Source organism: Mycoplana sp. MJR14 (assembly GCF_029210525.1).
In the GTDB taxonomy this organism is placed as follows: Bacteria; Pseudomonadota; Alphaproteobacteria; order Rhizobiales; family Rhizobiaceae; genus Mycoplana.
Window position 1 is genome coordinate 111,751 of record NZ_JARGEO010000002.1, and the last position, 54,867, is coordinate 166,617.

Here is a 54,867-nt window from a genome sequence, read left to right on the forward strand (position 1 = left end):
AGGCGGTGTCGGTCGGGTTGGCGCCGGGATATCCACCCTCGACATAGTCGAGGCCGAACTCGTCCAGCATCGCGGCGATCGCGATCTTGTCCTCGACCGAAAAATCGACGCCCGGCGTCTGCTGCCCGTCGCGCAGCGTCGTGTCGAAGAGATAGATGCGTTCCTTGGTCATGTGTTCCCTCCCTGGGAACGGTATCATGTGTCTTCAGTCCTGCGGCCTCTCATCCGGCCTGCCGGCCATCTTCTCCCCGCGAACGGGGAGAAGGACGCCTGCCGCACCGCCTGCATTTCCTCTCCCCGTTCACGGGGCAAGGGTCAGGGTGAGGGGCAATTCTCCGCCCTGCGGACCGGTCAGATCTTCAGCCCATGCGCCGGCCAGTTGTCGGTCTCGTGGTCCGGGTGCTGGAAGGAGATGATCTTTTCCTGCCTGGAGTAGTAGTCGGGATCGTCCAGCACCGGCTGGTCGAAGATGGTCTCGACCCAGGGCAGGCGCGCAGCGTGGTTCACCTGGATCTGCGGCGCCAGGTCGGAGCGGTCGTCGAAGGTGCCGATGGCGATCTCCAGGCCGCCGGGGTGGCGGTAGGTCATCGGCGTGCCGCAGTTGCTGCAGAAACCGCGGTCGATGTTGACCGAGGACTGGAAATAGCTCGGTTCGTCGCGCGTCCACTCGACGCCATCCTTCGGCGCGGTGACGAGCGCTGAGAAGAAACCGCCGAACTGCTTCTGGCACATGCGGCAATGGCAGATCGACGGGCGGCCGAGCGCGCCGTGGATGCGGAAGCGGACGGCGCCGCACTGGCAGCCTCCGGTACGGGGGGTGTCTGTCATGTCAATCCTCCGGTGGCCAGTGATCGGTGTCGTAGTCCGGGTGCTGGCGGTTCGATTCCAGGATGGCGAGGTGATGCTCGCGGCCGGCCGGACCGGCGGCGTCGGTTTCCTTCTCCGGCAGGCGGGCAAGCTGCGAGAACCAGAACATGCGCGATTCGACGCCGGACTGCGCATGCGGGCGCACGTCCTCCGGATCGTCGAGCGAGCCGAGCACGATGTTGATGAAGCGCTCCTCCGGCATGTCGTAGAACAAGGGCGTGCCGCAGTCGCGGCAGAAGCCGCGGCGGACATGCTCGGACGAGCGGAACCAGCCGGGCTCGCCGCGCGTCAGGCGGAAGCCGTCGCGGGCGGCGTTGGCGAGCGGCAGGAAGTAGTTGCCGGCCGCCTTCTGGCACATGCGGCAATGGCACAGGTGCGGGTCGTCGAGCACGCCCTCGGCGCGATAGCGCACCGCGCCGCACTGGCAGCCGCCGGTATAGATCCGCGCAATGCTCATCCGCGGTCCTCCGGCGGGGGCAGATCCGCAGCACCGGCAGCACGGCCCTCCGGCGGCCAGGCGGCGGTGTCGTGGTCGGGATGCTGGAAGGACACGATCTCGAGCACGAAGGGCGCCTCCTCGGCGTCCTCCTCCGTCCTGTGGCCGGGCAACGCATGCAGGGCATCGACGAAGCCGATCTTCGCTTCCGTGCCGAACTGCACCACGGGCGGCAGGGCCGAGGGATCGTCGAAGGCGCCGGCCGCGATCGCGACCCCGTCCGGGGCCTCGTAGGTGAGCGGCGTGCCGCAGTCGGCGCAGAAGCCGCGGAGCGCGAAGTTCGAGGAGCGAAATTTCTTGGGCTCCCCCCGCGTCCAGACGAGTTCGGCGCCGCGGGTGGAGACCAGCGGTGCATAATAGGCGCCGAACGCCTTCTGGCACATGCGGCAATGGCAGATCGAGCTGTCGGCCAGGGCGCCGCGAACGCGGAAGCGGACCGCGCCGCACTGGCAGCCGCCGGTGTAGAGGGGGGCGGTCATGGGGCGGGCTCGTCGCGCTGGATCCAATTCTCGATCGCCAGCCCCTCGATGCGGGCAAACTCGCGCATGTTGTCCGTCACCAGTGTCATACCGAGGGAAAGCGCGTGCGCCGCGATCAGCATGTCGTTAGGGCTGATCGGCGTGCCGCGCCCCTCCAGGGACAGGCGAATGTCCGCGTAGGATTCGTCCGCCGGCTCCGCGAAAGGAACGACTTCGACGCGCGCCAGATAGTCCTCGACCGCGGCCGATAGACGTGCCGAGTTTTTCTTGCGGCTGCCGTAGCGCATCTCGGCTGCGACAACGACGCTGACGCAGATATTGTCCCTTCCGACCTCGGCGATGCGCCTGGCCACAGCTCCCTGGGGCTGCCTGAAAAGGTGGGAGACCGTGTTGGTGTCGAGCATATAGCGTGCCTCCGTCACAGGTCGATATCCCTGTTCGGCAAAAGGCTCTCGTCCAGATCCGGAAAATCCTCATCGATCGGCTCCAGCGTCGCGAGCCACTCCAACAGGTCGCTCTTCTTCCGCTTCGGCTCGATGATCAGCCGGTCGCCTTCCTTCCGCATCACCGCCTCGTCGCCGGGCATTTCGAACTCCACGGGAATGCGCACGGCCTGGTTGCGGCCGTTGCGGAACAGCTTGACGACCCTTTCGCCGGCCTCCTTGCCGGGTTCCTTTTCGACGCGAACGACATTCATCGAAAGCCTCCATCAACCAGTTGGCATATGCCACAGCATATGCCAATCACCGGACCGTAGCAAACCTCACCGCCTGACCTCCCACGTCGTCACGCGCTCACCCGTCGCCGGATCCTTGCCGTCCTTGAGCTGGATGCCCTTGGCGAGCAGGTCGTCGCGGATCTTGTCGGCCTCGGCGAAATTCCTGGCTTTCAGCATCTCCAGCCGAAGCTGAATGATCGATTCAACGCTCGCCTCCAGAGCCTCTGAAATCTCGGCCTTTTTCGCCGTCACGCCGAGAAGCGCCGCGCTCGCCCGGAAGGATCGCGCAGCGACCGGATCGGTGGCCGCCTTGTGGGCGAGCGCATGCAGCGCCTGCACCGCCGCGACCGTATTGAGGTCGTCCGCCAGCGCGGCGAGGACGGCCGGGTCGACCGCCGCGCTCTCCGCCTCAGCATCCGCCGTGCCCGCCGGCCACTTGGCGAGCAGCCGCTCCGCCTCCTCCAGCCGCTTGACCGAAAAGTCGATCGGCTCGCGATAGTGCGTCATCAGCATGGCGAGCCGCAGCACCTCGCCCGGCCATGTGCGGCCGCCGAAGGTCTCGGTCTCGAGCAGGTCGTGGATGGTGACGAAGTTGCCTTCCGACTTCGACATCTTGCGGCCCTCGACCTGGACGAAGCCGTTGTGCATCCAGACGTTGGCCATCACGCTCGTGCCGTGGGCGCAGCGCGACTGGGCGATCTCGTTCTCGTGGTGCGGGAAGATCAGGTCGAGCCCGCCGCCGTGGATGTCGAAGGTCTCGCCGAGATAGGCGGCCGACATCGCCGAGCACTCGATGTGCCAGCCGGGACGCCCCCGGCCCCACGGGCTTTCCCAGCCCGGCTCCTCCGGCGAGGACAGCTTCCACAGCACGAAATCGCCGGGGTTCTTCTTGTGGCCGTCGACGGCGACGCGGGCGCCGGCCTGCTGTTCGTCGAGATTGCGCTTCGACAGCTCGCCATAGCCCGACCAGGAGGTGTCGAACAGAACCTCGCCGCCCGCCTGATAGGCATGGCCGCGTTCGATCAGCCGCTCGATCAGCGTGATCATGTCGGCGCGGCCGTCCGCACGTTTCTGCACGAAATCGGTGGCGCGCGGCTCGTGCGTCGGCGGCAGCGTGCCGAGCGCCGCCACGTCCTTGTGGAACTGGTCGGCGGTCTTCTCGGTGACGCGGCGGATCGCCTCGTTCAGCGTCACCGTGCCGGCGTCGATCTCGCGGCCGAAGTCTCGCAGCGCGCGCGCGTTGATCTTGTCGTCGACGTCGGTGATGTTGCGGACATAGGTCACGTGGCTCTCGCCATGGAGATGCCGCAGCAGCCGGAACAGCACGTCGAAGACGATCACGGGGCGAGCGTTGCCGATATGGGCGAAGTCGTAGACGGTCGGGCCGCAGACATAGAGACGCACATTGTCCGGGTCGATCGGCGCAAACGGCGCCTTCGACCGGGTCAGCGTGTTGTAGAGGGTCAGGACCGGTTTGTCGGCCATCAAAAATCTCCCAAGGGCAAGCGTCCGGTTGGCCCGGCCCGTTTGTCATCTGGGGATTTCAGGAGACGAAAACGGCCAAGCCAGCTGTGCAGCTAGCGAATAATGCTCCGGCAAATAATGCAGAGTTCCGTTTTCATGGAACGCTTTATCGCGCTGGAATCTGCGGCGGTCAAGGGTGCCCCGGGCGCGGGATCGACAAAATCGTCGCCCCTTCAAGATCATCGCCCCTCCCCTCCGGTGCGCCTGCAAGGAAAACCGCCCGCCCTGTTCCTTCGGAAACACCGCGCCCGGACCGATGCTGGCAAAAAACAGGCACCGCACATTCAACAACAGGCTGACGGAGGACAACGAAGATGATCTCGAAAATTGCCGCCAGACTGACGCCCGGCAAGAGTGCAACCTACCGGCGCCGTCCGGCAGGGCTGAGGGCGGTCATCGCCGCCGCCATGCAGATCAACGCGCGACGGCAGGAAAAATCCGTCCCCAACGCCTGACCGGCTTGAGGGGCATGGTCACCGGCGCATGGCTTCTCGTTCTGTATATCATGCGCACGTTAACCATTGTTAACGACATCCTCGCCGGAGAGATCAAACATAATTCGACTTTTCGGCAGAATTTCACCAAAATCGACATCTATATTCCGAAAGCGCATCAGGCACTACATGAGGATAGCTTGACGCTCCGGAATTATTAATGGGAGTAAATAATGTTTACTGTAGGCGCGAAGGGTTCAACTTCGCCGAAAGAGCGAAAGTCGGAGAAGCTCGAGGAACAATACAAACCGCTGCGGTTGAAGGCGGTGCTGGCGGCAGCCAGCCAGCGCAAGCCGGAAGAGGACAAGCGGACCAAGGGGAACAAGAAAGACCTGCCGGCCTGCCTGCAGGACATGGAAGAGGCCTGAGCAGGCGCGAGCGGCCGGTTCTCGCGCGCGGGCTTGCCCGCGTGCAAGCAGGTATACCACCGGCGCGGCCGTCAGAGCAGCGACAGCTGCCCGCCGTCGTCCGGTCCGCCCTCATCGTTTCCGGTGCCGGTCTTCCGGCGCCGTTCCCGCGCCCTTTCGCCTGTTGACGGGGCGGCCGCCTCGGCAAGAGCCGGGGCAACCGGCGCCTGTATCTCCGGGTCGACGTTGGCGACCTTGTTGACCCGGTCGGAGACGGGGACGGCTTCGAAGAAATCGTCGTCGATCGGACGCAGCAGGTCTTCCACCGCGCGCGGTTCCTGCGTCTTGCAATCCAGCCAGCGGGCGAAGTCCCGCGGCTCTATCACGACCGGCATGCGATCATGAATGCGGCCAATCGCGGCATTGGCGGCGGTCGTCAGGATCGCGCCGGTGTCCACCTCCGATCCATCGGCCGACGACCAGGTCTCCATCAGCCCTGCGAAGGCGACGATCCGCCCGTTCCTCGGCCGGATCCAGTAGGCCTGCGACTTCTCCTTCGATCCCTTCGGCGGGCGATGCCACTCGTAGAACCCGCTTGCCGGCACGAGGATGCGCCGATGGCGCATGGCGGCGCGGAAGGAGGCCTTGCCGATCGCCGTCTCCGCGCGGGCGTTGATGAGAAGCGGGAATTCGCGCGGATCCTTGACCCAGGAGGGCGTGAAGCCCCAGCGCACCAGCAGCGCCTTGCGGTCGGGAAGATTGCTGCCCGGCTCCTGCCGCTCGCCTGCGATCACCACCAGGATCGGCTGGGTCGGCGCAATGTTGTACCGCGCCGGAAACTCCTCCACGTCCACGACGTCGAGGAACTCCTTCAGCCTGGCGGCCGGTTCGGTCAATGCAAAGCGTCCGCACATGATGACAGCCTGTTCCCGTGTCCGCCCTTCGAGATACGAGATAGACGGCGCACCGGCCGATTTCAACGCCAGCCGACGCCGCAAGGAAGGCGCATCTGGATCAATCCGCAGGCGACCACTATAAGGAAGACATGAAGAGTCGGAACCGCCGATGACCGCAAAAGCAGCCTCCTCTGCCATTCTCGAGCGCGACGGGCGATACCTTTTGGTGTTGCGGCGCAACCCTCCGGCTGCGGACATGTATGCCTTTCCCGGCGGCCGGGCGGAGGCGGGGGAAACGCCGGCGGAGACGGCGCTTCGGGAGTTTCGGGAGGAAACCGGCATTGCCGTGCGCGATCCCCGCCTCTACGCCACCTACGACCTGAAGAGCCGGTCGACCGCCAGTCACTTCTTCCTGTCGGTGTTCCGCGTCGAGGCCGATGCCGACGCGGTTGCCGTCGCGGCGGACGATGCGGCCGATCTCGGCTGGTTCACCGCCGAAGAGATCCTGTCGCTGCCGGCCCCCGAAAGCGTCCGCGACTGCATCCGCCGGCTTCAGGCCGACCGCGACCGGGCGGGTGGCGATCCGCCGCATGTCGGCGGCCTCTGGTGAGCCGGATGAAGAACGCTTCCCGCCTCGCCCTTCCCTATCCGGCCCTTCCCCGTTCGGTGCGCGCGCTGGCGCTTGCGCTGATTCTATCCGGCGCGCCGTTTGCCGCCGCAGCGCAGGAGGCTGCCGCCCCGGCCGCGCCCGGTTCGCCGGCTTCTCCGCCTGCCGCACCGGCTGCCGAGAGCAAGCCGGCGCCCTATGACGGGCGGCTGGAGCGGCTTTCGGAGATCCTCGGCGCCGTCCACTACCTGCGCAATCTCTGCCTGAAGGACAAGGAAGACACCTGGCGCGCGTCGATGGAAGAGCTGATCGCGATGGAGGCCGGCAGCGAGCAGGCGCGCAAGGAACGGCTGACCGCCGCATTCAACCGGGGATACCGTTCGTTCGCCTCCGTCTATGCCTCTTGCACCGAACAGGCCGTTGTCGCAGAACAGCGATACCGTAACGAAGGTGCAACACTTGCCACGGAAATTACCGCCCGGTTCGGAAATTAGCGGATAATTAACCTCTTTTTCGCCGCACCCGTGTCGTTTTGATAAAAGGCTGATAAGCTCATTAACAGTCTGGTAAAGAAGTAGATGCCTCGCATGGATCACATGATGGAACCAAGCCTCAACGATATCGACGAGATGATCGTACACGAGAAGATGCAGGCCGCGCTGGAACACCAGAACGAGGCCTGGGCGGACGGGATGGCCGACGGCATCGAGCCGGAGATCATCGCCGATGCCGCGATCGCGCTTGCCATGCGCGAGACGATCCGCCTGCTCGGTGAAGAAGGCGCCGAGGCCATGTTGACTTCCCTGCGCGAGCGCATGCTCGCTGGCGAGTTTTCTCCGGAACGCACGCTTCAATAGGGCGAAAAGGCCAGAAGGATGCTGAGCTTGTACGACCGCATCAGGCTGCTTCGCGGCAGCGTGTTCGCCGTCTCGTTCGTGCTGGCGACCACGGCTTCCCTCGGCACAGTCTCTTCCGCCTTCGCGCTCAGCGAACTGAAACAGATTCCCGGACAGACGACGCAGGAACAGCCCGCGCGCGACGGCGCCGAACCGGCGCAGGCGCCCTCCGAGGAAGCCGAGCCCGAGGAAGGCGAGCCGCTGCAACTGCCCATGCCCGACCCGCTGATTCGCCGCAACGCCGGTGAAGACGCCGTGACGGAGCCGGCAGACGACAAGGCGGTCACCGAGCCCGAGCCGCCGGTCGAGGTCCTCTACGACATCACCAAGGCGCCCGAACCCGTCCAGCGCATGCGCGAACTGATCGTCGAGGCGGCCGCCTCCGGCGACATCGAACGGCTGCGGCCGCTGCTCGGCAAGGGACCGACGCAGACCCAGGTCTCCGTCGTCGAAGGCGCCGACGATCCGGTCACGACGCTGAAGGGCCTGTCCGGCGATCCGGAGGGCGTCGAGATCCTGGCGATCCTGCTCGACGTGCTGGCGACCGGCTTCGTCAAGGTCGATGCGGGCACGCCGAACGAGATGTATGTCTGGCCCTATTTCGCCGAGAAGTCGCTCGAGATGCTGTCGCCGCCGGAAAAGGTGGAGCTCTTGCGGATCGTCACCGCCGGCGACTTCGCCGACATGCAGGAGTTCGGCGGCTACAACTTCTACCGCGTCGGCATTTCTCCGGATGGCCAGTGGAAGTTCTTCGTCGCGGGCGACTGAGGCTGCCGCACGACGCTGCAGGTCGGACGCCGGCCTCCAGCGGACGCTATAAGACTTGCGCCGGCCCGACCGGCATTCTACCTCTGATCAGGACGAGATTTGCAGTGCGCCTGCCGCGGCGCGCGCTTCAGACTGGATTGAGCCATGCCCGCAGTTACCCTTTCCGGACGCGCCTTCGTGGCGATCACCGGCACCGACGCCGAAGACTTCCTGCAGGGGCTGATCACCACCGACATTGCCGCGCTGCCGGAAGGCGAGGCCCGGGCCGGGGCGCTGCTCAGCCCGCAGGGCAAGATCCTGTTCGATTTCCTGGTGTCCCGCCTGCCCGGCGGCGGGTTTGTCCTGGAGACCGCCGAGGCGGAGCGCGATCCGCTCGTCAAGCGGCTGACCATGTACAAGCTGCGGGCGCAGGTGGCGATCGCTGCCACCGACGCGACGGAGACGACGGTCACCTGGGACGCGGACGGCGAAGGGATCGCCGACGGCCGCTTCGCCAGGGCCGGCCGCAAGCTGCTGCGCCGGCCGGGCGGCGGCGGCGACGCGCCCGCCTCCCTCTACGATGCGCTGCGGATCGACTGCGGGATCGTCGAATCGGGGGCCGACTATGCGCTTTCGGACGCCTTTCCGCACGACGTGCTGCTCGACCTGTCCGGCGGGCTCTCCTTCCGCAAGGGCTGCTATGTCGGCCAGGAGGTGGTGTCGCGCATGCAGCATCGCAGCACCGCCCGCCGCCGGCCGGTGATCATCGAGGCGCAGGCGGCGCTGCCGGCCCCGGGCACGGACATCACGGCGGAGGGAAAGACGATCGGCACGCTCGGCACGGTTGCAGGCAAGCGTGGCCTTGCCATCGTCCGCATCGACCGCGTCGCCGATGCGCTGCGCGCCGGCATGCCGATCCGGGCCGGCGACGTCGAGGTGAGCGCCCGCCTGCCGGACTGGACGGGGCTGTCGTTCCCCGAAGAGAGCGCCGAGGCGCCCGCGCAATGAGCGGGACGGGACGGACGAGGAGCGAGCCGCGCGCCTGGCAGCGCATGCTGTCCGGCCGCAGGCTCGACCTGTTGAACCCTTCGCCGCTCGACGTCGAGCTTTCCGACATCGCGCACGGCCTTGCCCGCGTCGCCCGCTGGAACGGCCAGACCGCCGGCGATCATGCCTTTTCCGTCGCTCAGCACTCGCTCGTCGTGGAAGCGATCTTCCGCCAGCAGAACCGCTGCGGACCCGACGAATGCCTGATGGCGCTGCTGCACGACGCGGCGGAATACGTCATCGGCGACATGATCTCGCCGTTCAAGGCGGTGGTCGGCGGCGGCTACAAGACCGTCGAGAAGCGGCTGGAGGCGGCCGTTCACCTGCGCTTCGGGCTGCCTGCCGAGACGCCGCGCCCCCTGAAGGACAAGATCAAGAAGGCCGACCGCGTCGCCGCCTTCTTCGAGGCCACCGAGCTTGCGGGCTTCTCGCGCGCGGAGGCTTCGAAGTTCTTCGGCGAGCCGCGCGGGATCACGATCGAGATGCTGCCGGTGACCCCGCTGCCGGCGCTGCAGGCGCAACGGCTCTTCGTCGAGCGGTTCGAGGCGCTGGAAGCGGACCGCTCGGGCGGGGCCCGGGAGCGGCAGGCATGAGCGTCGGCGCGGGCACCGGTGGCGTTGCCGGCACGGGCGCAGGCCGGATCGTCGTTGCGCCGCTGCCGAAGGTCGCCGAAATGGCGGTGCGCAACGGCTGCCGCGAGATGATCAGCCTGGTGGCGCCGAAGCAGTTCTTCCATCGCCCGGCGGTGATCGATCCCGCCCGTCACCTGTTGCTGTCGTTGAACGATATCGCCTTTGCCGGCACCGGCGCGCTGGTCGCGCCGCAGGAGGATCACGTCGCGGCGGTGATCGCCTTCGCGCGCAGTTGGGACCGCACCGCCCCGCTTCTGATCCATTGCATGATGGGCGTCTCCCGCTCGCCGGCCGCGGCCCTGATCGCCGCGCTCGCCGTCGCCCCCGACCAGGACGACGAGGCGCTGGCGCTGCGGCTGCGCGCGGTCTCCCGGCAGGCGACGCCCAATGCCCGGATCGTCGCGATCGGCGATGCGCTGCTCGGACGGCAGGGGCGGCTCGTCGCCGCGGTGAAGACGATCGGCCGCGGTGCGGACTACGTCGGCGACCAGCCCTTTTCACTGCCGGTCGAGGCGGTCGCAGCCGACGTCCTGGCCGACGGCGGGGCGCTGCCGTGAGCCTCTCCGCCTCGCCTCCGGTCGAGATCGGGCTGAATGCGGCGGTGGTGGCGATCGACAACCGCGCCCCGGCGATCCTCGTCATCGCGGGCGAGCAGGGCGTGCGCGATGCCCTGCCCTTCGGCCCGTTCGAGCCGACGCGCCATCGCACCTTCGAGACCAGCCTGCGCGCCAGCGTCGAGGCGCAGACGGCGCTGAAGCTCGGCTATATCGAGCAGCTCTACACCTTCGGCGACCGCGGCCGGCAGAAGGCGCCGGACGAGGCCGGCACGCACATGGTCTCGGTCGGCTATCTGGCGCTGACGCGCATGGACGCGGAGGCCACCGAGAAGCTGGAGGCGGTGGGCGCGCGCTGGCGCGACTGGTATGCCTTCCTGCCCTGGGAGGACTGGCGCGGCGGCCGGCCGGCGATCCTCGACCGGACGATCATCCCGGCGCTGACCGAGTGGGCGGCCGAAAGCGCGCCGCACGACAGCAAGGCTCTGCCCGGCCGCAAGGCACGGCTGCGGCTCGCCTTCGGGCTCGACGACTTTCCCTGGGACGAGGAGCGGGTGCTCGAGCGCTACGAACTGCTCTATGAGGGCGGCCTTGCGGCGGAAGCGGTGACGGACGGCTGGGCCGCCCCCGGCAAACCCGCGGCCGGCGTCGCCATGCGCCACGACCACCGGCGCATCCTGGCAACCGCGGTGGCGCGCCTGCGCGGCAAGATCAAGTATCGCCCGGTGATCTTTGAACTGATGCCGGTGGAATTCACCCTGACGGACCTGCAGGCGACGGTCGAGGCGATCTCGGGCCGCCACCTGCACAAGCAGAACTTCCGCCGCCTCGTCGAAGGCGCGGAACTGGTGGAGCCGACGGGCGCGACAAGCTCGACCACCGGCGGCCGCCCGGCCGCCCTCTTCCGCTTCCGCAAGCAGATCCTGGAAGAACGCCCCGCGCCGGGGCTCAAGGTCGGCGGGCGGTGACGGGGCAAACAACCTCACCGACCGCGAGAGCGACGCCCCTCGCCGACCGAAGGCGACAGGCGATGCCCGCCGCCCCCTACTTGATCACCGCGCAGGCCAGCCGGTCGCCGGCGCCGCCGGCAGGCGCGGTGCGATAGTCGTCGAAGCCGGCATGGACGACGATGGCGCGGCCGCGGATGCCGTTGTCGCCGTCCTCGAGGCGCACCATGGCGTTGAAGACCTGGGCGCGCATGACGCCGTCGTCACCGACGTACTGGTTGGGCATGTCGCCGGCATGCGGACCGTCGGCGGCCAGGAAACCGTGCTCCTTTCCACCCGGATTGAAGTGCCCGCCGGCGGATTCATGCGACGAGCTCGGATCGCAGGCGCCGGTCTCGTGGATGTGCAGCGCCACCCATTTGCGCGGCGGCAGGCCGGTCAGCTCGATCTCGAACAGCACCCCGCCATCGCTCCCGGTCAGCGTGGCGCGGCCGCTTTCGGTTCCCGCCAGACCGAGGAATTCCGCCTGTGCTGTGTTGCTGTCCTGCGCGAAAGAGCCGCTGGTGGCGAGGAGTCCGGCGGCGAGCGTTGCGGCGGCAATCCGGGTCATGACTGTCCTTCCCATCTTGAAGTGGTGTCAGGACATCAACTCACCCGTCTGCCGCGTGTTCCCGCACGCGCGGCGGAAAATTCCCTCAGCCGACCGCGATATCCAGGCCGATGTCCAGCGTCGGGGCGGCCATGGTGATCTTCGAGGTGGAGATATAGTCCACGCCCGTCTCGGCGATCGCGCGGATCGTCTTGATGTTGACGTTGCCGGATGCCTCCAGCTTCACCCGGCGCGAATCGGCCGGATAGGCCTCGTCCGACAGGCCGGCGCAGTCGCGGTTGATCTCGACCGCGCGGCGCAACAGTTCCGGCCCCATGTTGTCGAGCAGGATCACGTCGGGGGCGGCCTCCAGCGCCTCCTCCAGTTCCTCCAGCGTCGCCACCTCCACCTCGACCTTGACGAGATGGCCGGCGAAGGCGCGGGCGGCAGAGACCGCGCCGGTGACGCCGCCCGAGACGGCGATGTGGTTGTCCTTGATCAGGATCGCATCGTCGAGGCCGAAGCGGTGCGACGAGCCGCCGCCCATCCGCACGGCATATTTCTCCAGCGCCCGCAGGCCGGGAATGGTCTTGCGGGTGCAGCAGACCCGGGCCGGCGTGTGGGCGATCTCGTCGGCGAAGGTGGCGGTATAGGTCGCCACCCCCGAGAGGTGCATGAGGAAATTGAGCGCGACGCGCTCGGCCGACAGCATCGCCCTGGCCGGCCCGCTCACCCGCGCCAGCACGGTGTCGGGCGCGACGTGGTCGCCGTCGCTGACGAAGGCCTCGAAGGAAATCGACGGATCCATCAGCCGGAAGGCGGCCGCGGCAAGCGCCATGCCGGCGATCACGCCGTTTTCGCGCACGTTCAGTTCGGCGGTCGCGGACAGGTCCGGCGCGATCGTCGCCTGGCTGGTGATGTCGCCGGCGCGCCCGAGGTCCTCGTTGAGCGCCGCCCGCACCTGATCCTCGATCAGAAGCGGCGAGAGGACGGGCAGATGGGCCTTGGTCATGGTGGTCATTCCTGAAGTTAGCGCTTCTTGCCTGCTTACGCCGCTGCGGTCTCGGAGAGCTCGGCGACCAGCCGGTCGGCGTCCTCCAGCGTCATGTAGGTGCGGTGCTGCCAGGCCTTTCGCGGCTCGGGGAAATCGGCGCGGAAGTGGCCGCCGCGGCTCTCCTCGCGCAGGTAGGCGCCGACGGCGATCAGCTTGGCGGTGGTGGCGATGTTGTGGAAGCGCATGCGGGTGTTCTCGCGCTCGAGCTCCGCAATCGCGCGGATCGCATCGCAAAGCCCGTCGCGGTTGCGGATCACGCCGGCCTGGGCGCTCATCAGCCGGCGCAGCCGGGTCAGCGCCGGGCTGTCCTCCAGCGTCACCAGGTCGTCGCTCTCGTCGGCGTTCTGACCCCAGTCGCCGGTCTTCGGCTCCGGCAGCATGCCCTTGATGTTGTCGGCGATGCGGCCGGCGAAGACGACCGCCTCGAGCAGCGAGTTCGACGCCAGGCGGTTGGCGCCGTGGACACCGGTCGAGGTCACTTCGCCCGCCGCCCACAGGCCGTCGATCGAGGTGCGGCCCTCGGCGTCGGTCAGCACCCCGCCCATGTGGTAGTGCACGGCCGGCACCACCGGGATCGGCTGGGTGACCGGGTCGATGCCGGCGGCCATGCAGGAGGCATAGACGGTCGGGAACATGTCCGGGAAGTGCTTGCCCACCGCCTTGGTGCAATCGAGATAGGCGCCGCGGCCGGCCTGGACCTCGGCGAAGACGCCGCGCGAAACGATGTCGCGCGGGGCGAGCTCGCCGTCCGGGTGGATGTCGAGCATGAAGCGGTGGCCGGCCGCATTGACGAGATGGGCGCCGTCGCCGCGGAGCGCCTCGGTCGCCAGCGGCGCCGGGTCGCGGCCGATGTCGATCGCGGTTGGATGGAACTGGACGAATTCCGGGTCGGCGATGATGGCCCCGGCGCGCGCGGCCATGCCGACGCCCTGGCCGCAGGCCTCCCAGGGATTGGTGGTGACCGCATAGAGATGGCCGACGCCGCCCGAGCAGAGCACGACGGCACGGGCCGGAAAATGCACGCGCTTCTTCGACTGGCCGGCGTCGGGGCGGGCGATGACGCCGGAGACGAAGCGGCCCTCGCGCACCAGTTCCTCGACGACATAGCCTTCCAGCACGCGGATCGAGGGCGTGTTGCGGACGGCTGTGATCAGCGCCTCCATGATGGCCTTGCCGGCCATGTCGCCGCGCACGCGCACGATCCGGCGCTCCGAATGGGCCGCCTCGCGCGACAGGAGCAGCTTGCCTTCCAGGTCGCGGTCGAAGGGCACGCCGTATTCCAGGAGGTCGGCGATGCGGGCGGGGCCTTCGGCGACCATCGAGCGCGCCATCTTCCCGTCGACGATGCCGGCGCCGGCTTCGAGCGTATCGGCCACGTGCTTGTCGAAGGTGTCGCCGGAACTCATCGCCGCGGCGATGCCGCCCTGCGCCCAGGCCGAGGACGCGCCCTGCCCGATCGGCGCCGCCGCCAGGATCGTCACCGGCCGCGGGCTGAGCTTCAGCGCGCAGAACAGGCCGGCAAGCCCGCCGCCGACGATGACGATATCATCGATGGCGTTCCAGGACTGGGGGCGGAAACTTTCCAGTGGCATGTCCTATTCCTCCTCTGCGCGCTCACGACCGCCCCTCACCTGCCTGCCGGCATCCTCTCCCCGCAAGCGGGGCGAGGAGCGATGGGCGCGCCGCCTTGCTCCTTCTCCCCGCTTGCGGGGAGAAGGTCCCGGCAGGGGGATGAGGGGCCAAGCCGGTATGGCGGAACGATCTGTCGTGCGGCCTCTCCATCTGTTTGCGCGGAACGGTGCTCGCGCTACTGCTTCAAATTGATCATCCGCTCGACGGCAAGGCGGGCGCGACCGGCGATCACCGGGTCGACCAGCACCTCCTCCGTCATGTTCACCAGGCTGTCGAGGATCTTCGGCAGCGTGATGCGCTTCATGTGCGGACAGAGGTTGCACGGCTTGATGAAATCGACGCCCTCGACCTCGGCCTGGATGTTGGAGGCCATCGAGCACTCGGTGACCAGCAGCACGCGCGGCGGGCGGTGGTCCTTGACGTAGTTGATCATGCCGGCGGTGGAGCCGGAGAAATCGCAGACGGCGATCACGTCCGGGTGGCACTCGGGATGGCCGATGATCTCGATCGACGGATCGGCCTCCTTGTAGGCGAGCAGTTCGGCCGGGGTGAAGCGCTCGTGCACCTCGCAATGGCCCTTCCAGGTCAGGATCTTCTTGTTGGTCTGGCGGGCGACGTTCATCGCCAGATACTCGTCGGGAATGCACAGGACCGTGTCGCTCTCCAGGCTCTCGACGACGGCGAGCACGTTCGAGGAGGTGCAGCAGATGTCGGTCTCCGCCTTCACGTCGGCCGAGGTGTTGACATAGGTGACGACGGGGACGCCCGGATAGCGCTGCTTCAGGAGGCGCACGTCGGCGCCGGTGATCGATTCCGACAGCGAGCAGCCAGCCTTGGCATCCGGAATGAGCACGGTCTTTTCCGGGTTCAGGAGCTTGGACGTCTCGGCCATGAAGTGCACGCCGCACTGGACGATGATCTCGGCATCGACCTTGGTGGCGTCGCGGGCGAGCTGCAGCGAATCGCCGACGATGTCGGCGACGCAGTGGAAGATGTCCGGCGTCTGGTAGTTGTGGGCGAGGATGACCGCGCCGCGCTCCTTCTTCAGCCGGTTGATGGCGTGCACGTAGGGCGCATAGACGGGCCACTCGATCGCCGGAATGAACTGTTTGACGCGCTCGTAGAGATGCTCGGTCTCGCGGGCGACGGCGGGCGTGAAGGTCAGATCCGGCATGTCGACGACGCCGAAGCGCTCGGCGGCCGAAAGCGGGGCCACCTCCTCCCGTGCGGCGATCGAACCGGTGGCAAGCTGGGTCATGAACCCCTCCCTGAGTGTCCGCCCATCGGCGAGGCCCATATTTTGCTCACATTGAGCATAACTGGAGCCAAATAAAACCGGCGAGGCCGGCCGGGTTGATTTAGAAAGTTTTGTGACGGTTTGCAAGGAGGCGGCCCGGACATTTTCGCCGGGCCGGCCGGATCTCGTCTTTTCCGTTTGCCTCAGGCCATCGCCGGCCGGGCCACCGGCTGCTCGCGGATCGGCCAGTGGACGACCGCGGCGAAGATGCCGAGCGCGGCGCCGAACCACCAGACCGGATCGTAGGTGCCGAAGTGGTCGTAGAGATAGCCGCCCATCCAGACGCCGAGGAACGAGCCGATCTGGTGCGACAGGAAGACGATGCCGCCGAGCAGGCCGAGGTGGCGCGTGCCGAACATGATCGCCACCAGCGCATTGGTCGGCGGCACGGTGGAAAGCCACAGGAGGCCCATCACGATCGCAAAGATGATCACCGACAGCGGCGATTGCGGCAGAAGCAGGAAGGCGGCGACGGCCACCGAGCGGGCGAGATAGATCAGCGCCAGGAAATAGGGCTTGGAATGGCGCTGGCTGATGACGCCGGAGGCGAGCGAGCCGATGATGTTGAAGAAGCCGATCAGCGCCAGCGCGATCACCGCATAGCGGGCGTCGATGCCGATGTCGCCGAGATAGGCGGGGAAATGCGCGGTGATGAAGGCGACCTGATAGCCGCAGACGAAGAAGCCGGCGACGAGCAGCAGGTAGCTGCGATGCCCCAGGGCCTCCGTCAGCGCCTGGGCGACCGTCTGCTGGAGGGCGGTCTCGCCGCCCTTGCCGGCGGTGGCGGCGTTGCCGCGGAGCGGAACGGCAAAGACCGGCACCAGCAGCATCAGCCCGCCGAGCGCCACCAGGCTGTCGGACCAGCCGAGCGACGAGATCAGCCCCTGGCTCAGCGGCGCGAACAGGAACATGCCGGCCGAGCCCGCCGCCGTGCCGATGCCGAAGGCCATCGAGCGCTGCTGCGGCGTGACGTTGCGGGCGAAGGCGGAGAGCACGATGCCGAAGGAACCGGAGCCGACGCCGAGGCCGACCAGCACGCCGCCGCCGACATGCAGCGTCCAGGGCGAGCCGCCGAGCGACATCAGGAACAGGCCGCAGGCATAGACGATGCCGGACATGGCCAGCACCCGCCAGGTGCCGTACTTGTCGGCGATGGCGCCGAAGAACGGCTGGCTCAGGCCCCAGCAGAGGTTCTGCAACGCCATGGCCAGCCCGAAGGTGGTGCGGTCCCAGCCGGTATCCTGCAGCATCGGTAGCTGGAAGAAGCCCATGGCCGAGCGCGGTCCGAAGGTCAGCATGACGACGATCGAGCCGGCCGCGATGATGAGCCAGGGCATGTGGGCGCGCCCTGCGGCGGCGGCAATGGTCGATGTGGGGGCGGACATGGGCGACTCCGGTTGATCGGCCGCCACGTTAGCCGCGCCGTCCCATGAGAAAAAGTGAATTAATTTGCAGCGAACGATCAGGGACCTTGATGAATGGTAGGCCGCCGGCGCCTCAGCCGCGCACCCGCATCGGCCAGCGTTCGTCCCGCCGCCGCAGCACCGTGACCGCGTCTCCCAGGCGCAGTTCGCCCTCGCCGCGCGGCACCGCGTTCCAGCCGAACAAGACGCCTGCGACGCTGCGGTCGGCGGACATGCGCTTTTCGGCGAGCCCCTGGATCGGGTTGCCGCCGATGCGCTCGCCGGTGATCTGGTCCTGCGTGGTCATGATGCAGCGGGCGCAGGGCTTGACGAGATCGAAGACGATGCCGCCGATCTCGACGGCCTGCCACAGGTCCTCGGCCCACGGCTCGTCGTGCTCGACGAGGATGTTGGTGCGGAAACGGTCCATGCCGACCGGCTCCTGGCCCTTTTCGGCCAGCGTCCGGTTGAGATCGGCGAGCGAGCCGGTGGTGGTGATCAGCACGGGAAAGCTGTCGGCGAAACCGACGGGCACGGGATGGCCCGCCCATTTCGCGCCGACGTGGCGGCTCGCCTGGCCGTCCATGTGGACGAGCCTGACCGCGCGGCCGAGCCAGTCCGACAGGGTCGCGTTCGACGCCGCGTCCGCGAGCGCCGCATCGACGGCGCTGTCCCAAACCGTCACCGGAAGGCGGCGGGCGGCGTCGAAGGACGGGACAAGTTCGCGGCCGTTCATGACGAGGCGGACGGTGCCGTCCTGCGGATAGGCCTCCACCTGCGCCAGCGCCTGCAGTTCGCGCTGGGTGATGAAGCGGCCGTCCGGCTCGGTCACCATGAAGCGCCGGTCGTCGGCGATCCCGTCGAGCCCGACCGAGACGGCCTGCATCGGTATGGCACGGCCGCTCTTCAGCGGATGGATGTTCAAGCCCGCGACCGTCATGTCCTTCGCCGTCATCCCTGTCCCCTCGTGTCTGTCTGCCGCTCGCTCGCCGCTGCACGCGGCGCGGGAACGATCCGGCCCACTCCTTAGCCGATTTGCCCCGGCGGGGAAACGACACCTGACGGAATCCGCCCGGATCCGCCGTCAGGCCGCGTCCGGCGAGGCCGGCGTGCCGGGTCCGGATGGGGCGGAAGCGGGCGGACCGGCCGGAGCCGGGTCGGAAGCGGGGCCGCCCGCCCTGCCGGTCAGGATCTTCTGATAGAACAGGCCGATGCCGATCAGGACGGCACCGAGGCCGATGAAGGAGAGTGCGCGCAGGATGCCCTGCAGGTTCGACATGTCGACCAGGAACACCTTGACCACGGCGAGCAGCACCAGGGCCGCCGATGCGAGGCGCAGGCTTCTCGCGTCGAGGCGCGAGCCGAGCGCCAGGAGCGCCACGCCGAGCAGCAGCCAGACGACGGAATAGGTGTAGGTTTCCCCCTCGATGAACCCTTTCCAGCCGGCGATCCCCTCGCCGTGCCAGTAGCGGCGCACCGAGAGCGTCACCCAGGCGAAGACAAGCACGGCGCCGGTCAGCGCCAGCAGCGTCACATAGGCCGCCGGGCGCCGGCCGCGCGCATACCAGGCCAGCCCGGCAAAGGCGAGGCCGGGCAGCAGGTAGCCGACGAGCAGCAGGTTGAAGAACGGCCAGCGGCCGGTCAGTTCGCCGCTGAAATAGGGGTTGAGCGCGAAGAAGTGCGCCGACAGGATCGACAGCATGGACAGCACGCCGACCGCCATCGAGCCGTAGCGGAAGACCGGGCTCGGCTGCTTCAGCTCCAGCGTCATCAGGGCGGCCGAGGCGCCGGCGGCAAGGAGGGTGTAGATTGCCTGCTCGCCGAGCGTCGGCGCAGCGCTGTCGAGCACGCCGCCGTTCATCGCGTGGCGGACGAGGATCGCGACCGACAGCAGGAGGAAGAGGCTCGCCAGCGCCTGCAGCAGGTTGCGTGCGCGCTCCCCGGGCCAGCTGCGAAGCAGCCAGGCGGAGGCTGCCAGCAGCAGCGCCGGGATGCCGTAGCCGGGCAGCAGCTGGTTGAATACCGGCGTCTTCGACAGGTTCGCAGGCCCGACGATCGTCGGGTCCCAACCGATGCGGACAGCAACGACGAGGGCCGCGCCGACCATCGCCCAGGGCAGGACGGGCCATGGCCGCAGGCGGGTCGCAAGCACCATCGCGAAGCCCAGGATCGCGACGAGAAGGGTCGTGGCAAGACCGTCCGTCAGCGCGAACAGGGCGAGCGTGAGGAAGGCGAAGCCGCCCAGCACCAGCGTCCATTGCGGCACGGGCGCCGGCCCCGGCGGCAGCGTGCGGGCATGGACCTCGGCCGCCCCCAGATAGGCCAGTCCGAGGACGAGCGCGAACAGCCCGTGCGTCAGGTCGAACGACAGGTTGCCGAAGGCGAGGAAGGAGACGGCGGCGATCGCCACCGGGAAGATGGCCATGAGCACGCCGTTGAGGGCCGCGTGACGTGGCGCCCTCTCCTTCCACAGCCAGATCGCGCCCGCACCGGCAGCGGCAAGGGCCGCGGACAGAAGCAGGAGCACTGCGACCGGGGCAGCCCCTGCGGCGATCGGCACGGCCGTGTCGAAACCCGGTTGCCCCGGCAAGGCGGTCAAGGTCTCCAGCGCATTTCGTCCCGATACTCCCGCCAGCACCATGGCCCCGGCAAGGGCGCAGAGATGGCCGAGGACGGCGGGATAAAGAGCCCACCATCGGGCCGCGCCGAGGACGGCCAGTGCGAAGGCAAGAACCGCGAAGGCTGCGGCCGACGAGGCCGGCGACGGATGCAGGAAGGCGAGGACGATGGCCGGAAGCGACGCTGCCAGCGCGGCACTGAGCGAGACGGCGAGGAACGCCGGCGCGAGGATCCGCCGCCAGCGGGCGGTCGTGGACCGGCCCCCGGCGGCGGGCGCGGCTGCGCCGGTCATCGCGGCGGTGCCGGCGACCGGACCGCCTTCGGCCATGGCGATAGCGGCTGCAGCTTCACCCTGCGGCGTTGCCGCCACGCCGTCGGCTCCGGCAGGCGCGCCGGCCGGCACCCCGGCATCGGCTTCGCCTGCCGCCCCGCCGGCGCCGGGCCAGAGCACGGCCGCACCGGCCAGCATGACGAGGAGGGCGAGCGTGACGGGCGGCGTCGGCAGCGGCTCCGCTGAGGCCAGGTAGAGCAGCGCCCAGAGGCCGAGCGCGACATTGGCGAGCGTCGGCGCCACCTGCCAGCATCGCAGGCGTGCTGCGGCCGCGGTCGCAAGCCAGGCGATCGAGAGATAGCCGAACAGCAGCCACGGATCGGGCTCGTCGCTCGCAACGAGCAGCGGCGTCACCATCGAGCCGAGCAGGCCGAGACCGGCGAGCGCCTGCCCATGCAGCAGCGACAGCGCAATCGTGGCCAGGGCGATCGCCGCGAGCAGCAGGAAGGAAAGGGGCGCGCCAATGAAGCCGTAGAAGCCGTGCGCGGCATAGGTGACGCCGAACAGCGTCAGCGCGCCGGCGGCCGTCAAGACGCCGGGGATCATCGCGTTGCGGAAGGCCACCATCTCGATCGGCATGCCGCGGCGGCGGACGATCTCGCCGGCCGCGACCAGCACGAGCCCGAACAGGGCTGCCAGCGTCAGCCGGACGGCGGGGCTGAGCACGCCGGCCTCGATCGAATAGCGGACCATGAAGACGCCGCCGAGCGCCAGCGCAAGCCCGCCGACCCAGACCGCCCAGCGCGCGCCGATCCGGCTCTCCAGGCTCTCGCGCATCGGCTGCGCGATCGCCGCAGTCGCCGTTTCCGCGCCTGCCGCGGCCGACACACCCGCGCCGGCCGGCGACGCCGCGTCGTCGCCATCGGCCGCTGCGCGCCCAGGCAGCCAGGGACTTGGGAAGGATGGTTCGGCGGAGGCCGCCTCGGCATCGCCCGGGGCGGCCTCTCCGGCCGCCACAACGGAGGCGATGGCGGTTTCGTCCGCCTCGCGCAGCGGCGACGCGGCGGCGCCGCCGGCCCTCATCGCCTCCAGTTCCTCGCGAAGTCTGCGAATCTCTTCAGTGAGTTTCGCCGTTGTCTTGCCATTCCGGTTCATCGCGGCAATGGCAAGCACGATGGCGACCAGAGCGAGTATTTCCGCCATGTCTCTCCGCCTGCGCGGTCAATGTCCCGCGCGCTTGTGTGCTTCGACACCGGGCCCGGCGGGACGATGCCGCCGCAATCCTAGCCTGTGTCCGCGCTTTGTAAAACGGATTGCGATCAGCGCGTCAGATTGGCGATCGGGAAGATCGCGCAGGTCTCCGTGCCGTGGGCGAGAAGCTTGCCGGCGCCGTCACGCAGCCAGGCCTCCGATGTGGCGATGGTGCGGCCGCGATGGACCAGCCGCCCCTCGCAGGTGACCTCGCCCATGCCGGGCAGCACCGGCCGCACGAGGTTGACCTTGAACTCGACCGTCGTATAGGCCTCGCCCGGCTTGATGGCCGAGAAGACGGCACAGCCCAGCGCCGAATCCATGATCGTCGCCGTCCAGCCGCCATGCACGGTGCCGAGCGGGTTGAGATGGGTCTCGTCCGGCAGGCCCTTGAAGACCACCCTGCCCTCCTCGACCTCGGTCATGCCGAATTTCAGCGTCTGCGCCATCGGCGGCGCCGGCAGACGGCCCTCCAGCATCGCCTGCATCGCCTTCAGCCCGCCGTCGCGCGCGACGACGTCGAGCGGCAGCGTGCCGATGCCGGAAACGGCAAGGCCGGGATAGAGTTCGACATTCATGAAACGGTCTCCGGTGGGTGTGCGGCGGCAAGCGCCTTCAGCGTCGCCTGGACGAAGCCGTCCCGCGCGCTCGACAGTTCGAGCCCGCGCGGCTCGCAGACGTGCCGGTTGAGGAAATAGGCGGTCAGCCGGAAGCCCTCCGACAGCGCCTGCACGTCGGCGGCGCTGTTGCGGCTCGCGCCGAGGAAAGCCGGCAGCGCCAGCATCCGGTCGGCCCAGGGGGCGCCGGCGCTGCGGCAGACGGCCCTGCCAGATTTCGGCGAGACGAAGACCAGGTCCTCCGTGTCGCCGGTTGCGGCGCAACGGGCAAGATCGAGACCGAAGCCGAGATCCTCCAGCACCGCCAACTCGAAGCGGACGAAGAGTTCGCCGGCGTCCGCCGGGTCCTCCAGATGTTCCAGGATCACGCCGAGCATCTCGAAGAGGTGCGGATGCGGGTCGCGCTCGGGCAGGAAACGCAGCAGCGCCGCCATCGCCTGCACGCCGTAGACGGCGATCGCCGCTTCCATCAGCCGGCCGGCCCGCAGTTGCAGCGGCTCGATGCGGTATTCGCCGATATGCTCGTCCAGACGGGCGCGCCAGGTCGCCTCCACCGTGTTGCCGGGCTGCAGCACCGGCTGCATCGTCCGCGACCGCCCGGAGCGGATCACGCCGAGATGCCGGCCATGGCTGCGCGTCATCATCTCCGCGATGACGGAGGTCTCGCCATGACGGCGCACGCCGAGCACGATTGCCTCATCGGTCCACTGCATGGGCAAGCCTTACGCCGGGCGGGCGGGATCGGCAAGCCATGCGGTGGCAGGGCTGGTCATCCTGCCCGCCTTCGGTCAGACTTCGCGCGACGGGGACGGAGCGACGGACGACGATGCAGGTACGCCCGCTGGCGCAGCACGACATGCAGCGCGACATGGAAGCCTTTGGCCGGCTTCTTTCCGGCGAACGCTCGGCCGCCCATTGCTGGTGCATGTGGTTCATCCGCCGGGTGAAGGACTTCCATGCCGGCGGGGCGGCGGCGAACAGGGCCGCGTTCGCGGCACTCGGCGAGACCTCGCCGCTGCCGCTCGGTCTCCTTGCTTTCGACGACGACGAACCGGTCGGCTGGGTGGCCGCCGGGCCGCGGGCGCGCTATGCCCGCGCGGTGAAGACGCCGACGCTGAAGACCACCGACAGGGCGGAGGACGCCACTGTCTGGCTCGTCCCGTGCCTGTTCGTCCGGCCGGAGCGAAGGGGCCAGGCGATCTCCGGGGTGCTGCTGGCCGCAGCCGTCGAGCTCGCCCGGCAAAGCGGCGCCACCGCGATCGAGGGATTTCCGCTCACTGGCCGGACGGGCAACGCCGACCGGCAGGTGGGGACCGAGGCGCTGTTCCGTCGGGCCGGCTTTGATGCCATCGACCGCCCCTCCTCCAACCGGGTGGTGATGCGGCTGGCGTTGCGCTGAACGGGACGCCGCCGCGACAGCAGCGGCGCCCCCGCAGATCAGACTTCGGCCGCGATGCGCCCTATCTCGGCGATGACGGCATTGCGCTCGTCGCCGGAAATGCCCGGCATTTCGCAGAAGGCCGCAATGATGACGGCGCCGCGATCCGGCGACCAGGCCACGGCGACGTCATTGGCGTTGCCGGCCCTGTCGCCGTTCGTGCCGGTCTTGTCGCCCGTCATCCAGTCGGCCGGGAAGCCGGCGCGCAGCCGCGTGTCGCCCGTCTTGCTCATCACCAGCCAGGCCGCGAGCTGCGCCTTCGAGCGCGCCGACAGCACGTCGGCGAAGATCAGCTTGCGCAGCGTCTCCACCATCGCGACCGGTGTCGTGGTGTCGCGCTCGTCGTCCGGGGTCTCGTGGTCGTTGAGGGCCGGCTCCGTTCGGTCGAGGCGCGTCACCCCGTCCCCGAAGCCGCGCAGGAATTTGGTGACCGCCTGCGGCCCGCCGGAGGCCGCGAGCAGCAGGTTGGCGGCGGCGTTGTCGCTAAGCGTGATCGTCGCCTCGCAAAGCTCGGCAATCGAAATGCCTCGTGCGCCGACGTTCTTCTCCACCACCGGCGACCAGTCCACGAGGTCCGCCTCGCGCACGACGATGCGCCGGTCCAGCGTTTCCTCTTCCCGGTCCACCCGGGCGAGGATATGTCCCGCCAGCAGCGCCTTGAAGGTGCTGCACATCAGGAAGCGCTCATCCGTCCTGTGGCCGAGCCGGGCGCCCGTCGCGAGATTTAGTATGGCAACGCCGATGCGGCCATCGTGCCTGGCCTCCAGTTCGGCAAGCCGCGCTTCCAAACTGCCGCCGGCGGCGGCGCTGGCGCCGGCCGAGAGCGCCGAAACTGCGGGAATGGCAAAGAGTGCGCCGGCCATGGCCTGCCGGCGTGAAATCGTGATCGTCATGTCAAATTTCCTGTCTGTCGGATACCGGCCTGCCTGGCATCGCCGGTTCGTTTGAGCCCGCCCACACCGCGACTATCGGTGATGAAGCGGATCAGGGCAAACGACGATTTCTGTCGGCAGCCATTAGGAAAACTTGGGCTTATTTCCGCCTCATCGCCTCGGCCAGCGCCGCGCCGAACGCGCCTTGCGCAGGCGCCTGCTGCCTGGGCGCCTGCTGGCCGGACTTCGGCTTCGCCGGTTGGTTGCGATCGTTGCGCGGACCGCTGTCGCGGGCGGCGGGCGCGCCGCCGTCCTTGCGCATGGAAAGGCCGATGCGCTTGCGCGGCACGTCCACCTCCGTCACCCGCACCTTCACCACGTCGCCTGCCTTCACCACCTCGTGCGGATCCTTGACGAAGCGGTCGGCGAGCTGGGAGACGTGGACGAGCCCGTCCTGATGAACGCCGATGTCGACGAAGGCGCCGAAGGCCGCCACGTTCGTCACCGTGCCCTCCAGCAGCATGCCGGGCTTGAGGTCCTTGATGTCGTCGATGCCGTCGGCAAAGGTCGCCGTCCTGAACTCCGGGCGCGGGTCGCGGCCGGGCTTCTCCAGCTCGGTCAGGATGTCCTTCACCGTCGGCAGGCCGAAGCGCTCGTCGACGAAGAGCGCCGGGTCGAGCTTCTTCAGGGCGGCGCTGTCGCCCATCAACGCGCGCACGTCGCGGCCGCAGGCGGCGACGATCTTCTTGGCGACGCCATAGGCCTCGGGGTGGACGGAGGAGGCGTCGAGCGGCTCCTTGCCGTTCGGGATGCGCAGGAAGCCGGCGCACTGCTCGAAGGTGCGGGCGCCGAGACGGGCGACCTTCATCAGGTCCTTGCGGCTGTCGAACGGGCCGTTGGCGTCGCGATGCGCCACGATGGCTTCCGCGGACGATTTTCCAAGTCCGGAGACGCGGGCGAGCAGCGGCGCCGACGCCGTGTTCAGGTCGACGCCGACGGCGTTCACCGCGTCCTCGACGACGGCGTCGAGCGAGCGTGACAGCTTCCCCTGGTCGACGTCGTGCTGGTACTGGCCGACGCCGATCGACTTCGGCTCGATCTTGACGAGCTCGGCGAGCGGATCCTGCAGGCGGCGAGCGATCGAGACGGCGCCGCGCAGCGACACGTCGAGGTTCGGAAACTCGGCGGCAGCGGCCTCCGAGGCCGAATAGACCGAGGCGCCGGCCTCCGAGACGATCACCTTGGTCGGCTTCGGCGCCGGCAGTGCGGAAAGCATGTCGGCGACGAGCTTCTCCGTCTCGCGGCTGCCGGTGCCGTTGCCGATCGCGATCAGCTCGACCTTGTGCTTGCGGATGAGGCTCGCGAGTTCGGCCTGGGTGCCGCGGATGTCGTTCTTCGGCGGGAAGGGATAGACCGTCGTGGTCTCCAGAAGCTTGCCGGTGTTGTCGACGACCGCCACCTTGACGCCGGTGCGGATGCCGGGGTCGAGGCCCATGGTGGCGCGGGTGCCGGCGGGGGCGGCGAGCAGCAGGTCCTTGAGGTTGCGGGCAAAGACGCGGATCGCCTCTTCCTCCGAGCGCTCGCGCATCTCGCGCATCAGGTCGAGCGACAGCGACATGGAGAGCTTAACCCGCCAGGTCCAGCCGATGACGTCGGAGAGCCATTTGTCGCCGGGCTGGCTGCCGATCGCGTAGAAGGAGGCGATGATGCGCTCGACCGGCTTGACCGTTTCCGTCGTGTCCGGATCGACGACGATGTCGACGGAGAGAACCTCCTCGTTCCAGCCGCGCAGCATGGCGAGCGCGCGGTGGCTCGGAACGCCCGACCAGCGCTCGGTGTGGTCGAAATAGTCGGAGAACTTGGCGCCGGCCTCCTTCTTGCCGTCGACGACGCGCGCGCGCAGCCAGGCATTGTCCTTCATGTAGTCGCGCAGCCGCTTCAGGAGATCGGCATTCTCGGTGATCTGTTCGGCGACGATGTCGCGGGCGCCTTCGAGCGCCGCCTTGGCATCCGGAACTTCCGCGGAGAGGAAGCCTGCCGCAAGCTCGGCCGGCACCTGGTCGCGCTCGGCGAGGATCCGTTCGGCGAGCGGCCCGAGACCCCGCTCGCGGGCGATCTCGGCCTTGGTGCGGTGCTTCGGCTTGAAGGGCAGGTAGATGTCCTCCAGCTCCGCCTTGGTGGAGACGGCGGCAATCCTGGCGGAAAGCTCGTCGGTCAGCTTCCCCTGGCCGGCGATCGATTCCAGGATGGAGGCACGGCGGGCTTCCAGTTCGCGCAGGTAGACGAGCCGCTCGGACAGCGTGCGCAGCTGGGTGTCGTCGAGGCCGCCGGTGACCTCCTTGCGGTAGCGGGCGATGAAGGGAACCGTCGCGCCCTCGTCCAGAAGCCCCACGGCGGCCGACACCTGCGCGGCACTCGCCTTGATCTCGGCGGCGATGATGTTCGCGATCTTGAGCGGGGTTGCAGCCATGAAGATCTCCTATGCGATGATTGCGCGCAGACCATGACGAGGGTTCGGACAAAACGCTGCGGCGGGCGGCGACCATAGTGCGCCACCGCCCGCCCGCCAATCGCCGGATGGGGCGGGTTCCACAGTTTATGGGACGGAAAAGGGGAAGGACCCCGTTTGACGATTCGGGCGGTCTGAACTAGATTTTGTATTACAAACGGAGGCAAAAACGATGTCTGAACGGGAATTGTCCGATCCGATCACGATGCGCCTGCCCTTGGATGTGCTGGCCGAGATCGAGGAAATTGCCGCCGTCTGCGAACGCAGCCGCAGTTGGGTCGTCGTCCGGGCACTCAAGTCCTATCTCGCTGCCGAGGGGCGCGAGATCGTCGCGCTGGCCAAGGCCCGCCGGGACATCGATGATGGACGCGGCAGCGACCTCGACGAGGCAATCGAGGAGCTGGATGCGATCATCAAGGGTGCGGCTGCTTGAAAGTCATCCTGTCGCCGGACGCCAGGGACTATGTGAAGGCGGAAGCGTCGTACCTCATGGCACGAAGCCCGCGCGCGGCCCTGGCGTTTCGCGACGGCCTCAGGCGGCTGCAACAGGAGCTGGCGCGCTTTCCCCAATTGGGACACCCGCCGGATGATCTGCCTTTTCCGGGCATCCGGCGGTTCGTCGTCGGCTCGTATCTGTTCGACTACGAAATTCGGGAAACGACTGTCGTCATTCTTGCCATTCGGCATGGGCGGCAGCGGCCGCCGGGCCTCGAAATAGACGATGACTTCGACTTCGAGGACTGACGCCATGTTCGCCCGTCGGTGGCAACCTGCAAGGCCGGCAGGTCGCACGGCGAAGCTCAGAACCTGACCGGCGCCAGCGGCGGGCGGGCGGCCTCGAAGGCCCGCAGCTGCGCCTCGGTCTCGCCGATATAGTCGCGGGCGTAGGGAACGGCGTCCTGGTGGCGGGCGAGCTGCAGCTGGATGATCGGCAGGCGGTCGTGGCGGAAGGCGGCCTCCATGGCGGCGAGGTAGAATTCCCACATCCGGCAGAAGCGCTCGTCGTAGAGCTTCGCCGCCTCGTCCCAGCGGGCGACGAAGCGTTCGCGCCAGGCCTTCAGCGTCCAGGCGTAGTGCATCGGCAGCATCTCGATGTCCTTGACGAGGAAGCCGGCGCGCTCGATCGCCGGCAGCACCTCCGACAGCGCTGGCAGGTAGCCGCCCGGGAAGATGTACTTCTCGATCCAGGGATTGATCGTGTAGGCCGGCTTCACCCGGCCGATATAGTGCAGGACGAAGACACCCTCCTTCTTAAGAACCCGCGCCATCGTCTTGAAAAATTTCCCATAGTTGGCAAGTCCGACATGCTCGAACATGCCGACCGAGACGATCCGGTCGAACTCGCCCTTGAGATCGACATAGTCGGTCAGCTCGAAGCGGACGCGGTCGGAGAGGCCGCGCTCGGCCACCCGCGCCCGCGAGACGGCGAGCTGTTCCTCGCTGAGCGTGATGCCGGTGACGTCGACGCCGGAGCTCTCGGCCATGTACATGCCGAGCCCGCCCCAGCCGGAGCCGACCTCGAGCACGCGCTGCCCGGGCTCGAGCAGCAGCTTGGCGGTGATGTGGCGCTTCTTGGCGGTCTGCGCCTCCTCCAGCGAGATGCCGCGCGGCTGGAAGTAGGCGCAGGAATACTGCCAGTCATGGTCCAGGAAGAGATCGAACAGGCGCGCGTCGAGATCGTAGTGGTGGGCGACGTTGCGGCGGTTGCGGTTGACCGGGACCCGGGCGGAAAACTGGTAGGCGAGCAGCCTGAGCAGCGACTTCGCCTTCAGGCCCGGCGTCGCGGCCCGGCGGATGCCGTTGCGGCGCAGCAGCGAGAGCATCTCGAAGATGTCGCCCTCCTCGACGACCAGCCGCCCGTCCATGTAGGCCTCGCCGAGCTTCAGGGCGGGATCCGCGGCGATCTCGCGCCCCACTTCGTCGTCGGCAAGGCGCACGCGCAGTGCGGGGCCGGAACCGTCGCCGAAGTCGGCCACGCCGCCCGCCGGGTCGATGAGCTGCAGCCGGCCGGTCCTGATCACCCGGCCGAGCATTGCGGAGAATTCCGAGACCATATGCGTTACCCCTGCTGAATTTCCACTGCCGGCGGCACCGATGCGAACGTGAACTGCGAGCCTAGCCATCTGCCGGCGCGGCGCAACCTGCCGCCCGCAGCAAATCGGCGCAACATGCGGTTTCTCCGTAACAATTCCTCAATTGTTGCTGCCTATCCTTGCCCCGTTCATGCAACGCGGGGCTTGCGGATGCGAAAATCCTTGCTGATGGCGACAGCGGCGGCGGTCGCCTTGTCGACATCGCTGCCCGCGACGGCTGCCGAAACGATCAATCTCCTGATCTGGGAAGCCTATGTCGATCCGTCCATCCTGTCGGACTGGACGGCCCGGACCGGCATCGACGTGCACCAGACCTACTACGACAGCGGCGACGCGCGCGACGAGGTCCTGTCCAATCCGAGCAGCGACATCGACCTCGTCGTCACCGGCGAGAACGGGGCCCGGCTCTTCGGCGACCGCGGCATTCTCAAATCGCTTTCGGCCGATACGCTTCCCTCGCTTCTGGAATATGACGACAGCTGGACGAAGCGCTGCGGCGGCTATGGCGTGCCCTATCTCTGGGGAACGATGGGGATCCTCTACCGGTCGGATACCGTCACTGCGGCACCGACCTCCTGGGCCGATCTGATGAAGCCCGGCGAGCCGCTGCGGCACCACATCGCCATGTTCGACGACCACAACGAGGCCTTCGTGCCGGCCCTGGTCCTGCTCGGCAAGTCGATCAACGCCAACGACGAGCCAACGCTTCGGGAAGCCTTCCAGCTGATGAAGGCACAGGCGCCCTATGTCCTGACCTACGACTACGTCATCACCTCGATCCAGAACCCGGAGGTCGGCCCCGAGGTGCACATGGCGCTCGGCTACAGCGGCGACCAGCACGTGCTCGACGAGATGACCGGCAAGGAGCGGCTGTGGCGCTATGCCGTTCCCGCCGAGGGCACGCTGTTCTGGCTCGACTGCATGGCAGTCAGCACCCGCTCCAAGCATACCGAGGCGGCGCTCGATCTTCTGAACCACATCACCAGCGCCCGGAGCGCTGCCCGCAATGCCATCTCTCTGCAGATGCCGACGGCGAACAGGGAAGCGCTCAAGCTGATCCCGGCCGACATGCGCGAGAATGCCGAAATCTACACCGCACCCGAGATCCTGGCGAAGAGCCAGTATCAGGAGGAACTCTCCGTTCCCTCTGTCCAATCCCGCCGTCGCATCATCAGCAGCCTGGTCCAGTTCCGTGACACTCGGTAAACGCGCCTTTCTCCTCATCTTCCCGGTCGTTCTCGCAGGCTACGTGGTGGCGGCCACCCTGCTCTACATGAGCCAGAGCGCCTCCGTCCGCGCGCTCGAACGGGCGCGCCTGTGGCAGCAGCTGGGTCTTCTGAGCGCGGTCTTCCAGAACGACGTGACGCAGAACAAGAGCCTGATCTATTCGCTGGTCGAGGGAACGGCGATGCGCCTGTTCGTCAACGAGCCGGATGCCGGCTACCGGTCGAACGCCATCGGCGTGATGATGCAGGAAAGCATCCGCTCGCTGTCGGAGGATCCGACCCGCTTCGTCTCGCTGACCGTCATCCGCCCGCCGCTCTCGATCGACTACTACTACGAGAACAGCGACGATCCCTTTGCGGAAATTCCGAAGACCCAGGTCGACTATGCCCGCCGGCTCATCGACAGCCCCAAGCTTTCCGACTGGACCTATATCAAGCCGGAAGGGGCGGAACCGCTGATCGTCCACTCCGAATTCCTCGACCAGCAGACCTTCAACCGCCCGGTCTCCAGCGCCAAGGCCGGATCGATCCTGATCCAGACCGCCGTTCGTCCGCGCCAGTTCCTCGAGATGAAGGCGATGCTCGAGCGGGAATACGGCGCCGAGGTCGAGGTCTCCACGCATCCGCTGACCGCGGTCGGCGCCGTCTCCGCCACGGCCAAGCTCGGCCCGACGCTCTATGCGCGGCTGACGCCGCACGAGGGCCATGTCGAGGGCAAGCTACAGAACCTGAAGGCGCTGCTCGCCATCGGCGCCATCGGCCTCAGCCTGTTCACCATCGGCCTCGTGCTCCTCTTGGTGCGCCGCTTCATCACCAATCCGATCGCCCATCTCGACCAGCAGCTGACCGACGTCATGTCCGGCAAGCGCAGCGAGCTGACGCCGGTCGAGGAGGTCGGCGAGATCGGCCGGCTTTCGGTGAACATGAAGCAGCTTCACGACAATGCGGTGGAATCCTTCGGGCTGGTGCGGACCGCCTCCTGGACCGACACCCTGACCGGCATCTCCAACCGGGCGCACTTCAACGCCCGCTCCACCCAGATGCTCGAGGTCGCCCGGGCATCCGGCGCCGGCTGCACGCTCCTGTTCATCGACGTCGACAACTTCAAGTTCGTCAACGACAAGTATGGCCACAAGGTCGGCGACGAACTGCTGACGACGCTCGCCGCACGGCTGGAAACGCGGGTCAAGGCGGCAACGGAGCGTCGCGGCCTGCCCGATGCGCTGGTGGCGCGGCTGTCCGGCGACGAGTTTGCGATCATGGTGCAGTCGCATCCGGGCGACGGCACCGTCAGCGAGATCTCCGAGGCGATCGTGCGGCTGTTCGACGGTGGCTTCGAAGTGCTCGAACAGTCCTATCCGGTGACCGCCAGCATCGGGATCGCGGTGTTTCCGGAGGATGCCGCCGACCTGCCGGAACTGCTCGCCAATGCCGATGCGGCCATGTACCAGGCCAAGGCGCAGGGCAAGAACGGCTCGGCCCGCTACTCGCGCTCCCTGCATGAGAAGCGCACGCGGCAGCGGCACATCGAGGAAGAACTGCGGGCGATGAACCCGGACGACGAGATGCACCTCGTGTTCATGCCGATCGTCGACGGCCGCGGCAAGGTGACGGCCTGCGAGGCGCTGCTGCGCTGGACCTCTCCCCTGCTCGGCAGGGTGACGCCGGACGAGTTCATCCCGATCGCGGAGACGACCGGCCTCTTCAGCAAGATCGATTCCTGGGTCATCGACACGGCCATGGCCCATTGCCACCGGCTCAAGCAGCTGTTCGGCGCCGAGACCATCCTGTGCATCAACATCTCCTCGGCGGAACTGTACAACCGCTCGATCGCCGATCGCTTCAGCGATGCGCTCGACCGGCACGCCGTCGAGGCGCGCGCGATCGAGATCGAGCTGACCGAGACGTTCGCCGTCAAGCTCGGCGACCAGTCGCAGCGCAACATCGACATGCTGCGCCAGAAGGGCTTCCGCATCTCCATCGACGACTTCGGCGCCGGCTACACCTCGGTCCAGCAAATCATCGACTATCCGGCCGAGACGATCAAACTCGACCGGGCGCTGGTCGAGAGCCTGACCAACGCGGCGGCGCTGCCGACGCTGCGCGCGCTGATCGCGCTCTGCCACGCCCAGGACATGCAGGTGGTGGCCGAGGGGGTCGACACGACGGAAAAGATGACGCTGCTCGCCGCCGCCGGCTGCGACCTCTACCAGGGCTACCTGATCAGCCAACCACGCACGATCGAGGATCTCGGCATCTGGGCGATGCAGCGGCTGCTCGAACAGGCGCGGGAGAATGCGGTCGCGAAGGCGCCGGCCAAGGGGCGCAAGACCGGCCGGACCTGAGACGGCCGCCCCCGGCGCGCCTGCCGCAATTTCGCCGATTCGCGTTGCACGTCATGCGTGCTTCGAAAAATCGGCGAAAGGCGAACCATGCTCCGGAAAATCGTGCTGTTCCTCGGCGGCTGCGGCCTGCTCGTGTGGTCCTTCAATTCGAGCCTGATCGCGGAGATGCCCGAGGGCAAGGCGCGGATCATCGCCCATCGCGGCGTCCACCAGATCTTTTCGCCCGAAGGCGTCGAGAACGACACCTGCACCGCAACGCGCATCCTGCCGCCGGAAAACCCCTATCTGGAGAACACCATCGACAGCATGCGGGCGGCGTTCCAGGCCGGGGCGGACGTGGTCGAGCTGGACGTGCACCTGACGCCCGACGGGACGTTCGCCGTCTTCCACGACTGGACGCTCGATTGCCGCACCGATGGCAAGGGCGTCACCGAGCAGACGCCGATGACGGTGCTCAAGGGGCTCGACATCGGCTACGGCTACACCGCCGACGGCGGGAAGACCTTTCCCTTCCGCGGCAAGGGCAAAGGGCTGATGCCGACGCTGGAGGAGGTCCTTACCGCGTTTCCCGACAAGAAGTTCATCGTCAACTTCAAGAGCCGGCGGGCCGAAGAGGGCGAGGCGCTGGCGGCGCTGCTGGAAGCGCAGCCGCAATGGCGCAGCGCTGTCTGGGCGGTCTACGGCGGCGGCGAGCCGACGGATGCGGCCATCGCAAGAATCGACGGCCTGCCCGGCTTTACCGGCGCATCGGCCAAGTCCTGCCTGCTCGGCTATCTCGCCACCGGCTGGATCGGCTACGTGCCGCAATCCTGCCGCGACACGATCGTTCCCGTCCCGCAGAACTATGCCTGGCTGCTCTGGGGCTGGCCGAACCGTTTCATGCAGCGGATGCAGCAAGCCGGCAGCGAGGTGATCGTGTTCGGCCCCTATGGCGGCGACGGCACGGCCGGCGTCGACTGGCCGGACGACGTGGCGGAACTGCCCTCCCCCTTCCCCGGCTATGTCTGGACGAACCGGATCCTTTCGACCGCCCCGCTGCTGCGCGCGCAGCCGTGATCCGCAAGCCCGCTCCCGCAATCCCGCTCAATGCGGGAAATCGAGCCCCATCTCGCGGAAGCGCTCGGGATCGTCGCCCCAGTTCTCGCGCACCTTGACGAACAGGAAGAGGTGCACCGGCTGCTCGAGGATTTCCGACAGCTCCTTGCGCGAGGCCATGGAGATCGCCTTGATCGCCTCACCGTTCTTGCCGAGCGCGATCTTCTTCTGGCTGTCGCGCTCGACATAGATCACCTGCTCGATCCGGACCGAGCCGTCCTTGCGCTCCTCCCACTTCTCCGTCTCGACATGCGAGGCGTAGGGGAGCTCCTGGTGCAGGCGCAAAAACAGCTTCTCGCGGGTGATCTCGGCTGCGAGCTGGCGCATCGGCAGGTCGGAGATCTGGTCCTCCGGATAGTACCAGGGACCTTCCGGCAGGGCCCTGGCGAGATAGTCCATGACATCGTCGCAGCCGGAGCCGTTCAGCGCCGAGATCATGAAGGTGCGCTCGAAGGGGACGACGTCGTTTGCGGCCTTGGCCAGCGTCAGCAGCGTCTCCGGCGACACCTGGTCGACTTTGTTCAGCACCAGGATCTTCGGCTGCTTGACCTCCTTCAGGCCCTCCAGGATCGTCTCCGCATCGCCCTTCAGGCCGCGCTCGCTGTCGATCAGGAACATGATCAGGTCGGCATCCTTGGCGCCGCCCCAGGCGGTCGTGACCATGGCCCGGTCGAGCCGGCGGCGCGGTTTGAAGATGCCGGGCGTGTCCATGAAGACGATCTGGGCGTTGTCGTGGATGGCGATGCCGCGCACGATCGCCCGCGTCGTCTGGACCTTGTGGCTGACGATCGAGACCTTGGCGCCGACGAGCCGGTTGACCAGCGTCGACTTGCCGGCATTGGTGGCACCGATCAGGGCGACGAAGCCGGAACGGGTCGGGGCGCCGTCTTCGACGGCTTCAATTTCTTGTTCTGTCATGACAAATCCGTTTCTGGGGCTGCTCGCGCCGCGCACCCATGATGCGCACAGGTAGCCGCCGCACTCAATCTTCTTCAATGGCCTTCTTCAGTCGGCCGCTTCGGCGGGCTTCCGGCCGGCCGTCCTTCGCTGATGTGACCGCGGCTCAGTCCTCCGGCTTCTGCCAGACGCCTTCCCGCTCGAGGATCTTCGTCGCCGCCGCCTGTTCGGCCGCGCGCTTGGAGCGCTCGGTGCCGGTCGCCGGCGCCACCCCGGCGATCTCGACCGTCACCGTGAAGCGCGGGTCGTGGTCGGGGCCGGAGCGCTCGTCGATGCGGTAGACCGGCGTCGTCGAAAACTTCGCGTGCGCCCATTCCTGCAGCTCGGTCTTGGCGTCGCGCCGGCCGCCGTGCTCGCTCCTGGCCCGCTCCTGCCAGTTGCGCAGGATGAACCCCCTCGCCGCCTCCAGCCCGCCGTCGAGATAGATCGCGGCGATCAGCGCCTCGACCACGTCGGCGCGGACGTTCATCATCGGCTTGGCGGTCAGCTTCTTGACGTCCGCGCCGGTGCGGATGAACTGGTGCAGGCCGAGATCGTCGGAGACCTTGGCGCAGGTCTCGGCGCTGACGAGATGGTTGAGCCGCACCGACAGCTCGCCCTCGCTCGCCTCGCGGAAGGTCTGGAACAGCAGTTCGGCCACGCAGAGCCCGAGGACGCGGTCGCCGAGGAATTCCAGCCGCTCGTAGTTGCTGCCCTTGGCGGGGCGCGCGCTCGCATGGGTGATCGCCCGGTCGAGCCGCTCCTTGGCTGTGAAGGCGTATCCGATCGCGGCCTCGAGCCGGCCGCGATAATCGTCGTTCAGCGGCTTGGCCGATTTCATTCGACGACCTTGAACAGGCGATCCCAGCGCAGATTGGTCGGCCATTTCCAGATCTCGCGGAAGGCGGTGTCGTTGCCGAGCGAGAAGAAGATCAGGCTGGCGCGGCCGATCAGGTTCTCGGCGGGAACGAAGCCGACGTCGAAGCGGCTGTCGGCCGAGTTGTCGCGGTTGTCGCCCATCATGAAGTAGTGGCCCTCGGGCACGATGAACTCACGGGTATTGTCGCCGATCGTGCCGATGCGCGTGTCGAGCGTGTCGTAGGAGACGTCGTTGTCCAGCGTCTCGCGGAAGACCGGGATGTTCTCGCCGTTGTCGTACTGGCCGTCGGCGCGGAAGAAGCCGGCCGGCTGGCGCGGCACAGCCTTGTCGTTGACGTAGAGGACGCTGTCGCGCACCTGGATCCGGTCGCCGGGCAGGCCGATCACGCGCTTGATGTAGTCGATGTCCGGATTCGGCGGAAAGCGGAAGACGACGATGTCGCCGCGCTTGGGGTCGCTGCCGAAGATGCGGCCGGAGAAGAGATCCGGCGAGAACGGCAGCGAATACTTCGAATAGCCGTAGGAGAACTTGTTGACGAACAGGTAGTCGCCGACGAGCAGCGTCGGCATCATCGAGCCGGACGGGATGGTGAAAGGCTGGAAAAGGACGGTCCGGATGACCACCGCCAGCAGGAGCGCCTGGATGATGACCTTGACGTTTTCCCACAGGCCGCTCTCGGCCTTCTTAGTCTTCTCTGTCACGCCTGATTTGTCCTCTTGTGCAACCATGCCGCCCTCTTAGCGCAAGTCCTGTCGAATTGAAATGCGAGCGACGAAAATGCCGCAAGCCCGGCCCGCCGCTCGCCGCTCAGGCGCCTTTCGCCGGCAGCGCCTCGATGATGACGAAGGCCTGCGCCAGCGGGAAATCGTCGGTGATGGTGATGTGGATATGGGCCTCGTGGCCGGGCGGCGTCATCGCCTTCAGCCGTTCGCCGGCGCCGCCGGTCAGCCGCATGGTCGGCTTGCCGCCGGGCAGGTTGACCACGCCCATGTCCTTCCAGAACACGCCCTGCGCCAGCCCGGTGCCCAGCGCCTTGGAGCAGGCTTCCTTGGCGGCGAAGCGCTTGGCATAGGAGGCGGCGCGATTCTTGCGGCCGTCCGACTTGCGCCGCTCGATCTCGGTGAAGCAACGATGGGTGAAACGTTCGCCGAAGCGCTCGAGCGACTTCTCCACCCGGCGGATGTCGATCAGGTCGCTGCCGATGCCGATGATCATGTTCTTCTTCCCGTCTTCGTCTCGAACCGCAATGCCGAACGTCTCATTTCCAGGTTGCCGGCGGCAGCCTCGCCTCCAGGCCGCGATCCACAACCCTTTGCAGGCGCCGCCTGCGGAACGCGCCGACGCCGAACCGCGTGAAGAGGTAGGCGGCGACGGCGAACGGGCCCCCGAGCACGAGCGATCCCACGAGCATCGGCTTGAGGACCGGCGCCCAGAGATCGACAAGTGTCAGATGGTCGAGCAGGTGTGCAAGGTCAATGGGGCTGTCGCCGTGTCCCGATGCGGTCCCGAGCACGAGTTCGCCGGTCCGGAAGGTTCCGGCCCAGATGAACGGCAGGGTCAGCGGATTGGCAAAGGTGGTCGCCAGCGACGCCGCGATGACATTGCCGGAAAGAAGGTAGGAAACGGCCACGGCGAGGACGACATGAAGCCCCAGGAACGGGGTGAGCGCCGAAAACGTCCCGACGGCGACGCCCATTGCCACCGAATGCGGCGAGGCGGACAACCTCAGGATCCGTTTGCCGAGATAGCGGAACGGGCGGCTGAGGCCCTTTCTGGGCCAGAACAGATCTCGGACCCGGTCGCGCCAGGTTGCCGGCTTGCGGCGTCTAAACAGCATGGTCCAGACATAGCCGATCGATTGGTGGCATTTCAATGACCGCAACGCATGGTCGACCACGGCCAGGCGGTGGCGCAATCAGGTCGTTGCGCCACGGATCGGCATCGTCTTAGTAGTACTTGCGGAACAGGCCGCGGTCGATCTGACGCTGGCGGTATTCGAGATCGATGCGGTCGATCGCGCCGTTCAGGTAGGCCGTCTCACGTTCGGCGGCACTCGGTACGCGCAGGGCGCGGGTGAAATTTCTGATCTGCTTCAACATCGGTAAAACCCTTGTTCGGTTCGACCTCCCGAGTACAAAGATAGTAAAACCGGCAAAAACAACCAGCGTTAGTAACAGATCTCAGCCATGCGATCTGCGCATATCGACGCACCAACATTTAGGCAGACGTGCATGTTTTGCAGGCATCCGCGGTCGCGATTGCACAGAAAATACCTGAAATTCCACGGGCCGCAGCAAAGCGCGCCGAACAGCGGGACGCGCCGCCGGGCGACGAACCCGGACGGCCGCACCGAGAGCGGCCATCTGCCATGCACGGAGCGGGCAGCAGAACGATGTGCCTGCCCGGGCCGAAGACATCTTAGGACCGGCGCAGGCGGTCCCGCCTTGATGCATCGCAACGGCGGGCCACCGCGCTGGTCTCCCGTCAGGCGAAGACGCGGCTGACCGTCGAGACGCAGGCCAGTTCCTTGAGCTGGCCGATGATCTGGTTCAGCTGGCGCAGGTCCCAGACCTCCAGGTCCATCTGCACCTCGGTGAAATCGGCCGCGACCCGGTTCATCGTCAGCGAGCGGATGTTGACGTCGCCGGTCGCCAGCACCTGGGTGACCTCGGCGAGCGAGCCCGGCTCGTTCAGCTCGTTCAGCACGATGCGGGCCATGAAGCGGGTGTTGTTGGCCTCGTCGAGGTCCCAGCGGACATCGATCCAGCGCTCCGGCTCGTCGTCGAACTTCTGCAGCGCCGGCGACTGGATCGGATAGATGGTGATGCCCTTGTCCTTCTCCATGATGCCGACGATCCGGTCGCCGGGGACGGCGCCGCCGGCGGAGAAATGCACCATGGCATTGCCGGACAGGCCGCGGATCGGCAGCGCTTCCGGCCCCGCCGTGGCCATGGCCGCATCGAGCTGGGCCTTGGACTTGCCGGGCAGCTTGAACACCATGCCCGAGGCGCTGCGCATCGGGAACCACCCCTCCTCCTGGCTCGGCTTGACGGTGACGCGCTCGTCCTGGTGATCGGGATAGACCGCGCGCAGCACGTCGAGCGACGACAGCTCGCCGCGGCCGACGGCGGCAATGGCATCCTCGACCTCCTTCTGGCCGAGCCGGTGCAGCACCGGCCTCAGCGCATCGCGCGAGAATGGCCGGCCGGCGCGGTCGAAGGTGCGCTCGATGATGCGGTAGCCGAGCCCGGCATACTGCTTGCGCACGGCGGCGCGGGTGGCGCGGCGGATGGCGGCGCGCGCCTTGCCGGTGACGACGATCTCTTCCCAGGCCGGCGGCGGCACCTGGATGCCCGAGCGGATGATCTCCACCTCGTCGCCGTTGTTCAGCCGCGTCACCAGCGGCATGATCCGGCCGTTGATCTTGGCGCCGACGCAGGTGTCGCCGATATTGGTGTGGACGGCGTAGGCGAAGTCGATCGGGGTCGCCCCGCGCGGAAGCGCGATCAGCTGCCCCTTGGGCGTGAAGCAGAAGACCTGGTCCTGGAACAGCTCCAGCTTGGTGTGCTCCAGGAATTCCTCGGGATTGTCGCCCTCGGCCAGCGACTCGATCGTGCGCCGCAGCAGCGCATAGGCGTTGGACGGCGGCTTCTCGCCGTTGGCGGTCGTTTCCTTGTCCTTGTAGAGCGCATGCGCGGCGATGCCGTATTCGGCGATCTCGTGCATGCGCCGGGAGCGGATCTGCAGCTCGATGCGCTGGCGCGAGGGACCGATGATGGTGGTGTGGATCGACTGGTAGTCGTTCTGCTTCGGCGTCGAGATATAGTCCTTGAAGCGGCCGGGGACGACGCGCCAGCGGGTGTGGACGATGCCGAGCGCGCGATAGCAGGAGGGCACGTCGTCGACCAGGATGCGGAAGGCGTAGACGTCGGAGAGCTGCTCGAAGGACAGCGACTTCGACTGCATCTTGCGGAAGACCGAGTAGGGCTTCTTCTGCCGTCCCTTGACGATGGCCGACGGCAGGCCGTTAGCAATCAGCAGGTCGCCGAGCTCGGCCTCGATCTTGCGGATCAGCCCTTCGTTGCGCTGGGACATCTCGGCGAGCTTGCGCGTCACCGTGTCATAGGCCTCCGGGTTGATGTGGCGGAAGGCGAGGTCTTCCAGTTCCTCGCGCATGTCCTGCATGCCCATGCGGCCGGCGAGCGGCGCATAGATGTCCATCGTCTCCTCGGAGATGCGCGCCTTCTTCTCCGGCGACATGTGGTCGAGGGTGCGCATGTTGTGCAGGCGGTCGGCGAGCTTGACGAGCAGGACGCGCACGTCGTCGGAGATCGCGAGCAGCAGCTTGCGCAGGTTCTCCGCCTGCTTGGCCTTCTTGGAGACGAGGTCGAGCTTCTTGATCTTGGTCAGGCCCTCGACGAGACGGCCGATGTCCTCGCCGAAGATCTCGTCGATCTCGGCGCGGGTGGCCGAGGTGTCCTCGATCGTGTCGTGCAACAGGGCGACGGCGATGGTCGACTCGTCGAGCTTCATGTCCGTCAGGATGGCGGCCACTTCGAGCGGATGGGAGATGTAGGGATCGCCGCTCGCCCGCTTCTGCTGGCCATGCTTCTGCATGGCATAGACGTAGGCCTTGTTCAGAAGGGCCTCGTTCGCATCGGGCTTGTATTTCTGAACCCGCTCGACGAGTTCATATTGGCGCATCATCCTGCTTGAGCTCCCTCTGCGCCGGACGTCCGAAGAACGCCCAGGGGCGCAGTTGCTTCCCCTATTTTGCACATCGCCCGAGGAGCCGGTCCGCCGCTCTCCGGGTCATGCGCGGCAACGAAAAAGTGCGCCGATCGTGAGGACGGCGCACTGCACATTTCAGATATATGTGACGGCTAGGCCGTCATCAATAATCGTCGCTCTTTTCCGGCGGGACAAGACCTTCGATACCGGCGAGCAGTTCTTCTTCCGACATGCGGTCGAAGGCCACGACTTCCGGCTGGTCCTCGTCTTCCTCGGCGACGACGAAGCCGGTTTCCTCGGCAGCGGCGATCGAAGCGGCATCGGGTTCCGGTTCGTCCACCTCGACATGCTTCTGCAGCGAGTGGATCAGGTCTTCCTTGAGGTCGCCCGGGGAGAGCGTCTCGTCGGCGATCTCGCGGAGCGCGACCACCGGGTTCTTGTCGTTGTCGCGGTCGACGGTGATCGATGCACCCTGGGAAATGAGGCGGGCGCGGTGGCTTGCAAGGAGAACCAGCTCGAAGCGGTTGTCCACCTTGTCAATGCAGTCTTCAACGGTGACGCGGGCCATTGCCTGTCCTTTGCGGTCTTGGAATTTCTGGAGCTTGGATGCCCCGATACAATCAATGGCCGGCGAATTCAAGTTTTTCCTTCCCCCCGCTCCCCGCTCGCACCCGTTGCGGCAACGAACAGGGGATCGGAACACAAATTCGCCGCTTTCAACCTAAGTTTGCTTGGAAATTTCTGGGCCCTGCCCTAAATCGCGTATATCATTGCTTCGTAATGTTCGGGAGGAGGACATGCGTGGCCCCTTTCGACTCACGCAGTATTTTCAAGCGCTTTCGACAAAAAGGATAAGAATGAATGTTTGATCCCCGCGAGAAGATCGCACTTTTTATCGACGGCGCAAACCTATACGCCGCATCGCGCACGCTAGGGTTCGACATCGACTACCGTAAGCTGTTGAAGGCTTTCCAGAAGCGCGGATATCTGCTGCGCGCCTATTACTACACGGCCCTGATCGAGGATCAGGAATATTCCTCGATCCGCCCGCTGATCGACTGGCTGGACTACAACGGCTACAAGGTCGTGACCAAGCCGGCCAAGGAATTCACCGACTCCCTCGGCCGCCGCAAGATCAAGGGCAACATGGACATCGAGCTTGCCATCGACGCCATGGAGCAGTCGGAGACCGTCGACCACCTGGTGATCTTCTCCGGCGACGGCGACTTCACGACGCTGGTGGAGGCGCTGCAGCGCAGGGGCCGCAAGGTGTCGGTGGTCTCGACCATGTCGACGCAGCCGCCGATGATCGCCGACGACCTGCGCCGGCAGGCCGACTATTTCATCGACCTCGTGTCGCTGAAGGCGGAAATCGGGCGCGATCCCTCGGAGCGGCCTGCCCGTCAGGTCGAGCCGCATCCGGCCGAAGACATCGAGAACTGACGGCGGATCGCGTCGTCACCGTGCGGGCGAAATCGTCGCCCGCACGCGCATTCGATAAAATGCGAAATATCCGGCTTATCCCTTTTTCACGAATGGCTGATATGCAGGCCTCCTACGCAGGAGACATGCCCGGACAATGCTGAGCGCCATTTCGAACATCAACGGTGCCGCCCACCAGTTGGCGGCGGAGCGATTGCAGCAACGCAGCGCACGCAGCGATGCGGCGGCTGCAGCCCTCGCCGCGCTTTCGCCGGTCCGTCCCCTGCCCTCCGTCTCCGATCGCTCCGACGACGACGGCCAGGCGCTGTCGTTCCTGTACGGACCGGGCGGGTATCCCGCCCTGACGACCTCGCAGCCGGGCGAAGCCGCGGCGCAATCGGCAGACGCCAGCAGCGCGCCTGCCCGGATTGCCATGGAGAGCACCCAGATGACCGCCCTCCTGTCGTCGCTGATGACCCCCACCGCGCCTGCCCCGAAGCAGACGGGCGCAACCGCCCCGGCACAAGTGCCGGCCGTCGCCTCCGAATCGCTGATCAGCAAGCTCTACCGGCAGTTCTGATCGAACCCGTGCCGCCAGCGCCGGAGAACGGGTATCAGGGGAACGGGTCTCAGGGAAAAGGGCCGGACTATCCGCGATCCTTCAGCAGCCTGCTCTTCTGGCGGTTCCAGTCGCGCTCCTTTGCGGTCTCGCGCTTGTCGTGCAGCTTCTTGCCCTTGGCGAGCGCCAGCTCGAGCTTCGCCCGGCCGCGGTCGTTGAAGTAGATCTTCAGCGGCACCAGCGTCATGCCCTCGCGGTTGACGGCATTGCGCAGCCGGTGCACCTCGCGCTTCGACAACAGCAGCTTCCGCCGCCGCCGCGTCTCGTGGTTGAAGCGGTTGGCCTGCAGGTATTCGGGCAGGTAGGAATTGATCAGCCAGATCTCGCCGCCCTCGTCGGAGGCGTAGGACTCGGCGATGTTGGCCTTGCCGTCGCGCAGGGACTTGACCTCGGTGCCGGTCAGCACCAGGCCCGCCTCGTAGGTATCGACGATCTCGTAGTTGAAGCGGGCCTTGCGGTTCTCCGCCACGATCTTCTTCACCGTCGCCGGCTTGGCCTTGACTGCCATGGCCGGCCTCAGTTCAAAAGACCGGCGTGCCGCAGTGCCGCGTCGATGGCCGCTTCGGTGGCAGGCTCCAGCGTCGACAGCAACGGCGAGCGCACCTTGCGGCTCATGCCGCGCAGGCGGTTCAGGCCGTACTTGGCGCCGCACAGCCCCGGCTCCATGAAGATCGCCTTGTGCAGCGGCATCAGCCGGTCCTGGAGTTCGAGCGCCTTGGCATAGTTGCCGGCGAGCGTGGCCATCTGGAACTCGGCGCAGAGCCGCGGGGCGACGTTGGCGGTGACGGAGATGCAGCCGACGCCGCCATGGGCGTTGAAGCCGAGCGCGGTCGCGTCTTCGCCGGAGAGCTGGACGAAGTCCTTGCCGCAGGCGATGCGCTGCTCGGAGACGCGCTCGATCTTGCCCGTCGCATCCTTGACGCCGATGATCGAGGGGTGGGCCTTGTGCAGCGCGCCCATCGTCTCCGGCGTCATGTCGATCACAGAGCGGCCGGGAATGTTGTAGATGACGATCGGCAGCTTCACCGCTTCGGCGATCGCCGCATAGTGGGCGAACAGCCCCTTCTGGGTCGGCTTGTTGTAATAGGGCGTGACCACCAGGATCGCATCCGCGCCGGCCTTCTCGGCATGCACGGCCAGTTCGACGGCCTCGCGCGTGTTGTTGGACCCGGCGCCGGCGATCACCGGCACGCGGCCGGCGGCAACCTCGATGCAGAGCTCGACCACCCGCTTGTGTTCGGCATGCGAGAGCGTGGGGGATTCACCCGTGGTGCCGACCGGGACCAGGCCGTGGCTGCCCTCTTTGACCTGCCACTCGACATGTGCTGCGAAGGCGGCTTCATCCACCTCGCCGTTTTCGGCAAAGGGGGTAACGAGAGCGGGTATGGACCCCTTGAACATGGAGAACTCCTGAGGCCGGAGAGGCGGAAATCCCATCCTTTGGCCGTATTCCTTGATTAAATGCTGCCGCACCATAATCATGTGGCGGTCGGGCGGCAAGCGGCGGAAGCGGCGTTTTCCCACTCCACCAGCAAGCGCGGAGGGCCCCGCTTGCGCTGGAAACGGGGGCAACCGACCGGCGTGGTCACATGGTCCTGAATTCCTTGGTAACCCTTCATTAACGAGACGGGACGCTAATCATCAGAGACGGATTCGCAAGCGCCTTTCGCGCAGGGGACAATCAGCGGGCGGGACGCCTCATGACCAGGGTCATCAGCCATGCGGCACTCATTCTGCTTGCGGTAACGGCTGTCGCGGCGTCGACGGCCCATGCCGGGACGCTGCCGGACGACAGGCTGCCCCTGCCCCGCACGAAGCCGCTCGGATTTGCCGCCAGCATGCCGGCGAACGAGGCGGGCGGCGCGATTGCCGGCATCACCGGCAAAGCGCCGGTCTCGGAGGCCCTGAAGAACGGCCTCGACGCCCTTTCGGACCGGAATGCGGCCGAGGCGCTGCGCATTCGCGACACCCTGCCGCCGGACAGTCTGGACCGGCATATCCTGACATGGGCGATCGCCGTATCCGGCCAGGCCGGCGTGCCCTCCTACGAGATCGCGACGGCACAGAAGACGTTGAAGGGCTGGCCGGGGCTGAAATCGCTGCGCGCCAATTCGGAACGGGCGCTCGCCCGCGAAAACGCTGCACCCGATGCCGTCCTCGCCGCCTTCGGCACGACGCGCGCCGAGACCGTGGAAGGCGCGATCGCGCTGGCACGGGCCAAGGCCGCCAAGGGCGACACGGCGGCGGCGCGCGAGGCGCTCCGGCCCTATTGGCACGCCGATGCGCTCGACCGCGACACCGAGACGAAGATCCTCGGCGAATTCGGTTCGCTACTCACGGTGGCCGATCATCGCCGGCGGATGGAGATGCTGCTCTACCGGGAACGGGCGCAGCAGGCGCAGCGCTTCGGCGACCTCGCCGAGGCGCAGTCCCTCTATCGCGCCTGGGCGGCCGTCGTCCACAAGGCGAAGAACGCAGAGGCGCTGCTCAAGGCCGTCGATCCCTCCTGGCACAGGGATCCGGCCTATGCCTTCCTGCGCGCCGAGATCGCCAACCGCGCCGAGAAGTACGCGCTCGCCGCGGAGCTCCTGTCGAAGGGCGCGCCGCGGGACGACGACAGCGACGACGACAGCGCGGCCTCCTCGGCCTGGTGGGTGGAACAGCGGATCGCCAGCCGCGGGCTTGCGGAACAGGGCAAATACGCTGCCGCCTACAAGCTTGCCGCCCATCACGCCGCCCGCAGCGAAACCGACATGGTCGAGGCGGAGTTCCACGCCGGCTGGTATGCGCTCAGGGGCCTGAAAGACCCGAAGACCGCCCTTTCGCATTTCCGGAAGATCCTGCGCGTCTCGAACCGACCGCTCGCCGTCTCCCGCGCCTGGTACTGGATGGGCCGGGCGGCGGAGGCCGGGGGCGCCGCGGAAGCCAGGGAATACTACGCGAAGGCCGCCCATTTCGGCGGCACCTATTACGGCCAGCTCGCCGCCGCCCGGATCGGGCAGCGTGGCCTGAACGTGGTCTATCCGACCCCGAGCCAGGACGAACGCGCGCGCTTCCAGTCGCGCGAGGCCGTCCGTGCGATCGACCGGCTGGCCGCGGCGGGGCACGGATGGCGGGCCGCAAGCCTCTACCGCGCCCTTGCCGAGGAGCTGCAGAGCCCCGGCGAACTGGCGCTGCTCGCCGCACGCGCGGAGACCGGCGGCGACCACCAGCTGTCGCTGCAGATCGGCAAGATCGCCTTCGGGCGCGGCATCGACGTCGCAGCGCTCGCCTTTCCGGTGGGCGTGATCCCGGCCAGCGCCAACATCTCCGGCTCCGGCAAGGCGCTCGCCTACGCCATCGCGCGGCAGGAGAGCGCCTTCAACCCCGCCGCCGTCTCGCCGGCCAATGCGCGCGGCCTGCTGCAGCTGCTGCCCGGCACGGCCAAGGGCGTGGCGAAGCGCTATGGCCTTGCCTACTCCGCCGAAAGGCTGACCAGCGATGCCGCCTACAATGCCACGCTCGGCGCCCATTTCCTCGGCGAGCAGATCAGCGACTTCAACGGCTCCTACATCCTGACCTTCATCGCCTACAATGCCGGCCCGCGCCGCGTCGGCCAATGGATCGAGCGCTACGGCGACCCACGCGGCAAGCCGATCGACGAGGTGGTCGACTGGGTGGAGAAGATCCCGTTCTCCGAGACGCGAAGCTATGTCCAGCGCGTGATGGAGAACTACCAGGTCTACAAGACACGGCTCGGACAGAAGGCCGACATCGTCCACGATCTGCGCCTCGGCCGGTCATAACGCGTCGGGGGAAGGCCGGCCGCGCCGCCGCGGCCCGCCATCGTGCTCGGGCCTTTCGCGCGGGTCGGCGCGGAACTGCCTGCTTGGGGCTGTCCATCGGGCCGGCCTTGCGGCAGGATGGCCGCATGGCACGCCCTTGCATGGAGACCGGATGACGGCCGAGACTTCGCCACCCTACCAGGAACGCTTTTTCCCCGCGCGCGACGGTCTCATGCTCCACGCCCGCGACTACGGCCCCGCCACCGCGGCGGCCGGTCAGGCGCCGGTCGTCTGCCTTGCCGGCTTGAGCCGCAATGCGCGGGACTTCCACGCCTTTGCCGGCGCGATCACCGGTGACTTCGGCCGGCGCGTGGTGGCGCTCGACTACCGCGGTCGGGGACGCTCGGCGATGGACGACAACAAGGCGAACTACAGCCTCGCCGTCGAATGCGCCGACGTCGAGACGGCACTGGAGGCGCTCGGCATCGAGAGCGCGATCTTCGTGGGTACGTCCCGCGGCGGGCTCATCCTTCATCTCCTCGCCGCCGTCGCGCCGCACAGGCTGAAGGGCGTCATCCTGAACGACATCGGACCGGTGATCGAGCCGAAGGGCCTGCAGGAAATCGCCACCTATCTCAACCGGCGGCAGGCGCCGGCCGACTGGGCGGACGCCGCCGCCATCCTCCAGGCGACGCATGGCGCGGCCTTTCCCGCGCTGACGCAGGCTGACTGGGACGAGATGGCGCGTGCGATCTATGTCGAGCGCGACGGGACGATCGTCGCCGACTTCGATCCGGCCATCGCCCGGCAATTGCTGGATCTGGACCTGACCGTCCCCCTGCCCGACCTCTGGGCTCAGTTCGACGCGCTCCGCCCCTTTCCGATGCTGGCGATCCGGGGCGAGCATTCGTCGCTGCTGTCGCCGGAGACCTTCGCGGCGATGGCAATGCGCCACCCGAACCTCACCGCGTTGACGGCCCGCGGCCAGGGCCACGCGCCGCTTCTGCATAAGCCGGACGTGCTTGCGGCGGTGAAGGACTTTCTGCTGCGGGTCTGACGCCTTTCGCCGACCCCTCCGGCATCTCGGCGTCCGATCCGGCGACGCCGGCAAACGCCTGCCCGCATACCCTCGCAGAGGACAATCGCCCGGTCGGATATCATCCGGTGGGAGCCCGCCGCCTATGATCCGGTGCGGCCTGGCGCGGCCGGCCAGGCTCCACCAACGGCCCAAGCCGTCTCTGTCGTTCGCTGAAACGACAAGAGCCCGGCCTTGCGGCCGGGCTCCCTCCAAAATGACCGAGGTCAGATCAGATTAGAAGTCGCGCTGGAAGCGGATCATGCCGCCCCAATCGTTGGCTTCTTCGCCAGCGAATTCGTCGAAGTCAGACACGTAGCTGACTTCCGGACGGATCGTGAAGCCCGGAACGACGGCATATGCCAGGCCAACCGAGGTTTCGAACTTGCCGGTGTCGGTGTCGAAGCCGGCACCTTCGTCCATGAAGTTGAAGTCGCCGTAGATGGCCAGCTTTTCAGTGGCCTGGTACTTCGCACCGAGCCAGACAGCCCAGTCACCGTACCACTGAGCGTAGTCGTTCTGGTAGTCACCGTCGGTGTTCCAGCCGGCCATGACGTATGCGCTGAAGGCGCCGAAGGTCGCGTTGATACGGCCCTTGATGGCACCTTCTTCGACGACAGCGTCGTAGCCGCCGACCAAGAATGCCTGGAAGCCGCCGGCCGAGTAGCCAACGCCGCCGACAACGTTCGGAACGTAGGTGTCGATCTCGCCGTCATCGCGGGTGAAGTCGCCAGCAGCGTCGCTGCTGTCTTCGATACCAGCCGTGAACGAGAAGCCGTTGCTGACGTCGCCGTAGGTGTAGCGGATCTGGTTGCGAGCCGTATCACCGTAGTTGACGAAGATGTAGTCGTTCATCGAGTAGCCGCCACCGATGTAGCCGCCCGCGAAGAGCGAGTCGGTGTAACCGATGAGGAAGCCGGCGAAGTCGATGTAGCCGTGCGCCAGGTTGGTGCTGCCGCCGTTGTTGTTGTCCTTCTGGAACTCAACTTCAGCGTAGGTCTTCAGGGCGCCGTATTCGGTGTCCGTGGCCGTCGAGAGCTTCAGGGTCGCGCGGGTACGGGTCTGCCAGGAGTCGCCGCCGCCACCGGGGAAGGTGTTCTGGCCGAGGACGTCGCCGCCGCGCCATTCAACGCGGATGTAGCCGCCGATCTTGAGGCAGGTTTCGGTGCCGGGGATGTAGAAGTAACCGGTGCCGAACGCGTCGCAGACGCGAACGTATTCCATCGGCTCCGGCTCAGCAGCGACGATCGCGTCGGCAGCCTGAGCGCCGGATACTGCTGCGAGAGCAGCAGCGGAGCCGAGAAGAAGGCTCTTGATGTTCATTTCTGACCTCCAGTCAAAAGTTTCATTCGGGTCTGGGTCTTTTTGCTGAAGGACAGCGTTCCCTGCCCCATCCCCAATTTCAGGAAGCGGACGATCACCGCCCCTGCTTCCGGAGTTGAAAATACAAAACGGAGAACTTGGTGCAATCTTGAAACCGTCGGAAGCAAGCGTTTGTCACACCCTTCCGGTTACCGTGTTGCGCAAAGGACACAAAACTGTAACCGGGAGACAGAAAAATTTACGATGCGTTAATAAAAGAGCTTACGATCCGCGCACTTAGCACGACGCAAAAGACGCTCCCGCCGCGGCGCGGACGGGCCGATTCATCCGGAAAACTGCCGTCCGGACGTGCGCAATGGACCGTTTTCAGGCGGGCGGCCCGTCGCAGCGGCACGGGATGGCGGCTGCCGACCGAGTTCGATTCTGTCCCGAATCGAGAATCATCGGGATCGCCAACGTGGAAAAGCCCGGCTTGCGGCCGGGCTTTCCCTTTGATTCGACGGATGGCTTAGAAGTTGCGCTGGAAGCGGATGATGCCGCCCCAGTCTTCGGCTTCCGGACCAGCCTTCTCGTCCATGTCGCTGCGGTAGTTGACTTCCGGGATGACCGAGAAGCCCGGAACGACCTGGTAGGCCACGTTCAGAGCAGCTTCGACGTTGTCGCCGTCGTCGAAGTTGACGGAGCCGTTGATCGTCGCCTTTTCGGTGAGCGTGTAGGAGCCGCCGAGCCAGACAGCCCAGTCGCCGTCCCAACGGGCGTACTTGTTCTGGAAGTCGCCGTCGGTGTTCCAGCCGCCCATGGCGAACAGCGAGACCGGGCCGAAGGTGACGTCGCCGCGAACCTTGATCGCGCCTTCTTCGGCGAAATCGTCATAGGCACCGACGGCGCGGAGCTGCCAGACGCCGCCATTGTAGCCGAGACCAGCAACGACGTTCGGCACGTAGCTGTCGTAGTCGACGTCGTCGCTGTCGCTGCCATCTTCGAGCGAGATGACGGCCGAGAAGCCGGCGCCGGTGTCGTACTTGTAGGTCAGCTGAGTGGTCTGGAAGTCGCCGTAGTCGACATCCCAGTAGTCGTTGATGTTTTCGTTGGCGAAGCCGGTGAAGCTGGAGAACGCCGAGTCGGTGTAGCCGACCAGGAAGCCGCCGAGCTCGATGTAGCCTTCCTGCAGGTAGCTGTCGGAATCGCTGTTGTCGTCACGGTCGAAGCGAACTTCCGTGTAGGTCTTCAGGGCACCGTATTCGGTGTCGGTCGCCGTGGAGAGACGCAGGGCTACACGGGTACGGGTCCGCCAGGAGTCGCCGCCGCCACCGGGGAAGGTGTCCTGAGCGCCGATGTCGCCGCCTTCGATGTCGACGCGGACATAACCGCCGATCTTGAGGCAGGTCTCGGTGCCGGGGATGTAGAAGTAGCCGGTGCCGAAAGCGTCGCAGACGCGAACGTATTCCATCGGCTCGGGCTCGGCAGCGACGATGGCGTCGGCAGCCTGGGCGCCGGAAACTGCTGCGAGTGCCGCAGCGGAGCCAAGAAGAAGGCTCTTGATGTTCATTTTTGACCTCCAGTCAAACATTCTGATCCGATTGCGTCGGCGGGCGAACTCCTCGTCCATCCGTCCGACTGACGCATGCCCGGGACGGGAAGCCCTGACCTGCTGCAGCCACATTGCAGCCAGACCGCTGCCGCGCAACCAACAAAATTGAATAAGACCTTCCGCTTTCAAATAGATCGCCACAATTGTTGCAATAATAACACGTCAGTTTTGAGTGAATTTTGCCCATCTATCTGATTCCTTTCGGTTTTTAAGCGGACATTGATAACATTTCTGATCCTCAGTAACACTTTTGTTTCTTACTTTTACTTCGTAATCGAGCTACAATTTTTATAGAAATGCGAAAAACGCAGGATATGAAATGAGTAAAACCTGATATATACGTATTTATACTTAATTCACTGAGAAAAACGATGAATGACCTCCGTTCTCCCGACGCCGCCCGCAATAGATCGCATCGCCGCTCCGCGGGCGCCGAGATTCGCGGCCATGGATCAGCCTTGCCTATGGTGGCAGGATCGGCGAACATGACTTGGAAACGGCATCGGAAAGGCCAGGGTTCAACGCTCATGCGCCGCGGAAGCGTCCATTTCTACGTGCTCGCCTGCATGATCTTCAGCATGGGGGCGAGCGCTGCGGCTGACGAGGCCATCCCCTCGCACAAGCCGCCCGAATCGACCGAGGCCGACGGTTGCCGGCATTTCGGACCGGGCTATTTCAAGCTCGCCGGCACCGAGACCTGCATCAAGATCGGCGGCAGCATCCGGTTCGACGTCGGCGGCGGCGTCGCCACGCGCGGCGACGGGCCGTCCGAAGACTGAGACCAGGCCCCGCTTCGGCGGGCCCGGGGATAATTCCGCCACCGCGGCGGTCGCCGCGCGAAGGGCATGGGGCCATGCGCAAGAGACCGGCAATGCGCACGATTTGTCTTCCCGCTGCAGTCCTTGCAGCCGCTTGCGCTGCGACGACGTCCCGCGGCGCCGACGCGATCGTTGCGGACGCGGCCTCTCCTCTCGAATATGTCCGCGTCTGCGACGCCTTCGGCACCGGCTACTTCTATATCCCGGGCACGGAGACCTGCCTGAAGATCGGCGGCTACCTGCGGGCGGAGGCCTCGGGGGGCGATGTCAACGAACAGGATACGTTTCCGGGCGGCGGCGGCGATTCCTGGTCCACGCGCGCACGGCTGGCGCTGCGCCTGTCGACGGCGGCCGATACGGATTTTGGCACGCTTTCGACCTATAGCGAGGCGGAAATCCAGAACGACGACAACGGACCGACGGAGATCAACGTCGAGAACGCCTATCTCGAGCTCGGCGGCCTGCGCGTCGGTTTCTCCGACACGCTCTACACCGAGTTCATGGGGGATGCCGGCAACACCATCAACGACTTCTACGACGTCGACTACGGCGACTTCGGCCGCACGCAGATCCGCTACACCCATGGCGGCGAGAAGGGCTTCAGCTTCGCCTTCGCCGCCGAGGACAGCAGCGACCAGGACGGGGACCAGACCGACAGCTACATGCCCGACCTGGTCGCGGCAGCGGGATACGGCACCGACACGTTCAGGATCCGCGCAACCGGCGGCTATGACGAGCAGGCGGAAGCCGGCGCCGCCAAGCTGCGGGTGGACGGCATCCTCGGCCCGGTCGAGCTCTTCGCCATGGGCGGCTGGACCATCGGCGGCGAGCCGAACGACTATGCAAGGTGGAGCGGCGACTGGGCGCTCTGGGTCGGTGGTTCGTTCAAGATGACCGACAAGGCGACGATGAACGCGTCGGCCAACTTCGACGACGGCGGCGACACGGAAGCGGCGCTGAACCTCAGCTACACCGTCGTGCCCGGCTTCACCGTCACCCCGGAAGTCAACTACCGCAACCACATGGAGGAGAAGGCCGGCCCGAAGGCGGGCGACTGGGGCGGGGTGGTCCGCGTCCAGCGCAACTTCTGAACCGCCCGAAGGGTGCGCAGAGGCGCGGCTCGCAGAACAAGGCCTCGCACAGTGGAGGCGGAGGCGGCGCCGCCGTTTCCCGCAAGGCACGGCGACCGGGGAACCCTACGGGGACCCGACCGAGACCCCGCGCCGGCGTCGGCACGATCGCCGACGCAATCGAGGCCCGGCGGATCCGGGCCCCTGTCTGCAGACGGCGTCCGTCAGCGCTGGAAGTTGACCACCATGCCGGGTGCGGCGGCGGCGCCGGTGCCCGGCTGGACCTCCTCGGCCTCGCCGGCGCCGAGGCCGGTCGCCACCACCGAGACGCGGAAGGTGCCGGCCAGATCCTGGTCGAAAATCGCGCCGACGACGATGTTGGCGTCGTGATGGACCTCGTCGCGGATGCGCGAGGCCGCCTCGTCGACCTCGAACAGGGTCATGTCGGTGCCGCCGGAAATGGAGATGAGCACGCCCTGGGCGCCCTTCATCGAGGCCTCGTCGAGCAGCGGGTTGGCGATCGCGGCCTCGGCCGCCTTCATCGCCCGGCCCTCGCCGCTCGCCTCGCCGGTGCCCATCATCGCCCGGCCCATGTCCTTCATCACCGCCCGGACGTCGGCGAAGTCGAGGTTGATCAGGCCTTCCTTGACGATCAGGTCGGTGATGCAGCTGACGCCGGAATAGAGCACCCGGTCGGCCATGATGAAGGCATCGGCAAAGGTGGTGTTGGCGGTCGCGACGCGGAACAGGTTCTGGTTGGGGATGACGATGACGGTGTCGGCGCTCTCGCGCAGGCGGGCAATGCCCTCGTCCGCCATCTGCATGCGGCGCCGGCCCTCGAAGCTGAACGGCTTGGTGACGACGCCGACCGTCAGGATGCCGGCCTTCTTCGCCGCCTGGGCGATGACGGCCGCAGCGCCGGTGCCGGTGCCGCCGCCCATGCCGGCGGTGACGAAGCACATGTGGGTGCCCGCCAGGTGATCCATGATCTCGTCGATCGATTCCTCGGCCGCGGCCCGGCCGATCTCCGGATGGGCGCCGGCGCCGAGGCCGCCGGTGATGTCGGAGCCGAGCTGGATGATCCTGGTCGCCTTCGACATGGTCAAGGCCTGGGCGTCGGTGTTGGCGACGACGAAGTCGGCACCCTGCAGGTCTTCGGCGATCATGTTGTTGACCGCATTGCCGCCGCCGCCGCCGACGCCGATCACGGTGATCTTCGGCCGCATCTCCGCGACCTCATGGGCCCGGGAATTCGTCATGTCTCGTCTCCTCGTAGCATCGGGGGCGTCACGTTCAGCCTGCCGGCAATCGCGAATCACCGCATCCCTGTTCGTGACTACCGGATAGCAGATGTCCGCCACAAATGAACGCAACCGGCAGTTCCCTCCAGCGAGTCGCGCACGAATCGATGAGACCGGAAGAATGTGACTTTCTGCCGGCAGCCGGAAATCCGTACCGGCCTTTGAACGCGAGAATGCCCGCAGCCGGCAGCGGCAGTTGAGCCCGGTGCCTGTGCCGGCGACGACCGGGACCGGGCGAAACACTGGCGCGGCGGCTACTTGAGGCCCAGCCTGTCGCGATGGTAGGCCTCGTATCGCCTCGCCTCGTCCTCGCTCGCGAATGCCGAATGAACGGTGCTGTCGTCGACACGCACCGTCACGATCCACTTGCCGCTCTGCTTGACGACCGTGACCGCCTTTTCCGGACCGTTGCTGCTCTTGCCCAATCCAACCTCCTGCCCCTTCGAGCCACCCGAATAAGGTAACGCGCGAGCCATGCGAATTTGTTTCGCAACCGCTGATAACGGTTTCGTGAACACCGCCGCCGCCGACCGGCGACGAGGCCCCTGCGGGTGCCGGGGCGGCTGCGACATCGAAATGGTGGACGGATCGCCCGGCATGGAACATTGTCGCAGGGCGGCGCTCTTGAGGTGTCTTGGGAAACTAGGAGACAGGGAATGACGAACGGCAGCGACAGACAGGAACTGATCCGCAAGAAGGCCTATGCGATCTGGGAGACGGAAGGGCGCCCGGACGGCCAGGACGAACGCCACTGGCGGCAGGCCGAGGCGGAAATCGAGACCGCCGCGCCGGCCGCAAGGCCCGCCGCCCGGAAGGCATCCGCCACCAAGCCGGCAACCAGGAAATCCCCGGCCGCGAAATCGAAAGCCGAGGCAGCCGCTGCCGGAAAACCGGAAGCGCAGACATCGGCAGTGTCAAAACCTGCAGCCAAGAAAACGGCAGCCAAGCAGCCCGCCGCCAAGCGGTCAGCCACAAAGCAACCGGCCAAGCGCCGCGCAAAGCCGGCTGCGGATCCCGCCTGAAGCCAGCCCCGACATCGATCGCATATTTGCAGGCTGGGTCGGCCCGGGCCGGCCCGCTCCAATCCGCCTGTGTTCAGCCTGTCGGGCGCCGCAGGCGGTTGCCGGCCATGGACATGAGCTTCTCGGGTTCGCGAGCCCCGGCCTTGTAGAGCTGGATGACCTGCTTGGCGAGTTCGTCGGCGGCGGCGGACCTCTGCGAGAGCAGGCACTCCTTGCAGAGATCGTCAAAGACCCGCTGCAGCATAGCGAGATCACCCGGCCCGACGAAATCGTCGGCTCGGATAAAGCGCGTAATCATCGACACCTCCCTTTTTGGTGGAAGAGAGTGCGCCCTCCTCCCGGGCGCCACAAGCAATCATGAAGTGTAACACATCCGGGGTTTCCGTCGATCCGGCCGCGAGCGGGGCCCGGCCTCGATGGGGGACCCGGCGCAGGCATGCAACGCCGCGATCCGGCGCCGGCCGCAACCCGCCCGTCAGTGCAGCGTCGGCGGGGCGTCCACGGCCTCGCCGGCATCGAGCAGCGCGATCAGCCCGATCTCCCGCACGCCCTGCTCGAATTCCTCCCATGCCGCCTGGTCGGTCGGGAAGAGCTCCTCCCAGACGGTCGAGCTGCCGTCGGGCTCCGCCAGTTCCAGCACCCAGCCGGCCGCGCCCTCGAGCTGGTAGATCTCGACGTCGATCGTCATGCCGTCGGACGTGAACTTGCGCGACAGTGCAGATCTGAGGATTCTCGGCTCTCGCTTGCTCATCG

General features: G+C 66.8%; 59 protein-coding genes (1 of these 59 only partly in view). 23 read left to right on the forward strand and 36 right to left on the reverse strand.

What is annotated here, in order from left to right; all coding sequences use genetic code 11:
- The 7 genes from cimA to cysS form a co-directional block, all read right to left on the reverse strand.
- Positions 1–172, reverse strand: the beginning of a protein-coding gene (gene cimA, locus P0086_RS04780) for a citramalate synthase (protein WP_275783073.1). 1,445 nt of this gene lie to the left of the window's left edge; only the first 172 of its 1,617 coding nucleotides appear in the window; its start codon is at positions 170–172; its stop codon lies off the left edge, out of view.
- A 179-nt stretch (positions 173–351) separates the two neighbouring features.
- On the reverse strand, positions 352–828 hold the full coding sequence (locus P0086_RS04785; protein WP_112612998.1) for a GFA family protein: 477 nt from the start codon (positions 826–828) through the stop codon (positions 352–354).
- A 1-nt stretch (position 829) separates the two neighbouring features.
- On the reverse strand, positions 830–1,324 hold the full coding sequence (locus P0086_RS04790) for a GFA family protein (RefSeq protein WP_112597462.1): 495 nt from the start codon (positions 1,322–1,324) through the stop codon (positions 830–832).
- On the reverse strand, positions 1,321–1,842 hold the full coding sequence (locus tag P0086_RS04795; protein WP_275783076.1) for a GFA family protein: 522 nt from the start codon (positions 1,840–1,842) through the stop codon (positions 1,321–1,323). Before P0086_RS04795 ends, P0086_RS04790 begins: the two co-directional genes overlap by 4 nt.
- A complete protein-coding gene (locus tag P0086_RS04800) occupies positions 1,839–2,246 on the reverse strand; it encodes a type II toxin-antitoxin system VapC family toxin (RefSeq protein ID WP_275783077.1) in 408 nt (135 codons plus the stop codon). Before P0086_RS04800 ends, P0086_RS04795 begins: the two co-directional genes overlap by 4 nt.
- 14 nt (positions 2,247–2,260) lie before the next feature.
- Positions 2,261–2,539 carry an AbrB/MazE/SpoVT family DNA-binding domain-containing protein gene (locus P0086_RS04805; protein ID WP_112597458.1) on the reverse strand — a complete coding sequence of 93 codons (279 nt, stop codon included), beginning with the start codon at positions 2,537–2,539 and terminating at the stop codon, positions 2,261–2,263.
- Between the two features lie 66 nt (positions 2,540–2,605).
- Entirely contained in the window at positions 2,606–4,045 is a 1,440-nt protein-coding gene (cysS, locus tag P0086_RS04810; RefSeq protein ID WP_275783080.1) for a cysteine--tRNA ligase, read from the reverse strand.
- A gap of 295 nt (positions 4,046–4,340) precedes the next feature.
- On the opposite strand from cysS, the gene P0086_RS04815 reads away from it, so the two are divergent.
- Both P0086_RS04815 and P0086_RS04820 read left to right on the forward strand, forming a co-directional pair.
- Entirely contained in the window at positions 4,341–4,739 is a 399-nt protein-coding gene (locus P0086_RS04815) for a hypothetical protein (protein ID WP_275783083.1), read from the forward strand.
- Between the two features lie 12 nt (positions 4,740–4,751).
- The gene (locus P0086_RS04820) at positions 4,752–4,946 is read left to right on the forward strand and encodes a hypothetical protein (protein ID WP_275783086.1); all 195 of its coding nucleotides are present in this window, start codon (positions 4,752–4,754) and stop codon (positions 4,944–4,946) included.
- Between the two features lie 71 nt (positions 4,947–5,017).
- Here the strand turns inward: P0086_RS04820 and P0086_RS04825 are convergent, their stop codons facing one another.
- Positions 5,018–5,839, reverse strand: coding sequence for an SOS response-associated peptidase (locus P0086_RS04825; RefSeq protein WP_275783089.1), 822 nt, complete (start codon positions 5,837–5,839; stop codon positions 5,018–5,020).
- 151 nt (positions 5,840–5,990) lie between these two features.
- On the opposite strand from P0086_RS04825, the gene P0086_RS04830 reads away from it, so the two are divergent.
- From P0086_RS04830 to P0086_RS04865, 8 genes are all read left to right on the forward strand, one after another.
- Complete coding sequence (locus P0086_RS04830; RefSeq protein ID WP_275783092.1) at positions 5,991–6,431, forward strand: NUDIX domain-containing protein; 441 nt, start codon at positions 5,991–5,993, stop codon at positions 6,429–6,431.
- Between the two features lie 5 nt (positions 6,432–6,436).
- The gene (locus P0086_RS04835) at positions 6,437–6,922 is read left to right on the forward strand and encodes a TIGR02301 family protein (RefSeq protein WP_148151172.1); all 486 of its coding nucleotides are present in this window, start codon (positions 6,437–6,439) and stop codon (positions 6,920–6,922) included.
- Between the two features lie 93 nt (positions 6,923–7,015).
- Positions 7,016–7,285: a hypothetical protein gene (locus P0086_RS04840; RefSeq protein ID WP_112597446.1), complete on the forward strand. Its 270-nt coding sequence runs from the start codon at positions 7,016–7,018 to the stop codon at positions 7,283–7,285.
- Positions 7,286–7,306: 21 nt separating this feature from the next.
- Positions 7,307–8,092, forward strand: a complete 786-nt coding sequence (locus P0086_RS04845) for a hypothetical protein (RefSeq protein ID WP_275784395.1) — start codon at positions 7,307–7,309, stop codon at positions 8,090–8,092.
- Between the two features lie 144 nt (positions 8,093–8,236).
- Positions 8,237–9,079, forward strand: coding sequence for a folate-binding protein YgfZ (locus P0086_RS04850; protein ID WP_275783099.1), 843 nt, complete (start codon positions 8,237–8,239; stop codon positions 9,077–9,079).
- Positions 9,076–9,711, forward strand: coding sequence for an HD family hydrolase (locus tag P0086_RS04855; RefSeq protein WP_275783102.1), 636 nt, complete (start codon positions 9,076–9,078; stop codon positions 9,709–9,711). Before P0086_RS04850 ends, P0086_RS04855 begins: the two co-directional genes overlap by 4 nt.
- Positions 9,708–10,307 (forward strand): tyrosine phosphatase family protein, encoded by a 600-nt coding sequence (locus P0086_RS04860; RefSeq protein ID WP_275783105.1) that lies wholly within the window; start codon positions 9,708–9,710, stop codon positions 10,305–10,307. The genes P0086_RS04855 and P0086_RS04860 overlap by 4 nt, the downstream gene beginning before the upstream one ends.
- Complete coding sequence (locus P0086_RS04865) at positions 10,304–11,272, forward strand: NAD regulator (protein WP_112597438.1); 969 nt, start codon at positions 10,304–10,306, stop codon at positions 11,270–11,272. Before P0086_RS04860 ends, P0086_RS04865 begins: the two co-directional genes overlap by 4 nt.
- Before the next feature lie 76 nt (positions 11,273–11,348).
- Here the strand turns inward: P0086_RS04865 and P0086_RS04870 are convergent, their stop codons facing one another.
- The 9 genes from P0086_RS04870 to recO all read right to left on the reverse strand — a co-directional run bounded on the left by P0086_RS04870 (position 11,349) and on the right by recO (position 22,697).
- Positions 11,349–11,861, reverse strand: a complete 513-nt coding sequence (locus P0086_RS04870; protein ID WP_275783108.1) for a superoxide dismutase family protein — start codon at positions 11,859–11,861, stop codon at positions 11,349–11,351.
- Between the two features lie 85 nt (positions 11,862–11,946).
- Complete coding sequence (gene nadC / locus P0086_RS04875; protein WP_275783111.1) at positions 11,947–12,852, reverse strand: carboxylating nicotinate-nucleotide diphosphorylase; 906 nt, start codon at positions 12,850–12,852, stop codon at positions 11,947–11,949.
- Between the two features lie 35 nt (positions 12,853–12,887).
- Positions 12,888–14,486 carry an L-aspartate oxidase gene (locus tag P0086_RS04880; protein ID WP_275783115.1) on the reverse strand — a complete coding sequence of 533 codons (1,599 nt, stop codon included), beginning with the start codon at positions 14,484–14,486 and terminating at the stop codon, positions 12,888–12,890.
- Between the two features lie 215 nt (positions 14,487–14,701).
- Positions 14,702–15,784 (reverse strand): quinolinate synthase NadA, encoded by a 1,083-nt coding sequence (gene nadA, locus P0086_RS04885; protein WP_148655465.1) that lies wholly within the window; start codon positions 15,782–15,784, stop codon positions 14,702–14,704.
- A gap of 182 nt (positions 15,785–15,966) precedes the next feature.
- Positions 15,967–17,208: an MFS transporter gene (locus P0086_RS04890; RefSeq protein ID WP_112607780.1), complete on the reverse strand. Its 1,242-nt coding sequence runs from the start codon at positions 17,206–17,208 to the stop codon at positions 15,967–15,969.
- A gap of 112 nt (positions 17,209–17,320) precedes the next feature.
- A complete protein-coding gene (locus tag P0086_RS04895; protein ID WP_275784397.1) occupies positions 17,321–18,166 on the reverse strand; it encodes an MOSC domain-containing protein in 846 nt (281 codons plus the stop codon).
- A gap of 144 nt (positions 18,167–18,310) precedes the next feature.
- Positions 18,311–21,319, reverse strand: a complete 3,009-nt coding sequence (locus P0086_RS04900; RefSeq protein WP_275783125.1) for a DUF2339 domain-containing protein — start codon at positions 21,317–21,319, stop codon at positions 18,311–18,313.
- A gap of 116 nt (positions 21,320–21,435) precedes the next feature.
- Positions 21,436–21,945, reverse strand: a complete 510-nt coding sequence (locus P0086_RS04905; RefSeq protein ID WP_112597427.1) for a PaaI family thioesterase — start codon at positions 21,943–21,945, stop codon at positions 21,436–21,438.
- Positions 21,942–22,697: a DNA repair protein RecO gene (recO, locus tag P0086_RS04910; protein WP_275783129.1), complete on the reverse strand. Its 756-nt coding sequence runs from the start codon at positions 22,695–22,697 to the stop codon at positions 21,942–21,944. The genes P0086_RS04905 and recO overlap by 4 nt, the downstream gene beginning before the upstream one ends.
- 113 nt (positions 22,698–22,810) lie before the next feature.
- Between recO and P0086_RS04915 the strand changes: the two genes are divergently transcribed.
- Entirely contained in the window at positions 22,811–23,383 is a 573-nt protein-coding gene (locus P0086_RS04915; RefSeq protein WP_275783132.1) for a GNAT family N-acetyltransferase, read from the forward strand.
- 38 nt (positions 23,384–23,421) lie between these two features.
- Here P0086_RS04915 and bla read toward each other — a convergent pair whose 3' ends face one another.
- Together bla and P0086_RS04925 are read right to left on the reverse strand one after the other, a co-directional pair.
- A complete protein-coding gene (gene bla, locus P0086_RS04920) occupies positions 23,422–24,315 on the reverse strand; it encodes a BKC/GPC family carbapenem-hydrolyzing class A beta-lactamase (RefSeq protein WP_275783135.1) in 894 nt (297 codons plus the stop codon).
- A gap of 139 nt (positions 24,316–24,454) precedes the next feature.
- Positions 24,455–26,764, reverse strand: coding sequence for a Tex family protein (locus P0086_RS04925; protein ID WP_275783138.1), 2,310 nt, complete (start codon positions 26,762–26,764; stop codon positions 24,455–24,457).
- Between the two features lie 211 nt (positions 26,765–26,975).
- Between P0086_RS04925 and P0086_RS04930 the strand changes: the two genes are divergently transcribed.
- A complete protein-coding gene (locus P0086_RS04930) occupies positions 26,976–27,236 on the forward strand; it encodes a ribbon-helix-helix protein, CopG family (RefSeq protein ID WP_230804407.1) in 261 nt (86 codons plus the stop codon).
- Positions 27,233–27,547, forward strand: coding sequence for a type II toxin-antitoxin system RelE/ParE family toxin (locus tag P0086_RS04935; RefSeq protein WP_112607768.1), 315 nt, complete (start codon positions 27,233–27,235; stop codon positions 27,545–27,547). The genes P0086_RS04930 and P0086_RS04935 overlap by 4 nt, the downstream gene beginning before the upstream one ends.
- A gap of 56 nt (positions 27,548–27,603) precedes the next feature.
- On the opposite strand, the gene P0086_RS04940 is transcribed toward P0086_RS04935, so the two are convergent.
- Positions 27,604–28,857 (reverse strand): cyclopropane-fatty-acyl-phospholipid synthase family protein, encoded by a 1,254-nt coding sequence (locus P0086_RS04940; protein ID WP_275783145.1) that lies wholly within the window; start codon positions 28,855–28,857, stop codon positions 27,604–27,606.
- 207 nt (positions 28,858–29,064) lie between these two features.
- On the opposite strand from P0086_RS04940, the gene P0086_RS04945 reads away from it, so the two are divergent.
- The 3 genes from P0086_RS04945 (at position 29,065) to P0086_RS04955 (ending at position 33,523) form a co-directional block, all read left to right on the forward strand.
- Positions 29,065–30,102: a spermidine/putrescine ABC transporter substrate-binding protein gene (locus tag P0086_RS04945; protein WP_275783147.1), complete on the forward strand. Its 1,038-nt coding sequence runs from the start codon at positions 29,065–29,067 to the stop codon at positions 30,100–30,102.
- Complete coding sequence (locus P0086_RS04950; RefSeq protein ID WP_275783150.1) at positions 30,089–32,467, forward strand: EAL domain-containing protein; 2,379 nt, start codon at positions 30,089–30,091, stop codon at positions 32,465–32,467. Before P0086_RS04945 ends, P0086_RS04950 begins: the two co-directional genes overlap by 14 nt.
- An 87-nt stretch (positions 32,468–32,554) precedes the next feature.
- On the forward strand, positions 32,555–33,523 hold the full coding sequence (locus tag P0086_RS04955) for a glycerophosphodiester phosphodiesterase family protein (protein WP_275783151.1): 969 nt from the start codon (positions 32,555–32,557) through the stop codon (positions 33,521–33,523).
- A 27-nt stretch (positions 33,524–33,550) separates the two neighbouring features.
- Here P0086_RS04955 and era read toward each other — a convergent pair whose 3' ends face one another.
- The 8 genes from era to rpoZ form a co-directional block, all read right to left on the reverse strand.
- Positions 33,551–34,480, reverse strand: coding sequence for a GTPase Era (gene era / locus P0086_RS04960; protein WP_275783154.1), 930 nt, complete (start codon positions 34,478–34,480; stop codon positions 33,551–33,553).
- Positions 34,481–34,625: 145 nt separating this feature from the next.
- A complete protein-coding gene (gene rnc / locus P0086_RS04965; protein ID WP_148151157.1) occupies positions 34,626–35,339 on the reverse strand; it encodes a ribonuclease III in 714 nt (237 codons plus the stop codon).
- Complete coding sequence (gene lepB / locus P0086_RS04970) at positions 35,336–36,079, reverse strand: signal peptidase I (protein WP_112597408.1); 744 nt, start codon at positions 36,077–36,079, stop codon at positions 35,336–35,338. The genes rnc and lepB overlap by 4 nt, the downstream gene beginning before the upstream one ends.
- A gap of 106 nt (positions 36,080–36,185) precedes the next feature.
- On the reverse strand, positions 36,186–36,593 hold the full coding sequence (gene acpS, locus P0086_RS04975; protein ID WP_112597406.1) for a holo-ACP synthase: 408 nt from the start codon (positions 36,591–36,593) through the stop codon (positions 36,186–36,188).
- Positions 36,594–36,636: 43 nt separating this feature from the next.
- Positions 36,637–37,215: a DUF2062 domain-containing protein gene (locus P0086_RS04980; RefSeq protein WP_275784400.1), complete on the reverse strand. Its 579-nt coding sequence runs from the start codon at positions 37,213–37,215 to the stop codon at positions 36,637–36,639.
- A 109-nt stretch (positions 37,216–37,324) separates the two neighbouring features.
- Entirely contained in the window at positions 37,325–37,477 is a 153-nt protein-coding gene (locus tag P0086_RS04985; RefSeq protein ID WP_112597403.1) for a DUF3563 family protein, read from the reverse strand.
- A gap of 385 nt (positions 37,478–37,862) precedes the next feature.
- Positions 37,863–40,085 carry a bifunctional (p)ppGpp synthetase/guanosine-3',5'-bis(diphosphate) 3'-pyrophosphohydrolase gene (locus P0086_RS04990; protein WP_112597401.1) on the reverse strand — a complete coding sequence of 741 codons (2,223 nt, stop codon included), beginning with the start codon at positions 40,083–40,085 and terminating at the stop codon, positions 37,863–37,865.
- Positions 40,086–40,272: 187 nt separating this feature from the next.
- Positions 40,273–40,677: a DNA-directed RNA polymerase subunit omega gene (rpoZ, locus tag P0086_RS04995; RefSeq protein ID WP_112597400.1), complete on the reverse strand. Its 405-nt coding sequence runs from the start codon at positions 40,675–40,677 to the stop codon at positions 40,273–40,275.
- Positions 40,678–40,970: 293 nt separating this feature from the next.
- Between rpoZ and P0086_RS05000 the strand changes: the two genes are divergently transcribed.
- Together P0086_RS05000 and P0086_RS05005 are read left to right on the forward strand one after the other, a co-directional pair.
- Entirely contained in the window at positions 40,971–41,552 is a 582-nt protein-coding gene (locus tag P0086_RS05000; protein WP_112597398.1) for an NYN domain-containing protein, read from the forward strand.
- A gap of 136 nt (positions 41,553–41,688) precedes the next feature.
- A complete protein-coding gene (locus P0086_RS05005) occupies positions 41,689–42,111 on the forward strand; it encodes a hypothetical protein (RefSeq protein WP_275783163.1) in 423 nt (140 codons plus the stop codon).
- A gap of 67 nt (positions 42,112–42,178) precedes the next feature.
- Here P0086_RS05005 and smpB read toward each other — a convergent pair whose 3' ends face one another.
- Both smpB and dapA read right to left on the reverse strand, forming a co-directional pair.
- Positions 42,179–42,658, reverse strand: coding sequence for an SsrA-binding protein SmpB (gene smpB / locus P0086_RS05010; RefSeq protein WP_112597395.1), 480 nt, complete (start codon positions 42,656–42,658; stop codon positions 42,179–42,181).
- 8 nt (positions 42,659–42,666) lie between these two features.
- On the reverse strand, positions 42,667–43,551 hold the full coding sequence (dapA, locus tag P0086_RS05015) for a 4-hydroxy-tetrahydrodipicolinate synthase (protein WP_112597393.1): 885 nt from the start codon (positions 43,549–43,551) through the stop codon (positions 42,667–42,669).
- Between the two features lie 299 nt (positions 43,552–43,850).
- On the opposite strand from dapA, the gene P0086_RS05020 reads away from it, so the two are divergent.
- Both P0086_RS05020 and P0086_RS05025 read left to right on the forward strand, forming a co-directional pair.
- Positions 43,851–45,935 carry a lytic transglycosylase domain-containing protein gene (locus P0086_RS05020; protein ID WP_275783168.1) on the forward strand — a complete coding sequence of 695 codons (2,085 nt, stop codon included), beginning with the start codon at positions 43,851–43,853 and terminating at the stop codon, positions 45,933–45,935.
- 151 nt (positions 45,936–46,086) lie between these two features.
- A complete protein-coding gene (locus P0086_RS05025) occupies positions 46,087–46,971 on the forward strand; it encodes an alpha/beta hydrolase (RefSeq protein WP_275783171.1) in 885 nt (294 codons plus the stop codon).
- Positions 46,972–47,226: 255 nt separating this feature from the next.
- Here the strand turns inward: P0086_RS05025 and P0086_RS05030 are convergent, their stop codons facing one another.
- Both P0086_RS05030 and P0086_RS05035 read right to left on the reverse strand, forming a co-directional pair.
- Positions 47,227–48,312 carry a porin gene (locus P0086_RS05030; RefSeq protein WP_275783174.1) on the reverse strand — a complete coding sequence of 362 codons (1,086 nt, stop codon included), beginning with the start codon at positions 48,310–48,312 and terminating at the stop codon, positions 47,227–47,229.
- A 508-nt stretch (positions 48,313–48,820) separates the two neighbouring features.
- Entirely contained in the window at positions 48,821–49,861 is a 1,041-nt protein-coding gene (locus P0086_RS05035; RefSeq protein WP_148189626.1) for a porin, read from the reverse strand.
- A 569-nt stretch (positions 49,862–50,430) separates the two neighbouring features.
- Between P0086_RS05035 and P0086_RS05040 the strand changes: the two genes are divergently transcribed.
- Positions 50,431–50,682: a porin gene (locus tag P0086_RS05040; RefSeq protein WP_162714648.1), complete on the forward strand. Its 252-nt coding sequence runs from the start codon at positions 50,431–50,433 to the stop codon at positions 50,680–50,682.
- A gap of 92 nt (positions 50,683–50,774) precedes the next feature.
- Positions 50,775–51,812: a porin gene (locus P0086_RS05045; protein WP_275783181.1), complete on the forward strand. Its 1,038-nt coding sequence runs from the start codon at positions 50,775–50,777 to the stop codon at positions 51,810–51,812.
- Positions 51,813–52,015: 203 nt separating this feature from the next.
- Here P0086_RS05045 and ftsZ read toward each other — a convergent pair whose 3' ends face one another.
- Both ftsZ and P0086_RS05055 read right to left on the reverse strand, forming a co-directional pair.
- Entirely contained in the window at positions 52,016–53,050 is a 1,035-nt protein-coding gene (ftsZ, locus tag P0086_RS05050) for a cell division protein FtsZ (RefSeq protein WP_112607742.1), read from the reverse strand.
- 296 nt (positions 53,051–53,346) lie between these two features.
- Positions 53,347–53,517 carry a hypothetical protein gene (locus P0086_RS05055; RefSeq protein WP_162702343.1) on the reverse strand — a complete coding sequence of 57 codons (171 nt, stop codon included), beginning with the start codon at positions 53,515–53,517 and terminating at the stop codon, positions 53,347–53,349.
- A 180-nt stretch (positions 53,518–53,697) separates the two neighbouring features.
- On the opposite strand from P0086_RS05055, the gene P0086_RS05060 reads away from it, so the two are divergent.
- On the forward strand, positions 53,698–54,114 hold the full coding sequence (locus P0086_RS05060; RefSeq protein WP_275783185.1) for a DUF2934 domain-containing protein: 417 nt from the start codon (positions 53,698–53,700) through the stop codon (positions 54,112–54,114).
- A gap of 73 nt (positions 54,115–54,187) precedes the next feature.
- Here P0086_RS05060 and P0086_RS05065 read toward each other — a convergent pair whose 3' ends face one another.
- Positions 54,188–54,412: a hypothetical protein gene (locus P0086_RS05065; RefSeq protein ID WP_112600576.1), complete on the reverse strand. Its 225-nt coding sequence runs from the start codon at positions 54,410–54,412 to the stop codon at positions 54,188–54,190.
- 177 nt (positions 54,413–54,589) lie between these two features.
- Positions 54,590–54,865, reverse strand: a complete 276-nt coding sequence (locus tag P0086_RS05070) for a hypothetical protein (protein ID WP_275783187.1) — start codon at positions 54,863–54,865, stop codon at positions 54,590–54,592.
- Positions 54,866–54,867 lie beyond the last annotated feature (2 nt).

Excerpts from the sequence above, each read along its gene's own strand:
- P0086_RS04785 (WP_112612998.1), bottom strand. The coding sequence starts at position 828 with ATGACAGACACCCCCCGTACCGGAGGCTGCCAGTGCGGCGCCGTCCGC.
- P0086_RS04790 (WP_112597462.1), bottom strand. The coding sequence starts at position 1,324 with ATGAGCATTGCGCGGATCTATACCGGCGGCTGCCAGTGCGGCGCGGTG.
- P0086_RS04795 (WP_275783076.1), bottom strand. The coding sequence starts at position 1,842 with ATGACCGCCCCCCTCTACACCGGCGGCTGCCAGTGCGGCGCGGTCCGC.
- P0086_RS04800 (WP_275783077.1), bottom strand. The coding sequence starts at position 2,246 with ATGCTCGACACCAACACGGTCTCCCACCTTTTCAGGCAGCCCCAGGGA.
- P0086_RS04805 (WP_112597458.1), bottom strand. The coding sequence starts at position 2,539 with ATGAATGTCGTTCGCGTCGAAAAGGAACCCGGCAAGGAGGCCGGCGAA.
- cysS (WP_275783080.1), bottom strand. The coding sequence starts at position 4,045 with ATGGCCGACAAACCGGTCCTGACCCTCTACAACACGCTGACCCGGTCG.
- P0086_RS04815 (WP_275783083.1), top strand. The coding sequence starts at position 4,341 with ATGCTGGCAAAAAACAGGCACCGCACATTCAACAACAGGCTGACGGAG.
- P0086_RS04820 (WP_275783086.1), top strand. The coding sequence starts at position 4,752 with ATGTTTACTGTAGGCGCGAAGGGTTCAACTTCGCCGAAAGAGCGAAAG.
- P0086_RS04825 (WP_275783089.1), bottom strand. The coding sequence starts at position 5,839 with ATGTGCGGACGCTTTGCATTGACCGAACCGGCCGCCAGGCTGAAGGAG.
- P0086_RS04830 (WP_275783092.1), top strand. The coding sequence starts at position 5,991 with ATGACCGCAAAAGCAGCCTCCTCTGCCATTCTCGAGCGCGACGGGCGA.
- P0086_RS04835 (WP_148151172.1), top strand. The coding sequence starts at position 6,437 with ATGAAGAACGCTTCCCGCCTCGCCCTTCCCTATCCGGCCCTTCCCCGT.
- P0086_RS04840 (WP_112597446.1), top strand. The coding sequence starts at position 7,016 with ATGGATCACATGATGGAACCAAGCCTCAACGATATCGACGAGATGATC.
- P0086_RS04850 (WP_275783099.1), top strand. The coding sequence starts at position 8,237 with ATGCCCGCAGTTACCCTTTCCGGACGCGCCTTCGTGGCGATCACCGGC.
- P0086_RS04855 (WP_275783102.1), top strand. The coding sequence starts at position 9,076 with ATGAGCGGGACGGGACGGACGAGGAGCGAGCCGCGCGCCTGGCAGCGC.
- P0086_RS04860 (WP_275783105.1), top strand. The coding sequence starts at position 9,708 with ATGAGCGTCGGCGCGGGCACCGGTGGCGTTGCCGGCACGGGCGCAGGC.
- P0086_RS04870 (WP_275783108.1), bottom strand. The coding sequence starts at position 11,861 with ATGACCCGGATTGCCGCCGCAACGCTCGCCGCCGGACTCCTCGCCACC.
- nadC (WP_275783111.1), bottom strand. The coding sequence starts at position 12,852 with ATGACCAAGGCCCATCTGCCCGTCCTCTCGCCGCTTCTGATCGAGGAT.
- P0086_RS04880 (WP_275783115.1), bottom strand. The coding sequence starts at position 14,486 with ATGCCACTGGAAAGTTTCCGCCCCCAGTCCTGGAACGCCATCGATGAT.
- nadA (WP_148655465.1), bottom strand. The coding sequence starts at position 15,784 with ATGACCCAGCTTGCCACCGGTTCGATCGCCGCACGGGAGGAGGTGGCC.
- P0086_RS04890 (WP_112607780.1), bottom strand. The coding sequence starts at position 17,208 with ATGTCCGCCCCCACATCGACCATTGCCGCCGCCGCAGGGCGCGCCCAC.
- P0086_RS04895 (WP_275784397.1), bottom strand. The coding sequence starts at position 18,166 with ATGACGGTCGCGGGCTTGAACATCCATCCGCTGAAGAGCGGCCGTGCC.
- P0086_RS04900 (WP_275783125.1), bottom strand. The coding sequence starts at position 21,319 with ATGGCGGAAATACTCGCTCTGGTCGCCATCGTGCTTGCCATTGCCGCG.
- P0086_RS04905 (WP_112597427.1), bottom strand. The coding sequence starts at position 21,945 with ATGAATGTCGAACTCTATCCCGGCCTTGCCGTTTCCGGCATCGGCACG.
- recO (WP_275783129.1), bottom strand. The coding sequence starts at position 22,697 with ATGCAGTGGACCGATGAGGCAATCGTGCTCGGCGTGCGCCGTCATGGC.
- P0086_RS04915 (WP_275783132.1), top strand. The coding sequence starts at position 22,811 with ATGCAGGTACGCCCGCTGGCGCAGCACGACATGCAGCGCGACATGGAA.
- bla (WP_275783135.1), bottom strand. The coding sequence starts at position 24,315 with ATGACGATCACGATTTCACGCCGGCAGGCCATGGCCGGCGCACTCTTT.
- P0086_RS04925 (WP_275783138.1), bottom strand. The coding sequence starts at position 26,764 with ATGGCTGCAACCCCGCTCAAGATCGCGAACATCATCGCCGCCGAGATC.
- P0086_RS04930 (WP_230804407.1), top strand. The coding sequence starts at position 26,976 with ATGTCTGAACGGGAATTGTCCGATCCGATCACGATGCGCCTGCCCTTG.
- P0086_RS04940 (WP_275783145.1), bottom strand. The coding sequence starts at position 28,857 with ATGGTCTCGGAATTCTCCGCAATGCTCGGCCGGGTGATCAGGACCGGC.
- P0086_RS04945 (WP_275783147.1), top strand. The coding sequence starts at position 29,065 with ATGGCGACAGCGGCGGCGGTCGCCTTGTCGACATCGCTGCCCGCGACG.
- P0086_RS04955 (WP_275783151.1), top strand. The coding sequence starts at position 32,555 with ATGCTCCGGAAAATCGTGCTGTTCCTCGGCGGCTGCGGCCTGCTCGTG.
- era (WP_275783154.1), bottom strand. The coding sequence starts at position 34,480 with ATGACAGAACAAGAAATTGAAGCCGTCGAAGACGGCGCCCCGACCCGT.
- rnc (WP_148151157.1), bottom strand. The coding sequence starts at position 35,339 with ATGAAATCGGCCAAGCCGCTGAACGACGATTATCGCGGCCGGCTCGAG.
- acpS (WP_112597406.1), bottom strand. The coding sequence starts at position 36,593 with ATGATCATCGGCATCGGCAGCGACCTGATCGACATCCGCCGGGTGGAG.
- P0086_RS04980 (WP_275784400.1), bottom strand. The coding sequence starts at position 37,215 with ATGCTGTTTAGACGCCGCAAGCCGGCAACCTGGCGCGACCGGGTCCGA.
- P0086_RS04985 (WP_112597403.1), bottom strand. The coding sequence starts at position 37,477 with ATGTTGAAGCAGATCAGAAATTTCACCCGCGCCCTGCGCGTACCGAGT.
- P0086_RS04990 (WP_112597401.1), bottom strand. The coding sequence starts at position 40,085 with ATGATGCGCCAATATGAACTCGTCGAGCGGGTTCAGAAATACAAGCCC.
- rpoZ (WP_112597400.1), bottom strand. The coding sequence starts at position 40,677 with ATGGCCCGCGTCACCGTTGAAGACTGCATTGACAAGGTGGACAACCGC.
- P0086_RS05000 (WP_112597398.1), top strand. The coding sequence starts at position 40,971 with ATGTTTGATCCCCGCGAGAAGATCGCACTTTTTATCGACGGCGCAAAC.
- P0086_RS05005 (WP_275783163.1), top strand. The coding sequence starts at position 41,689 with ATGCTGAGCGCCATTTCGAACATCAACGGTGCCGCCCACCAGTTGGCG.
- smpB (WP_112597395.1), bottom strand. The coding sequence starts at position 42,658 with ATGGCAGTCAAGGCCAAGCCGGCGACGGTGAAGAAGATCGTGGCGGAG.
- dapA (WP_112597393.1), bottom strand. The coding sequence starts at position 43,551 with ATGTTCAAGGGGTCCATACCCGCTCTCGTTACCCCCTTTGCCGAAAAC.
- P0086_RS05020 (WP_275783168.1), top strand. The coding sequence starts at position 43,851 with ATGACCAGGGTCATCAGCCATGCGGCACTCATTCTGCTTGCGGTAACG.
- P0086_RS05025 (WP_275783171.1), top strand. The coding sequence starts at position 46,087 with ATGACGGCCGAGACTTCGCCACCCTACCAGGAACGCTTTTTCCCCGCG.
- P0086_RS05030 (WP_275783174.1), bottom strand. The coding sequence starts at position 48,312 with ATGAACATCAAGAGCCTTCTTCTCGGCTCCGCTGCTGCTCTCGCAGCA.
- P0086_RS05035 (WP_148189626.1), bottom strand. The coding sequence starts at position 49,861 with ATGAACATCAAGAGCCTTCTTCTTGGCTCCGCTGCGGCACTCGCAGCA.
- P0086_RS05040 (WP_162714648.1), top strand. The coding sequence starts at position 50,431 with ATGCGCCGCGGAAGCGTCCATTTCTACGTGCTCGCCTGCATGATCTTC.
- P0086_RS05045 (WP_275783181.1), top strand. The coding sequence starts at position 50,775 with ATGCGCACGATTTGTCTTCCCGCTGCAGTCCTTGCAGCCGCTTGCGCT.
- ftsZ (WP_112607742.1), bottom strand. The coding sequence starts at position 53,050 with ATGACGAATTCCCGGGCCCATGAGGTCGCGGAGATGCGGCCGAAGATC.
- P0086_RS05065 (WP_112600576.1), bottom strand. The coding sequence starts at position 54,412 with ATGATTACGCGCTTTATCCGAGCCGACGATTTCGTCGGGCCGGGTGAT.
- P0086_RS05070 (WP_275783187.1), bottom strand. The coding sequence starts at position 54,865 with ATGAGCAAGCGAGAGCCGAGAATCCTCAGATCTGCACTGTCGCGCAAG.